Here is a 56,140-nt window from a genome sequence, read left to right on the forward strand (position 1 = left end):
TCCTCGTGGGGGAGATCCCCGGTGGGCGCATCATCGCCATGGGCGGGTTGCGCCGCGTCGACGATCAGAGTGCGGAGATGTGCCGCATGCGGGTCCATCCGGAATTCCAGCGACGCGGGCTCGGCGCCCAGATGGTCACGGCACTGGAGACGCGCGCGATCGAGCTGGGCTACGTCCGGCTCTGCGGTGACACCACCCTGAATCAGCCGGCCGCGATGGAGCTCTATCGCAAGTACGGCTGGCGTGAGATCCGCAGGGAAGAGCGCGGTGGATGTGTGGTGATCTATGGAGAGAAAGACCTGGTTGTTGCCATGTCTCCCTTGGTTAAGTAAGTGGATTTCATGCTGATCTGTCATTAGGCGTTGCGTTCCGACGAAACAGAGGAATACTTACTCTTCGTATCTGTAGTCATTCTTTGGTGAGTGCGATGAAGAAGATCATTATTCACAAGCCCGGAACGGTCAAACTGAGTGGTGCTTCCAGCGTCATGCACAAGGGGTGAGGGGCTCTCCGGCTGAGTTGATCCTTCTGGCTGCGGATTCAGGCCGGGACGTGCCGAGGTCTGCGCCGAGCCGTACCCTGCCGTAGGCAGGGCGGGGGTCCAACAAGGGGGGCAATCCTGGTGAAACCAGGCGCATCCGAAAGAGGGTGGGGCTGGGAGGTGGAGATAATTTCCACCGGGGGAGGCGTCCTCTCCTCTGTGGGAGTTGTTTTCCCTCAGATGCATCAAGGTGTGGATTTTTCCCCCACGGGGGAAAAATCCACACCTTGCCTTTTATGGGGCCAGTTGGGTGATTCGGGAGACGACCTCCAGAAGGTCGGAAGGCTGGAGGATGTCGGGAAACTCGGCCATCTCCTCGGGGGTGAACCATTCGAAGCCCAGGTAGGTGGTCTCCTCCTCGGAGGTGAACGCCTTCGGGTCCACCTCGGGGGTGCTCTCGAACCTGGCCAGGTAGAACCGTTCGGTCTTGGCGTAGTGAACGCCGAGCCAGCGGAAATCCCGGCGCACCGGCACCCACAGGTTCAGCACCGCGTCGCCCGGCAGACCGGTCTCCTCGGTCAGCTCGCGCCGCGCGGCCTCGAAGGGCGTCTCGCCGGGGTCGATCCCGCCTCCCGGCGGCTCCCACAGGGTCTGGCCGCTGAGTGTGTCTCGCCAGTGCATCAGCAGCACCCGGCCCGCGCCGTCCACGCAGATCACCCGGGCCGCGGGCCGGTCGTTCACCTGAGAGGCGCTCATAGGCTCGGGACATTATCACCGTCAACCAGGCCAAGCCGTTCGATATGTCGTATGACCTGCGGTTACCTGGCCGGCCTGGCGGCCTTCGCGTGATCGTCCCTGCCAGGGGGCCCCACACGGAGCCGGATTTCTCCGGCAGGAGGAGAGATCAACGGGAATGGTGCGGGTGAACGCGGGTGACTCGCTGTACTCTGCCCAGGTCAGTCGAAGGGTCGTACGATCCGATCTCAAGGATGAGGGCATGAGTTCCAGGGCCGAGTTTGTGTTGACATTGTCCTGCCCGGACCGTCCCGGTGTGGTGGCCGCGGTCTCCGGCCTGCTCGCCGGGCAGGGGTGCAACATCATCGAGAGCCAGCAGTTCGGGGACACCGACGGGCGTTTCTTCATGCGGGTGCAGTTCGCCTCCACGGTGTCCGACGGCGAGCTTCGTACGGCCTTCGCCGCGCTCGCCCCCGAATTCGGCATGGAGTTCAAGCTCCGTGACGTGGCCGTCAAGCCGCGGGTGCTGGTGATGGTGAGCAAGTTCGGCCACTGCCTGAACGACCTGCTCTACCGGACCCGCTCCGGTCTGCTCGACATCGAGATCGTCTCGGTGGTCTCCAACCACCCCGACCTTCGGCCTCTGACCCAGTCCTACGGCATCGACTACCACCACCTGCCGGTCACCCCCGAGACCAAGTCCAGGCAGGAGGCGGAGGTCCTGACCCTGGTCGACCACTACCGGGCCGATCTGGTGGTGCTCGCCCGCTACATGCAGGTGCTGTCGGAAGACCTCTGCGTCAAGCTCGCGGGCAACGTGATCAACATCCACCACTCGTTCCTGCCGTCGTTCAAGGGGGCCAAGCCGTATCACCAGGCTCACTCACGGGGCGTGAAGCTGATCGGCGCGACCGCGCACTACGTGACCGCCGACCTCGACGAGGGCCCGATCATCGAGCAGGAGGTCGCCCGGGTCAATCACACCCACTCCGCGGAGGATCTCGCCGCCATCGGCCGCGACGTCGAGTGCCAGGCCCTTGCCCGCGCCGTTCGCTGGCACACCGAACAGCGTGTCCTGCTCGACGGCCACAAGACGATCGTCTTCCCGCGCTAGCGGCCGGGGCGGCGAGACGATCGTTCGTCAGCGCCACCGGGTGACGGCCGCGAGGTGATCGCTCTCTCGCGTCGGTGAGCGAGGGGTGCGAGATGACCGCTTCCTCACGCCACCGGGTGCGAGGTGACCGCTTCCTCACGCCGGTGAGTGGGAGTCGCGAGATGACGGCTCTCTCACCTCGGTGAGTGAGGTGGCCGCCTCCCGGCGCCGGGAGGCGGCCCACAGGGTAATCGCCTCCGGCGCCGGAGCCGAGGACGTTCAGGTCCTCGGGCGGATATGCCCTAGCTTCCCTGCGTGAGGTGAGGACTCTCCTCGTCGACGGTTTCCTGGGGTTTGACGCCTGTGGAGTCCTCGGGGGTGGAGACGCCGTGCGGACGCCCGGTCTTCTCGTCGACGCCCCTCGTCTCGCGACCTTTCTCGCTCTCCCTGGCCGCGATCTTCTCGGCGCGCCTGCTCGTGCTGACGCCGACGCCCAGCGGCGACGTGGCCTCGGTGTCGGTGGGGGAGACGCCCCTGCGCTCCTGCTTGGACACCACGCGTTCCGGCCTCTTCTCCTCCGGCGGGGGAGCGAAGGCCCGGTTACCGGACCGGATCACCTCTTCGCTCGCGCGACCCACGTCGGGGGAGGATCCGTGATGCTCCTCCTCTCCCTTTTTGCCGTGCGGGCTCGCGTCCTCTGGTCTGCGTTTGTTGCTCATATCCAGCACCTCATCGGGTTGACGGGTTCTCAGCAGATTCTCGGCAGGGGGTCGCCGACCAGCAGATCGACGATGCGGGTACCTCCGAAGGAGGTCTTCAGCAGGACCAGCCCCGGCGGGTCGCCGCCGATCCGTCCGATGACGGCCGCGCCCGCGCCGAGTGGATGGGAGCGCAGGGCGGCCAGCGCGACCTCGGCGGACCGCTCGGCCACCACCGCGACCATCCGGCCCTCACAGGCGACGTAGAGCGGATCGATCCCCAGTAGTTCGCATGCCCCGCGTACGGCGGGGCGTACCGGGATCGCGTCCTCCTCCAGCACGACGGCGACCTTCGAGGCCGCCGCCACCTCGTTGACGATCGTCGCCACCCCGCCGCGGGTGGCGTCCCGAAGGCAGCGCACCTGCCCGTCCCCGCAGGCGTCCAGCAGCAGGCCGGTCAGGGCGTTGAGCGGCGCGGTGTCCGAGGTGAGGTCGGCCTCGATGTCGAGTTCCCCCCGGGCGAGCATGATCGTGATCCCGTGCTCGCCGATCGGTCCGGACACGATGACGACGTCCCCGGGCAGGGCCGCGGCGGCGCTCAGCCGGGTGGGCCGGTCGAGCGTCCCGACACCCGAGGTGGTGATGTAGCAGCCGTCGGCCTTGCCTCTCTCCACGACCTTGGTGTCGCCGGTGACGATCCACACGTCCGCCGCCCGAGCCGCCGCCGCCATGGAGGCGGTGATGCGCCTCAGGTCGGCGACGGGAAAGCCTTCCTCAAGGATGAATCCGGCCGACAGGTAGCGGGGGCGCGCCCCGCACATCGCCAGGTCGTTGACGGTGCCGTTGACCGCCAGGTCGCCGATGTCGCCCCCGGGGAAGAACAGCGGCGTCACCACGTACGAGTCGGTGGTGAAGGCCAGCCCGTCGACGACCGCGCCATCTTCCAGGGGCTCCAGCAGCGGGTTGCGGAAGGACTCCAGGAACACCGCCTCGATCAGGGTGTGCGTGGCCTTGCCACCCGCGCCGTGCGCGAGGGTGATGAGGTCCTCCCGCACGCGGGCCTTGCGGTGGCGTACCCGCTCGATCCGGTCCAGGACCTGTTGCTCGCGGTCCACGGGCGTGATCCGCTCCGGGGCCTCCCGTGCCGACGTCTCCACCGGGCCGGTGACGCCTTCCCCGATGCTCACCTCTGGGTCGCCTCCTTGACGCGCTCGCGCGAGAACCGGCCGAAGTTGTAGTACGCCGCGCACGCGCCCTCGGACGACACCATGCACGTGCCGATCGGCGTCTCAGGAGTGCACGCGGTGCCGAACACCTTGCACTCCCACGGCTTGAGCACCCCCTTGAGCACCTCACCGCACTGGCACGCCTTGGGGTCGGCCACCCGGCTGCCGGGAATCTGGAAGATCCGTTCGGCGTCGAAGTCGGCGTACCGCTCCGCGACCCTCAGCGCCGACTGCGAGATGAACCCCAGCCCGCGCCACTCGAAGTACGGCCGCGGCTCCATCACCTCGTTGATGACGCCGAGAGCCTTGGGGTTGCCGTCCCACGGGACCACCCGGGCGTACTGGTTGTCGATCTCGGCCTGCCCGCCGGCCAGCTGCACGAGGATCCGGTAGACCGTGTGCAGCACGTCGAGCGGCTCGAACCCGGCCACCACCAGGGGCTTGCCGTAGTCGCGCGCGATGAATTCGTACGGCCGGCAACCGATCACGGTGGAGACGTGGCCCGGCCCGATGAACCCGTCGAGGCGCAGGTCCGGGGAGTCCAGGATCGCCTTGATCGCGGGAATGATCGTCACGTGGTTGCAGAAGATCGAGAAGTTGGTGATCCCCTCGGCCTTCGCGCGCAGGACGGTCATCGCCGTCGAGGGGGCGGTGGTCTCGAAGCCGATCGCCATGAAGACCACGCGTTTGCCGGGGTTCTGCCGGGCGATCTTCAGGGCGTCCAGCGGGGAGTAGACCATGCGGATGTCGGCGCCCCGCGCCTTGGCGTCGAGGAAGGACCCGTTCCCCCCGGGCACGCGCATCATGTCGCCGAACGAGGTCATGATCACGTCTGGCTGCCCGGCGATGTGGATGGCGTCGTCCACCCGGCCCATGGGGATCACGCAGACGGGACAGCCGGGGCCGTGCACCAGCGTGACCGCCTCGGGCAGGTAGTCCTCCAGCCCGTGCTTGTAGATCGTGTGGGTGTGCCCGCCGCACACCTCCATGAACTTGTAGGTCCGGCCCGGCTCGCACAGGGCGGAGATCCGCGCGGCCAGCATCCGGGCCTTGTAGGCGTCACGGTATTCGTCGACGAAGCGCATCGGATCTCACCCCTCTTCGATCATGGATTCGCGCAGGGCCTCTATCTCGTCCTCGTACGCCTGCCCGATGCTCTCCAGGAAGTCGAGCGCGGCCTTGGCCTCCACCTCGTCGATCTTCGACAGCGCGAACCCGACGTGGATGAGGATCCAGTCGCCGGGCAGGACGGACTCGTCCTCCAGCAGGCCGATGTTGATCGCCCGCTTCACCCCGCAGACATCGACCATGGCCAGATCAGGGCGGTCAGAAAGGATTTCCACGATCTCGCCGGGAATTCCCAGGCACATGAGTGGCCTCCGCCATCTGGATGGATTCGAGGACGAGATCGTCGCCGCCCTCGCTGTCGATATCGGTGCCGCCGCACTCGGGGCAGACGGCGAAGGGGTCGACGGACGTGGCCGTCCGCTCACAGGACCGGCAGGTGAGACTGACCGGGATCACGACCAGTTCCACCTGCGCGCCCTCGGCCAGTGATCCTTCGGAGATCATGGCGAACGCGTGGTTTATCGCGGGTTCCGTGATGCGGAGCAGGGCGCCCGCCCGCACTCGCGCTCGCTGTACCCGCCGGCCGTCCGCCCGGTTCTCCACCGCGGTGAGAATCGCCTCGGCGATCCCGAACTCGTGCACGACTGACGTCACCTCATTTCTCTGACATGGTTCCGGGCCGCGCGCCGCCGCCCGGGTGGGAAGGGTCCGCGACGCCGCCGTCACATCTTTCTGATCTTGATGTAGCGCTTGATGTCGGGAATCGACTGGTAGATCAGCACCGCCAGCCCCACCAGGGCCGCCGCGGCCATCAGGCGTTTCACCATGCTGGTTCCTCCTCGTGGCTCGCCGGGGCGAGCGTCGTCGCGATCTGCTGGTCGATCAGTTCGAGGACCAGCTCCGCCGCCGCGTCGACGGCTTCCGCCACCGGCGCGCTCAGCTCCATGCCGGGGGAGATGTCGGCGGGCTCGCACCCGACGAGCAGGACCCTGCCGGTCTCGCCGCCGAGCGTGCCGGCCAGCGCCAGCACCATCTCGGGGGTCATGTCGTGGGCGTCGACGAAGGACGCGGGGCAGTCGCTCGTCAGCGGTTTGAGCACGTACAGCGTGCCGGGCGGGTTGTGGCGCGACACGGCGTCCACGAGGATCACGGAGTCGTACGCGCCGCTGGTGAGCTCGTAGGCGAGATGGATGCCGCGGATGCCGAAGTCGGCGACCGTGACACCCTCGGGAAGGTCGGCGTCCGCCAGGTGCTTGGCCACCGCGACGCCGAAGCCGTCGTCGCTCAGGAAGACGTTCCCGACCCCCGCCACCAGGATCTTCATGTCGTGACCTCCTCGTTTCCCAGCGGCTCGACCTCATCCGGAGCGAAGTAGAGGAAGCGCCCGTGGGACCGGTGCAGATCGGCCCCCGGGTCCTCCTCCAGGGTCACGGCCAGGTGCCGGGCTCCGTCGAGGTCGAGGAGCACCGCCTCCACCCGGGCTGTCCTGCCTGCCAGGAACATGTCGTGGGCGTCGGCGCGCCGCCTGCCCGGGGCCAGCCGGACCCGGCTGCCCCTCGCGATCGTCACCCCTGAGACGATCACGCTGTCGGTGTCCGGCGACACCGTGGGATCGGATCCCGGATCCCACCAGGGCGTACGGACCTCCTGCGCGGGCGCGCCCAGATAACGGATCACGCCGTGGAGCCGCTCGACCATCTCGGACGGCAGGTCGCCGACCATGTCGATCAGCTTGGCCACCCGGGGGTCGGTCGCCCGAGCCTCCCGTCTCTCCTCGTCGGTGAGGGTGAGAGTGCGCAAGTGGAGCATCTCGTCCATCTCCGTCGAGTCGAACAGCTCGCCCGGACTCTCCGGCGCGATGTCCGGATGGTCGTACAGGATGATCGGCGAGGACAGCACCACGTCGCGGTGTCCGGGCTCGCCGACGAGGACGGGCCAGGTGTTCTCGTTGCGGCAGGTCTCCACGGACGGCCGGGCCCATTCCGGCGGGTCGAGCAGGGAGACGAAGGCCCCGCCGTTCACCCCGATGAGCAGGTGAGCCGAGATCAGCGAACGCCGCAGCGCCTGCTCGCGCGGTGCGTCCAGCGGATCCCAGCGGTCGGTGTTCTCCACCCGGACACGCAGCTTGATCAGGCCGTACGGCCCCGCCACCGGCTCGGCGCTCACCCTGAGCACCGCGTGCACCGGCAGGTGCTCGGAGACGACGCGCCCCTCCACCGCGCCGGACGGCGCCACGATCGGCTCGGCCGAGCGGTCTCCGGGGACGAACACCTCGATCGCCCGCTCGGCGTCGAGCAGGCCGGGGATGGGAAGCGTCGCCTCCACCTCGCGTTCGGTCGCCTCGTCGAAGGTGAGGTAGGTCGCCTCGCCGCTCCTCAGCTCGTGGACCGGCCGCCAGCCGTCGCCCTCGGCGCGCTCGACGCTCCGCGCGTTGACGTGGAGGAAGCGCAGCCGCAGGTGCGCCACGGCCTCCCCCGCTCCTTCCAGGAGACACTCGGTCAGGCTCGCCGAGGGCTCGGAGGTGGAGGTGAATCCCGGCGGCACGAGCACCCCGAACTGCCAGCGGACCTGGTTCTTGGCCGCCGAGGCCCGGTAGGGGTAGAGCAGGTAGCCCTCGTAGAGCACCGCGTCGGCCACCTTCCGGGCGATCTCCATCGGAACGGTCATCCCGGGGTCTCCTTGAGCAGTAGTTCCAGGGCCTCGTCCCAGGTCGCCAGGGCGCGTTCGTACTTGAACCGGTGCAGCTCCCGCAGCGTGTCGCGGCGCAGCCGCAGCCACCCCGAATCCGGGAAGTAGCGGTTCATCAGCTCCCGCCAGACGGACACCGGCAGCCGGTGCCTGGTCTCGCAGTGCCACGGCACCTGCGCGATGGAGAAGCCGCGCTCCGCCCTGGCGAACACGGTGCCGCTGAAGAGCATGAGCAGCGGGATCTCGCCGTCGTCCAGGGCGGCGAAGTATTTGCCCGCGGCCACCTCCAGGTCGTAGCTGCAGGGCACCGGCACGTCGATCTCGGTCGTCCCGGTGAAGGCCGGGACCATGATGGACAGGTTGGCGAACTGCAGGGGTTTCAGCGTGTCGCCCCATCGGGAGGGATCTCCGAACAGGTCGCCGAGCAGCTCCACCTCGCCGGGGTCGTAGCGTCTGAGGTGCGGTTCGATCCGGATCTGGCAGCGCAGCCCGATGGCGTGCACCCCCTCGGGAGAGGGTTCGGCGATGCGCAGCCGGAAGACCAGCGTCGGGAAGGCCGCGTAGGCCTCCGCCCGCACGCCCACACAGGTGAATCCGATCTCATCCACGGTCGTCGCCCCCGGACGGCACGAGGTCGCCGCGCCGGCGCAGTTCGGCGAAGAAGTCCTCGATGGCCTTCCACGCCTCCTGACCGCCGTCGAAGCCCTTCCAGTGCAGCCGTACCAGGCCGACGAGTTCGTAGCAGGCGTCGATCGGCACCAGGTGACAGGCGAAGCCGCCCTCGGGGCGGCGGTCCACCAGGAGCGCCTCGACGTCCGGGCGGGCATCGGCCATCGCCGGGTTGTCCGCCAGGACGCGTTCCCAGGTGTCCAGCGGGAGCAGGCACTCGGTGGCCCCCGCGGGACTCGGGTAGAGGGCCACCGTCTGGTCGAGCGCGGAGTTGCGGAAGAAGAACGCCGTGCGGACCGGAATCTGGAGTTCGTCCCAGGTCGCCACGGTCAGCCGGAACGCCGGGTCGTACAGGTGGCGCTCCGGCACCGCGCGATAACGCCTCTGGGCGCCGGCCTCGTGGGTGAACAGCAGGTAGCAGCTCCGGCACGTGCACAGGAGCGCCCGGCTCTCGACGTTCACCACGTGGCCGTGCTCGTCACCGGTCGGCTCGGCGCACATCTCGCACCGCCCCACGTCCGGCCTCTGCGGTTCGAGGAAGCGGCGCAGGCCGGTGGCCGTCACGAGACCGCCTCCGGCGTCGGGCGCGAACCGGGCGGGCGGTGCCGGATCTGCAGCAGCGGCTCCCGGTCGTCGGCCACCGCCTCGACGTCCACCCGGGACACCTCCGGCGCGGCCGAGGCGACGGCGCGTTCGATGGCGTCCGTGACGGTGGCCTGCGAGGAGGAGCAGCCGTGGCAGGAGCCCCGCAGGCGTAGCCGTACGACCCCGGACTCGTCCACGTCGAGCAGCTCCACCCCGCCCTCGTGCAGCCCGAGGGAGGGCCGCACCCTGTCGAGCGCCTCGCGGACGCGCTCGGCCGTGCTCAGCGGGTGCAGGTCGTGCAGTACGAGCAGGCCCGACACGAGGGGGTCGCCGACGAGGCGGTGGAGCACCTTCGCGTCCTCGGCCTCGGTGACGATCTCCACGACGCGTTCGAGGCCCGCGCCGTACAGCTCGACGAGGGCTCGGACGAGCTCCTCGGCCTTGGCGCGCGTCACGGGGTCGGTCAGCGCGCCGAATTCGGAGATCAGCGCCTCGACGCGACCTCCTGTGGCTTGGATGTCATGGGCTTGCGGCATCTGCCCATGCCCCCTTTCCCGGTGCCGGGGAGCGGACGGCCCCCCGGCGGCCGATGGATCACGTGGCGTTGAAGGCATGAGGGCTGTGCAGCTTGCGGAGTTCCTGGCCCTCGCCGAGGTACATGTGGACCCCGCAGGGCAGGCACGGGTCGAAGCTGCGCACGGTGCGCATGATGTCGATGCCCTTGAAGGTCTCCGGCGGGTTCTCCTCGAAGATCGGAGTGTTCTGCACCGCGTCCTCGTACGGTCCCGGCACCCCGTTGACGTCGCGGACGCTGGCGTTCCACGGGGTGGGCGGGTACGGGTGGTAGTTGGCGATCTTGCCGTTTCTGATCACCATGTGGTGTGACAGCACGCCGCGCACCGCCTCGGTGAACCCGCAGCTGATCGCCTCGTCCGGCACGGTGAACGGCGACCAGGTCTGGGTGCGTCCCGCGCGCACCTCGGCCAGCCCCTGCTCGACGAAGTACAGCGCGCATGCCGCCGCGTAGGCCTGGAAGTAGGTGCGGGCCCGGTTGCGCTCCAGCGCGTTGGACAGCGGCTGGCCGTTGTGCTGGGGAATCTTCCACTCGAAGGACTTCTCCGGCAGGGTGGCGCTCTTCGGCAGGTTGATCTCCACGCTGTGGCCGGTGGCCCTGACGTAGCCGATGTCGACCTTCCCCGACAGCGCGGTGGACCACAGCCGGGCGATCGGCCCGCCGCCGGTGTCCAGCGCGAGCATGTCCTGGCCGTCGAACCAGCGCGGTGACATGACCCAGCTGTACTTGTCGGAGAAGTCACGTTTCTGCGGGTGCGGGATGGTGTGCTGGTTCCACGGATGGCGCATGTCGACCGGGTTGCCCAGGGGGTCGTGGGTGACGAACGGATCCTGGCCGGCCCAGTCGTCGTAGTAGGAGCTGCCCAGCAGGATCCGGATGCCGAGGTTGATGTCGACCAGGTCGTTGGTGACGAGCCGGCCGTCGACGACCACCCCGGGGGTGACGAACATCTCCCGGCCCCAGGAGCTCATGTTCCGGTAGGTGAAGTCGCAGTGCTCAGGGTCCTGGAAGCTGCCCCAGCACCCGAGCAGCACCCGGCGCCGGCCGACCTCCTCGTAGCCGGGCAGGGCCTCGTAGAAGAAGTCGAACAGGTCGTCGTGCATCGGCACGACCCGCTTCATGAACTCCACGTAGCGCATCAGCCGGGTCAGATAGTCGGTGAACAGCTGCACCGTCGCGACCGTGCCCACCCCGCCCGGGTACAGCGTGGAGGGGTGCACGTGCCTGCCCTCCATCAGGCAGAACATCTCCCGGGTCAGCCGGGAGACCTGCAGCGCCTCGCGGTAGAACTCGCCCTCCAGCGGGTTCAGCGAGCGCATGATGTCGGCGATGGTCTTGTAACCGTGGTCGGCCGCGTGCGGCGCCTCGGTGCGCTCGGCCAGCGTCAGCACGCCGGGATTGGTCTCGCGGACCATCTTCTCGCAGTAGTCGACCCCGACCAGGTTCTCCTGGTAGAGGTTGTGGTCGAACATGTACTCGGCCGCCTCGCCGAGGTTCAGGATCCACTCCGCGAGGGCCGGAGGCCGCACGCCGTAGGCCATGTTCTGGGCGTAGACCGAGCAGGTGGCGTGGTTGTCACCGCAGATCCCGCAGATCCGGCTGGTGATGAAGTGGGCGTCGCGCGGGTCCTTGCCCTTCATGAAGATGCTGTAGCCGCGGAAGATCGATGAGGTGCTGTAGCACTCGGCCACCCGCCGGTTCTTGAAATCGATCTTTGCGTAGATGCCCAGGCTGCCCACGATCCGGGTGATCGGATCCCACGCCATCTCCACCAGTTCGCTCGGCGGCTCGTCCTTTCCGCCCCGCTGCGGTTTCGGTGAGGTCTTCACATCAGCTTCCCTTCGAGGTCGCGGCTCAGCGCCACGGTGCGGTGTATCCGGTGAGGAGCTCGCGTCCCCTGGCGCGCCACTTCGGCTCCTTGTCCACGGTGTGGAGGGTGATGCCGCGCAGCGTGCGGATCACGCTTCCGTAGGCTTCGCTGACCGTCGACGACACTCGCGCCCCGGGCGGCTCGTCCATGAACGGCATGAACTTGTCCGGGAAGCCCGGCATCGTGCACGCGATGCAGATCCCGCCCACGTTCGGGCAGCCGCCGATCCCGTTCATCCAGCCGCGCTTGGGCACGTTGCACTTGACCACCGGTCCCCAGCAGCCGATCTTCACCAGGCACTTGGGGGAGCCGTACTCGGTGGCGAACTGCCCCTGCTCGTAGTAGCCGGCCCGGTCACAGCCCTCGTGCACGGTCTGGCCGAACAGCCACGTGGGCCGCAGCGCCTCGTCCAGCGGGATCATCGGCGCCTGTCCGGCGACCTGGTAGAGCAGGTAGAGGATCGTCTCCGACAGGTTGTCCGGCTGGATCGGGCATCCGGGCACGTTGACGATCGGCAGCCCCGCCTTGGAGCGCCAGTCCCAGCCCAGGTAGTCCGCGACCCCCATCGCGCCGGTCGGGTTGCCGGCCATCGCGTGGATCCCGCCGTAGGTGGCGCAGGTGCCGGCCGCCAGCACCGCGGTCGCCTTGGGCGCCAGCCGGTCCAGCCACTCGCTGGTGGTCATCGGCTGCCCGGTCTCCGGGTTGTTGCCGAACCCGCACCAGTAGCCCTCCTGTTTGATCGACTCGTTCGGGATCGAGCCCTCCACCACCAGCACGAACGGGTCCAGCTCCCCGCGGGCGGCCTTGAAGAACCACTCGATGAACACGTCCGCGCCCTGCATCGGCCCGGACTCGAAGTCGATCAGGGGCCAGTGCACCGCCACCTTGGGCAGCCCAGGAAGCGTGCCCAGCACGATGTCCTCGATGCTCGGCTGCATCGCCGCGGTCAAGGCGACGGAGTCCCCGTCACAGCTCAACCCGGCATTGATCCACAGAATATGGACGACCGGCTCTTCCTGCTCCTGAGCCCCGCTGCCCGCTGACCGCGTCGGTGCCGTCATGCCGCCTCCCCACTCCTCGTCGATGTCGATGGGACGTGATCGGTGTGGGGGGTCCGTGCCGTATGGATCATGGCGCTTCCCTTCACCCAGAGCCGTGGCCCCGTGGGACGGATATCGAGTCGAGCGCGTGCTGGGTGAGCTCCCAGAGCACGTGGTAGACCGTCGTCTGGGCCTCCTGGATCCGATGCACGGACGAGGAGGGGACGACGAACAGGTAGTCGAGAAGGTCGAGTTCGGCCAGCCTGCCGCCCTGGTCGCCGGCCAGGCCGACGGTGAGCATGCCCCGGTGCGCCGCCTCCTCGAACGCCTGGACGACGTTGGACGAGCCCCCGCTCGTCGACAGGCCGAAGGCGATGTCCCCGGGCCGCCCCAGCGCCGCGAGCTGCCGCGAGAAGACGACCTCGAACCCCACGTCGTTGGAGAGCGCGGTGACCACGGCGACGTCGCTGGTCAGGGAGAGCGCGGGCAGCGGACGGCCGTGGGACGGGTGCAGGAAGGTGGTGGCCACCTCCTGGGCGTCGGTGCTGCTGCCGCCGTTGCCGAAGGTGAACAGCCTCCCGCCCGAGGTGAACCGGATGGCCATCTCCTCGGCGCACTCGGCGAGTTCGGCCCCCGACTCCTCGGCCATCCGCCGGCGCAGCCGTACGATCTCGGCCGTCTTCTCCGCGGTGGACCGGTTGGCCTCCGCCAGCGTCGAGTCGGCGTTGTCCCGCTTCGCGTAGAGGAAGGGGTAGAGCTCCCCTATCCCTTCGGGCGGCGACTCCTCAAGCACGCTCATCACCGCTTCCCCGCGCGATCACGGCGATGGCCTCCTTGGCGTGCACGAGCACGGTGTCGCCCACCGACGAGTCGACCAGCGCCACGCTTATCTCCTCGGGGAGCCCGCCCGCGTCGACGATCGCCAGACCGGCGTCCAGCAGCCGGATCACCGTCATCGGCACGGCCTCGTCGGAGCAGGTGACGCACACCTCGGCGGAACAGTCCGCGGGCCCGGTCATCCGGCGGCCCGGTCCGAGAGCGGGCCGGCCTGGTCGAAGAACACGTGGACCAGCTCCCACAGAAGGTGGTAGACGGTCACGTGGATCTCCTTGACCACGGCGGGGTCGTCCGAAGCGGCGACCAGGACGTGGTCGACCGCCTGGCTGCGCGCGACGGCGCCCCCGTCCCCGCCGACCAGGGCGAGGGTGAACAGGCCCCGGTCCTTGGCGGTCTCCAGGCCCCGCAGCACGTTCGCGCACCGGCCGTCGCGGGAGATTCCCAGCGCCATGTCGGAGGTGTCGGCCCAGTGGCGCACCTGATGGGCGAAGACCTCGGCGAGCCCCTCGTCGTTGCCCACCCCGCTGACCGTCGCGGCGTCGTTGCTCAACGCCACCGCGGGCAGCGCCCGCTTGCCCACGATGACCGGGTGCATGAACTCGACCGCGATGTGAGCCGCGTCCGTCCCGCCGCCGCCGTTGCCGAAGACGATCAGTTTTCCGCCGAGGTGGAACAGAACGGCCATCTCCTGGCACGCTCGCGCGATGCGCTCCGCGTCGTCCGCGAGAGCGCGGCCGGCGGAATCCCGGCGGGCGAAGGCTTCGCAGACCGCTGGTTTCATGGTCGATAGGGCAGACATGTTGACGCTCCGTTATTTACGGTAGTCGTCAGATTACGGTGAGTTGTTGCAGGCTGGACACCCTCGACTTCACAATCGGCGGTAAAGCTCTGATCATGGACATCACCTTCTCGTCCAGACCGTGCGAGCCCATCGGCGGCGACGCGCCGGGCACGGACAGGATGGCCGGGTGAGCATCGGACGAACGCGGCCCCGGACTCGGATCAGGATCAGGATCGACGTCGAGGGCATCGTCCAGGGGGTGGGATTCCGTCCCCACGTCCACTCCCTGGCACGGCGGCTGGCGCTGTCCGGGTGGGTGGGCAACGACGGCCGGGGCGTGTTCATCGAGGCCGAGGGCGCACCGGACGATGTCACGCGGTTCCAGGAGGACCTGCGGGATCAGGCGCCCCCGCTGGCGGTGATCCACCGGGTCACGGCCATCGTGATACCGGTACGCGGAGATCGCGGGTTCCACATCGCGGACAGCCGGGGGGGAGCCGGACGGGCCACCCTGATCTCACCTGATGTCGCGACATGTGCTGACTGCTTGACCGAGATGTTCGACCCGGCCGACCGCCGGTACCGCCACGCCTTCATCAACTGCACCAACTGCGGGCCGAGATTCACCGTCATCAGGGGCGTCCCCTACGACCGGCCGGCCACGACGATGGCCGCGTTCGCCATGTGCGGGGAGTGCGAGCGTGAGTACCTCGATCCGCGGGACCGCAGATTCCACGCCCAGCCGATCTGCTGCCCCGCCTGCGGCCCGGCGCTGCGGCTGCTCGACGCGCGCGACCGGGCCGAGGATCCGGCCGGTGACCCGATCGAGGGGGCGGCCGGGCTCCTGAGGTCGGGCGGCATCCTGGCCGTCAAGGGCCTCGGGGGGTATCACCTGGCGGTCGACGCCGCCAACGAGGACGCCGCGCGGGCCCTCCGCTCGCGCAAGCACCGCGAGGACAGGCCGTTCGCCGTCATGGTCGGCGATCTCGACGCCGCGCGAGCGCTGTGCGAGCTGGACGGCGACGCCGAACGGCTGCTCACCGGCCCCCAGCGCCCGATCGTGCTGCTGCCCCGGCGGCCCGGCGCCGCGATGGCCGCGTCCGTGGCGCCGGGCGACCGCCGCCTCGGGCTCATGCTGCCCTACACGCCCCTGCATCACCTGCTCGCCCGTCAGATCCCCGGGCCGTACGTCCTCACCAGCGGGAACCTCTCCGACGAGCCCATCGCCTACCGGGACGGCGAGGCGCGCACCCGCCTCGCGGGCATCGCGGACGGCTTCCTCACCCACGACCGCCCGATCCACGTCCGCACCGACGACTCGGTGATCCTTCCGCTGTGGGGGACGGGGCTTCCACTGCGGAGATCGCGGGGATACGCGCCCCGGCCCCTGAGGCTCTCCCGGCCCGCGCGGCGGGCCGTACTCGCGTGCGGTGCCGAGCTGAAGAGCACCTTCTGCCTCGTCAGGGAGGATCACGCCTTCCTCTCCCACCACATCGGCGATCTTGAGAACTACGAGACGCTCCGCTCCTTCACCGAGGGCGTCGACCATTTCCGGCGCCTGTTCGACATCACGCCGCGGGTGGTCGCGCACGATCTCCACCCCGAGTACCTGTCCACCAAGTACGCCCACGACGTCTGGGACGCGCGCGGGGTGGAACTGGCGGGGGTCCAGCACCATCACGCGCACATCGCCTCCTGCCTGGCCGACAACCAGGAGGACGGGCCCGTCATCGGGGTCGCCTTCGACGGCCTCGGCTACGGCGCCGACGGCACCATCTGGGGCGGGGAGATCCTCGTGGCCGATCTCACGGGATTCACCCGCGCCGGACGCCTGTCGCCGGTGCCGCTGCCCGGCGGCACGACGGCGATCAGGCAACCGTGGCGGATGGCCGCCGCGCACCTGGACGCGGCCTACGGCGGCGCGGTCCCCGCCGACCTTCCGGTCCGGTCCCGCAACCACCGTCACTGGGACGACGTGGTGGCCGTCGCCAGGTCCGGGGTGAACTCGCCCCTCACCTCCAGCGCGGGCCGGCTGTTCGACGCGGTCGCGGCGATCGCCGGACTCCGTGACATCGCCTCCTACGAGGGGCAGGCCGCGATCGCGCTCGAACAACGGGCCGATCCGGACGAGAGGGGCGCCTACCCCGCCCGGCTCCTCGACGACGGGCCGCTCGTGACGATCCAGGCCGCTGACCTCGTCCGGGCGGTCGTCGAGGACATGCGCGGAGGGGCCGGCCCGGCCCGCGTCTCCGCCCGCTTCCACAACGGGCTCGCCGCCGCCACCGCCGCGGCGTGCGTACGGCTCCGCGAGGACACCGGCATCGGCACGGTCGCCCTGTCCGGCGGGGTCTTCCAGAACCGGTTGCTGCTGGACGGGCTCGTCCGGGCGCTCCGGCTCCAGGGCCTGCGGGTCCTGACCCATCGCGAGGTTCCTCCCAACGACGGCGGCATCAGCCTGGGCCAGGCCGCCGTGGCGGCGGCCCGTGACGCGCTCGGTCCGCCCTGACGCGCGTCGTGCCCTCGTCGTCGGGCCGGCCGACGTGCTCCGTCCCCTGCCCGCCGAGGGCCGTCGTGGACGGGAACGGCCCGGACACGCGCGGCCCGGCGGCGGGGGGGTCGAACGCCGTTCGCGGCCGGTCGGCCGAGCCCGCGGGGATCAGAGCCGGGCGGGGGCGTCGTTCGCGGCTGCCGCGGGGCCGGCCTGCGCCGGGGCCTCGCCGCGGAGCGGGACCTCCCGGACGAACCAGGCGGCGGCGAAGGCGATCGCCGACAGGACGGCGGCGCCGAGGAGGATGCCGTGCAGGCCGCTGGAGACGGCCGCCCGGAAGGCGTCGCGGACGGGGGCGGACATGTCTCTCAGCAGGGCCGGTGTCAGCTCGCCGCCGCCGGTCATCCGGTGTGCCGCCTCGGGGCCGAGCCGTTCGGCCAGGTCCGCCTCCAGGCGGCTCGCGTAGACGGAGCCCAGGAGCGCGATGCCCAGCGAGCCGCCGATGGTGCGCACCAGGGTGACCGTCCCGCTCGCGGCGCCCATGTCGCGGGCGTCGGCGCTGTTCATCGTGATGAGCATGGTGCTCTGCATCAGCAGGCCCATGCCGAGCCCGGTGACCAGGGTGAGGGCGGACGCGGCGGCCGTGCCGGTGCTCACGCCGAGTGTCAGCAGGACGAGGGCGCCCGCGATCATCACGGCACCGCCGAGGATCGGGTAGAGGCGGTAGCGGCCGTTGCGGCTGATGAGGTGGCCGGTCGTCAGCTGCGCACCGAGCATGCCGAACATCAGGGGAAGCAGCAGCATGCCGCCGGCCGTCGGGGAGGCCCCCCGGACGAACTGCATGTACTGCGGCAGGTAGTTCGTCACGCTGAGCATGACCGCGCCGACGAGGAAGCTGAGGACCTGGGCGAGGGTGAAGTTGCGGTCGTGGAACAGCCGGGGAGGGATGACGGGTTCCTCGGCGCGCCGTTCGACGTATACGAACCCCGCCAGTGCCAGGACGCCGGCGGCGCCCAGGGCGAGGATCTGCGGCGAGGACCAGGCGTAGCCGTTGCCGCCCCAGCCGGCCAGCAGCGTCAGGGCCAGGATGGCGGCGGTCAGCAGCAACGCGCCGGCGTAGTCGATACGGGCCCGGATCCGCTCGGTCCGCAGCCGGATCCCCGTACCGATGATCAGCAGTGCGACGGCTCCGACGGGAACGTTCACGTAGAAGGTCCAGCGCCAGCTCAGCTGGTCGGTGAGGAAACCGCCGACCAGCGGTCCGCCGACGAAGGCGACCGGCAGCATCGCGCCGATCATCTACTGCAGGCGGCCGCTCTCCCTCGGCGGCACCAGCACGCCGATCATCGCCAGCGCGCCGACCATCAGCCCTCCCGCCCCGAGCCCCTGCAAAGCGCGGAACGCGATGAGCTGGTTCATGTCCCGCGACAGCCCGGCGAGCACCGAGCCGATCAGGAAGAGCACGATCGCGGTCATGAAGGTGCCCTTACGGCCGTAGAGGTCGCCGAGCTTCCCCCAGATCGGGGTGGTCGCGGCGGCGGCGAGCAGGTAGGCCGTCACCACCCAGGACAGGTGGTTCAGCCCGCCGAGGTCGCCCACGATCGTGGGCAACGCCGTGCCGACGATCAGGCCGTCCAGCATGGCCAGGAACATGCCGAGCATCAGGCCGAACACGCCGAAGTAGAGCGACCGCGGGCGCCCCGGTTCCCGGTGACCTTCGTGCTCCATCGTTGCCTCCTCCGGCTCAGGCGGACGGGGCGGCATCAGGCGGCATAGGGGCGAAGGGCCTTGGCGTCACGCAGGGCGTGCGCCCACCAGGCCAGCTGATCGAGCATGGTCTTCGCCGCGGTGTCGCCGGCCGGGTCCTTGACCGTGCCGTCCGCGTCGAAGCACGTCCACGCGCCGTGGAAGCTGACGGTGTCGCGGACGGTGACGGCGTGCAGCTCGGCCAGGACGACACGGAGCTGTTCGACCGCGCGGAGCCCGCCGGACAGGCCGCCGTAGGAGACGAAACCGACCGGCTTGGCGTGCCACTCCTTGTTGTGCCAGTCGATGGCGTTCTTCAGCGAGGCCGGGAAGCTGTGGTTGTACTCGGGGGTGACGATGACGAACGCGTCGGCCGCCGCCAGCCTCGGCGAGACGGCGGCCAGCAGTTCGGCGGTGCCGGGTGCGGCGGGCTGACCGAAGGCCGGGAACACGGTGGGCAGCGGGGTCTCGGCCAGGTCGACGAGGTCGACGGTCATGTCCTCGCGGTGCGCGAGGTGAGTGAGCAGCCAGTTCGCCACGACCGGGCCGAAGCGCCCGTCCCGGGTGCTGCCGACGATGACCGCGACCCGCAAGCCGAACGTGTCGTCCATGGGAAAACTCCTTGGTGTGTACGTCGTATCTGGCTGAGTACAACGTACACATGAGTGTGTACGTTGTCTATTTCTGATACGCTGTACGCAATGTGACGACAAGGAGATCGCATCCGTGGCCAGTCAGAAAAAGTCCTCGGCCCCTCCTCCGCCGCAGGGGGAAGACGAGGGCCGGGCGCAGGCCTCCCTGTGGGAGCGTCTCGAACGCCCCGCGCCCGCGCCCCGCGCCGCCTTGACCCCTCACCGGATCGCCTCGGTGGCGATCGAGATCGCCGACACGGAGGGCCTCGACGCCATCACCATGCGGCGCCTGGCCGCCGAGCTGGGCGTCGCCCCCATGGCGGCCTACCGCTACGTGTCCGGCAAGGACGACGTCATGGAGCTGATGGTCGACCTGGTCCACGGCGAGCTGGAGCACTCTCAGGCCGACGGCTGGCGGGAGACCATGCGGGCCCTCGCCCTCCGCACCCGCGCGCTGATGCTGAAACACCCCTGGCTCGCCCAGCTCTCCCCCCAGGCGGCCTTCGCCCTGACCCCCAACCGGATGGCCGTGGCGGAGCGATCACTGACCGCACTCGACAGCCTGGGCCTGAACGTCGACACGATGATGGCCATCGTCCGCACCGTCGACTCCTACGTGCACGGCGCCACCAACGCCGAGATCACCCTGCACCAGCTGATGGAGGGCCGCGGATGGTCCAGCGACGACGAGCTGAAGACAGGACTGGCGCCGCAGATGATCTGGCTCATGGGCACCGGCCGTTACCCCACCTTCCAGCGCTACCTCCTCGAAGGCACACACAAGGACGACCCGCAGTGGCAGTTCGAGACCGGGCTGGACTACATCCTCGACGGCATCGCCGCCCGCATGGGCATCTGACCCCCTCCGGACCTCCGGCCCCGGGTCCACCGCGCGACGGGCGGATGCCGTCGGGGGTGGGTCCGCCGGGTGGGCGGCGTCCCCGCGGGGCCGGGGTGCCCATCGGGGCTCCGAGGCCGCCGCGGTCCGGGTGGGAGATCACCTGCTCGGATTCCGGCCTCCGGCTTCGGCGCCACCCTTGGTCACCTCCTCGCCTGTCCGGCAAGGTCTCACGTGGGTGGGTCACACGGTGTGACGTGGGTGCCGCGGGTGCGTCAGGGCCGGTACGTCCCGAAGAACCACTCGTTGCCCTCGGGGTCCTTGCACGCGTACTCGCGCGAGCCGTAGGGCTGGTCGTTCAGCTCCCTGGTGACCTCTGCCCCGGCCGCGACGGCCCTGGCGTGGTGGGCGTCCGGGTCGTCCACCGCGACGTAGATCCCGGGCCCGCCGGGCTCACCCGTACCGGTCATGATCATCCCGGTGCCGGTGATCAGCTCCCCGTGGCCGACGCTCCCGTCGTCGGCCCTGACGAGCTCGTGGATCTCGAACCCGAACGCCTGGACCAGCCAGTCGACGGCCTTGCCCGCGTCGCGGTAGCGAACCAGCGGATACACCGTGCGCATGTCTCTCTCCTTCTGTGGACTGCCACCACGATCCTTCTGTGGACTGCCACCACGATGCCGCGAGGAGGGGAGGCGAGGCTTGGACGAATCTGACCCCGGTCGCCCCGGAGGGCGGGAAAGCGCGATCAGGACAACGCCAGCTCCCGAGGAGTGGCCCCGGCCATCGCCCTGAAGTCGCGGTTCATGTGGGCCTGGTCGTAGTAGCCACAGGCGACGGCGGTGCCGGCCGGGGACTCACCGGCCCGCAGGCGGTCGACGGCGTGCTCGAAGCGCAGCACCCGGGCCACCGCCTTCGGCGCCAGCCCGATCTGGTCGTGGAACCGGGAGACCAGGTGCCGGTGACTCCAGCCCAGCTCGTCGGCGATCGAGGACACCGTCACCGCGCCGCGGGCGGCGAGCAGGCGCTCCCACCCCCAGCCGATCCGCCGGTCGGGCTCGGGGGCCTCGCCGATCCTCCTGCTGAGCGCCTCGTCGAGGAGCGCGAGCCGGGCGGCCCGGCTCGGAGCCTCCGCCAGCCGTTCGACCGTGGTCGTGGCCCAGCGCCCGAGCACCTCCTCCAGCGACACCACGCGGTTGGCCAGCTCCCGCATGGGCACCCCGAGCAGTCGCCAGGCCCCGATCGGCGTGAGGTTGACCTGCACTCCCTCGGCGACCCCGGCCGTGACGGTGTCGACGTAGGTGTCGTGCAGGCCGCCGACGAAAGATCTCAGCCGCCGGGATCCGTCAGGCCCGCCCACCCCGAGCGGCGCGCTGAACCCGAAGATCACCACGGCCCCGGCGAACGGCGGCTCCCGCCGTGCCAGAGGCTCCGTGCGGCGCTCGGTATAGGCGGACAGGTGCGTGACGTAGGGCCGCAGGAAGGCGCCCGGCTCTCCCTCGGAGAAGGTCAGCCCCTCCGCCGTCGTGGCGTTCTCCACGCGTCGACCATAACCGCCGCCCCCGACGGTTTCCACGGCCTTTCCCGGGTCCGGGGGCCGATCGAGGACGACCGGGCGAGCGTGTCGGCGGTCTCGGCCGGGCGCGTTCCCGAGAACCGGGACTCCCCGACCCGCCCCCGGAACGAAGGCTCAAGAGGAGCCGCCCTCGCGGCGGTCTCAGACCGGACGCCCCGGGATCGGAGACGGCGATCCCGGGGCACGCGGCTTTCCCGCCGGTGTTCCCTACTGGGTCAGACCGGTGTGGTAGGCGAGGAAGGTGAGCTGGTCGGCGGCGAGCTCGATGGTCTTGCTCACCGCGCGGGCCCCGTGACCCGCCTCGGTCTCGTTGCGGAGCAGGACCGGCCTGTCGGACGACTGGGCGTACTGCAGGGCCGCGCACATCTTCCAGGCGTGCAGCGGGTGGACCCGGGTGTCGGACTGGAAGACGGTGAACAGCGTCGCGGGATAGGACACGCCCTCCCGGACGTGGTGGTACGGGGAGTAGGCGTGCAGCCAGGCGAACTCGTCGGGCTTCTCCACGGTGCCGTACTCGACGTTCCAGGTCGCGCCGAGCCCGAACAGCTCGTAGCGGATCATGTCGAGCAGCGGGGCCGAGCAGACCACCGCGGCGTACAGCTCGGGACGCTGGGTCAGGGCCGCGCCCACCAGGAGACCGCCGTTGGAGCCGCCGGAGATGGCCAGCTGGGAGGCCGTGGTGACGCCGGTGGCGATCAGGTGCTCGGCCGCCGCGTGCAGGTCGTCGAAGACGTTCTGCTTGTTGGCGAGCATCCCGGCCCTGTGCCACTCCTCGCCCTGCTCGCCGCCGCCGCGCAACTGGGCGATGGCGTAGGCGCCGCCCGCCTCGACCCAGCTCAGGATCGACGCCGAGTAGCCGGGGGTCATCGAGATGCCGAAGCCGCCGTAGCCGTACAGGATGGTGGGCCGGGCGCCCTCGACGCCGGGCTTGGAGATCACCAGCATGTGGATCTCGCTGCCGTCGGCCGAACGGTAGGTCATCCGCTCGGTGCTGACGTCGGGGACCTCGACGGCGCCGGGGGAGGCGGCCCACAGGGTGGTCTCGCCGGTGCGGGCGTCGTAGCGCTGGACGGTCGGCGGGGTGGTGTTGTCGGTGTAGCCGAACCAGGCCTCGTGGCCGCCCTCGGGGCGCTCGACGATGCCGCCGATCGTGCCCAGCCCCGGCGTCGGCACCTCCCCGACGCGCTCGCCGGCGACCAGGTCGTGGACGGAGATCTCACTGATCGCGTGGCGGGTCCAGCCGATGAGCATGACCGGCCGGTCCAGGTCGTCGAGGATCGCGAAGTCGGACAGCACGGCCTCGGGGTCCTGCGGGATCAGGTCGCGCCAGTTCTCGAACTGGGGGGTGGAGGGGTCGGTCACGCAGATCCGGCCGCGCGGGGCGTCGCGGTCGGTGAAGACGTAGAGCCGGCCGTCGCGGCCGAAGTACAGTCCGCTCTGGGCGTCCACGTCTTCCTGGACGACGACCAGGTCGGGCGAGGAGGGGGCGGAGGCGGAAAGGTCGGCCAGCCACAGGTCGTTGCGCGGAGCCGTACCCCGGGAGGCGGAGATCTGCAGCCAGCGGCCGTCGCGGGAGACCCCGACGCCGTAGTAGTTGGTCTTCTCCATGCCGTCGCCGAAGATCAGGACATCCTCCTCGGTGGAGGCGCCGACCTTGTGCAGGTAGACCCGGCGGTGGAACTGGTCCTCACCGTCGGGCACCTCCGTGGAGGGCAGCCTGCGCACGTAGTAGAAGGCCTCGCCGCCGGGCAGCCACGCCACGGGGGAGTAGCGGCACCTGTCGATCGGCCCCTCGATCCGGTCGCCGTACGCGACGTCCATCAGGTAGAGGCTGGACTCCTCGTCGCCGCCCACCGAGACCTGGTAGGCGAGCAGGCGGCCCTCCTTGTCGGGCTGCCACGCGTCGAGCGTCGTGAGACCGGTCGGGTCGAGCGCCATCGGATCCAGCAGCGCCCGCTCGGTGCCGTCGGGATCCACGGTGTAGAGGACGGCGTGCTCCTGCTCAGGGGTGCGCCGCATGAAGAACTGCCGCTCTCCGCGCCACACCGGCGCGCCGATCGAGCCCGACCTCAGCAGCTCGGTGATCCGCGACTTGAAGCCGTCGCGCCCCGGAAGGGCCCCGATCTCCGCGGACAGCAGTTTCTCCTGTGCCGTCAGCCAGTCCTTCGTGGCCGGATCGTCGGGATCCTCCAGCCATCGGTAGGGGTCGGAGACCGGGATGCCGTGGAGCTCCTCGACGAGGTCATCGCGGCTGGCGGGAGGGTAGGGCTGTAGCGTCATGGCAGGAACACTACGACCTCCGGGCGGCAGGACGGGCCCATCACGCGAGCGACGTATCCTGTCCCTAGCGGAAGGAGTTAAGAACTGGTAATGCGGGCATAAAACGTATCAGAGGTCCCTCCAGTCATTTATGGGTGGCGGGAACGATGATGGAGAAGCCAAACTTGGTGAAGGACGGTGCCGTGGTGAGCATCCGCTGGGCCGTCCGGCGGAGGTCCTCGTGACGGAAGCACCCGGGCCCCAGGAGGGGCCGCCAGCCGGGGCACGCAGTGGCGTGCCCCCTCAATTGACGCGTTGTACGGCGGGAGAGGCCCGCTGATGCGCCAGGTCCTGCTCTTGAACGCCACCTACGAACCCCTCACCACCCTCTCCCTGCACCGCGCCGTCGTGCTTGTGCTCAGGGAGAAGGCAGACGTCGTGCATCGCGACGGGCGAGGCGCCGTGTTCCGTTCGGCGAGCCGCACGCTCGATGTCCCTTCGGTGATCAGGCTTCGAAGATACGTCCGCATCCCCTACCGGTCGCGGATCCCACTGACCCGGACCGCGTTGATGCGCCGGGACGACTACCGATGCGCCTACTGCGGCCAGCGGGCCGAGACCATCGACCACGTGATCCCCCGCTCGCGAGGCGGCACCCACACGTGGGAGAACTGCGTGGCCTCGTGCACGTCGTGCAACCACCGCAAGGCCGACCGAATGCTGGAGGAACTGGGGTGGACGTTGAGCGTCGCCCCGGTGGTGCCACGCGGCGTCCACTGGCGGTTGATCGGCGCGCACATCGTCGGTGACCCCCAGTGGGCGCCCTACCTCGCGGAGAGCGCGGCCTGAGCGCCGCGTGACATCCGCTCGCCCCGGCGGGTCCGTGCCGACACAATCGGTGCATGACATGGACCTTCACCTCCAAGGTCGAGGTGTACGCCGGGGCGGCGGAGCCGTGGCTGCTCCGCGATCCCGTTCGCAACACCGTCCCGCTCACGGTCCTGCGTGGAATGCGCGGCGGTATCTGGGGTGACGACCTCCTGATGGGCTGGCTGGAGCGCGGAGGGGAGACCGTCGCGGCGGTCTGTCAGACGGCGCCTCACCTCCTGCTGCTCGCCGACGTTCCCCTCGACACCGTGCGGGGCCTCGCCACCCAGCTGATCGAGGCCGAGAGGGTGATCCCCGGGGTCTCCGGGCCGCTCCCGCAGGCCGAGGCGTTCGCCGCCGCCTGGTGGCGGCCCGTGGCCGAGCGCCGTCCCGAGCGCCTCTACCGGCTCGACTCGCCTCTTCCGCCGTCCTCCCTCTCCGGCGGCGCCTCCCGCACGGCCACCAAGGACGATCTTGAGCTTCTGGTGACATGGAGCGAGGAGTTCCAGGCCGAGGCGGGCAGCGTCGCTCCCGCCGTCCTGACCCCGCTGGTCGCCGGCCGGATCGGCCGGCGAGAGCTGGTCCTGTGGGAGGTGGACGGGCGGCCCGTCGCGTTCGCCGGGGTCTCCTCGCCGATCGGGGGCATGTCCAGGGTCGGCCCGGTCTACACGCCCCCGGAGCATCGCGGGCAGGGGTACGGCGCGGCGGTCTCCCACGCCGTGACCGCCAAGGCGCTGGCCGAGGGCGCCGGCGAGGTGCTGCTCTTCACCGACCTGGCCAATTCCACGTCCAATTCGATCTACCAGGCGATCGGATACCGGCCGGTGGCCGACTACGCCTCCATCACCTTTCGCTGAGGAATCTGAGTAACCTGTGTGTCATGCCGCGATATGACTTCCGTTGCCGTGCCTGCGGGTCCACCTTCGAGCTCTCCCGCCCGATGGCCCGATCCGGTGACCCCGCGATCTGCCCGGACGGCCATGACGACACCGTCAAGCTCCTGTCGACGGTCGCCGTGACCGGAGGGGCGGGCGGATCGAGCGCTCCGGCGGCCCGCCCGGCGAGCGGCGGCGGCGGATGCTGCGGCGGAGGGTGCTGCGGCTAGACCGCGTTCTCCGGCTGGACCTGCGTTCGGGTGGTCGCGCTCGCACGGCGGTGTGCGGGTGAGCGGCTCCGCCTGCTCTCGTCCGCGTGACCGCGTTCGAGTGAGCCCGGCCGCGCGCCCGGACCTGAATCCGGCCGCGCGCCCAGGCCGCCGCGACCGCGGGGAGCGGTCCCGGAGCCTGTCATCCGGCTTTCACGATCAGGCCGGATGACAGATCAGAACCGGATCACGCCGCGCGCCTGCCCTGGAAGGGCAGGAAATTCTCCACCATGTGCGGGCGGGCGGGCATGAAGGTGGGCTCGGTGGCGACGATCCGGTCGAACCGGAAGGCCCGGATCGCGTGGCGCATGCGGCACATGCCCACGAGGTACCAGTATTCGCGATGGACCATGCACGTCACCGGATCGACGTCGCGGACGGTGATCCGGCCGGTCACGTCCTGGTAGTGGAGGCGGATCACGAGGCGCGAGGTGATGGCGTTGGCGATGGTCCTGGCCCGGTCGGCGGTCGCCGGGGGCATCGGTGAGGTCAGGGTCTCCAGTGTGGTGGCGATGACCTCGTCGTCGAGCTCCATGTGCTCGAACGCGTGGCGCAGGCCGCGCCGGGCGGTAATGGCCTGAGGGCCCGAACCCATGTGCGCGAGGGACAGGGCGAGGGCGGCGATCTCGGCGGTCGTCAACGGGCGGGTGGAGGGCTTCATGACGGTAGTCATACCCAAAGAATACTGCTCAGCACCGACATTTTTCGAACCTCTTATCGGGTACGGCCATGCCCGCACCCGATAAGAGGCCGAGGAACGACCGTCAGCGCGAGAGCTGGGACAGGTCCCTGGAGGCGCCGGTGGAGGCCGAGGTGGTAAGCGCGGCGTAGGCCTGGAGAGCGGCGGTCACCGGGCGGTGGCGGTCGCGCGGCCGGTAGCCGCCCAGGTCGACCAGGAGCCGCTCGCGGCGGGCGGACAGCTCCTCCTGGGAGACCTTCAGCTCGATCGAACGGCTGGGAATGTCGATCGCGACGAGGTCGCCGTCCTCGACGAGGGCGATGGTGCCGCCCTCGGCCGCCTCGGGGGAGGCGTGCCCGATGGACAGGCCGCTCGTGCCGCCGGAGAAGCGGCCGTCGGTGACCAGCGCGCAGACCTTGCCCAGGCCCTTGCCCTTGAGGAACGAGGTCGGGTAGAGCATCTCCTGCATGCCGGGGCCGCCCTTGGGCCCCTCGTAGCGGATCACCACGACGTCGCCGGCCTTGACCTTGTTGTTCAGGATGCCCTCGACCGCGTCGTCCTGGGACTCGAAGACCACGGCCGGCCCCTCGAACTTCCAGATCGACTCGTCGACTCCGGCGGTCTTGACGATGCACCCCTCGGTGGCGATGTTGCCGTAGAGGACGCCCAGGCCGCCGTCGCGGGTGTAGGCGTGCTCGATGTCGCGCACGCACCCCTCGGACCGGTCGAGGTCGAGCTCCTCCCAGCGGGCGCTCTGCGAGTAGGGCTTGACGGTGCGGACGTTGCCGGGGCCCGCGTGCCAGAGCTCCACCGCCTCGTCCAGGACCTTCGGCGACCGGGGGTCCCAGCCGTCGAGGTAGTCGCCCATGGTGCCGGCGACGGTGTGCGCGTCACGGTGGATCAGACCGGCCCGGTCGAGCTCGCCGAGGATGGCCGGGATGCCTCCCGCGCGGTGCACGTCCTCGACGTGGTACTTCGCCGTGGCCGGGGCGACCTTGCACAGGCAGGGCACCCGCAGCGAGATCTCGTTGATCTCCTTGAGGCCGAAGTCGACCCCGGCCTCGCGGGCCGCGGCGAGGATGTGCAGGATCGTGTTGGTCGAGCCGCCCATCGACACGTCGAGCGCCATGGCGTTCTCGAACGCGTCGCGGGTGGCGATGCTCCGGGGCAGGACCGTCTCGTCGTCCTGCTCGTAGTAGCGCCTGGTGATGTCGACGAGCTGTCGTCCGGCGTCCTGGAAGAGCTTCTTGCGTGCCTTGTGCGTGGCCAGGATCGTGCCGTTGCCGGGGAGCGCGAGGCCGATGGCCTCGGCGAGGCAGTTCATCGAGTTGGCGGTGAACATCCCGCTGCACGAACCGCACGTGGGGCAGGCGTTCTCCTCCATCTCCAGCAGCTCGGCGTCGGAGACGCTGTCGTCGGCGGAGGCGATCATCGGGTCGATCAGGTCGAGCTTCCCGTTGGGGGTCTTCCCGGCCTCCATCGGCCCGCCCGAGACGAAGATCGTGGGGATGTTGAGCCTGAACGCGGCCAGCAGCATGCCCGGGGTGATCTTGTCGCAGTTGGAGATGCAGATCATCGCGTCGGCGCAGTGCGCGTTGACCATGTATTCGACCGAGTCCGCGATCAGCTCGCGGCTGGGCAGCGAGTACAGCATGCCGCCGTGGCCCATCGCGATGCCGTCGTCCACCGCGATCGAGTTGAACTCGCGCGGGATCGCGCCGGCCTCGCGGATCGCCGCGGCGACCACATCGCCGACCTCGCGGAGGTGGACGTGCCCGGGGACGAACTGGGTGAAGCTGTTGGCCACGGCGATGATCGGTTTACCGAAGTCCTCGCCTGCCACGCCCGTCGCCCGGAGCAGGGCTCGGGCCCCGGCCATATTCCTGCCGTGAGTGACCGTACGAGACCTGAGGGCGGGCATAAGGCTTCTCCCATCATCGAAACCGTGTCTTCAAATGGTACGGCTACCGCCCGGTGCGTGAGACGCCTGTCCACGCCACGAGACGTGCGGCCCGTGACCACCTGCTTCTGTGACTGCTGTTCTGCGAGCGTTCCGTGATCGCTCCGCGAGCACGGCGAAGGGGTCGTTCGCCGTGCGAGGCGGAGGGATGCCGCGGAGATCCCGGGACGCCGACGGGGGAGCGGGATGGGCACCGACGTGGCGACCGATGAGCCCGGTCCGGGCTCGACGGATCTGTCCACGAGACTATCGAATGTCCGCACCGGCGACGGCGAGCGGGGCACGCGCCGATGGGCGCCTCCGGCGACGTTCCCTCCGAAGAGGGCGTCTCCTCCAAGAACGGGAGTCGCCGGTGCCGGGGCGGCTTGGCGCGGGAGACTCCCGTTGCCCTTGGGGTCGGAGGACTAACCTGGTATGCCGAAAGGGTTGGAGGATCACCCCGGCATGCCGGGAGGGGTCAGACCTCGGGGTAGCGCGCGGGCAGAACCTCCTCCGCGACCTCGTAGATCCTCTCGATTTCGACGTCGGTGAGTGAACGCTCCCGCTTGGTGATCCATTTACGGACACGGCTGCCGTCGAAAACGTCGACCTCGCGGACGTTGAGAACCTTCCACGGGATGGCCGGGCCGTAGATCGCCAGGGAGGGGACGATCGGGACCTCGCGGCCGAGCACCTCGCCGATCAGCTTGCCGGCCTCCGTCGCCTCCCAGCGGGCCTCGTCGAGACGGGGCTTCTGGTTGAACGGGCCGTGGAACAGCTTGCGATGCGACTGGACACGGACGGGCAGGCGCTTGTCCCATTTCTCGGAGTCGACGGCGTACACCCCGGTGGGACCCACGACCAGATGGTCGATCTGGGCCTCGCTGCCCGGGATCGCGCGAGCGTGCAGGGTGCGGTAACCACCCCGTTCCAGCCTCTTGAGCTGGACCTCCGTGCGCCGTTCCGCGACCGAGGCGCGCCGCCAGGCGGGCACCGTCGAGTGGGAGCGGGCGCGCAGTATCGTGTCGGTGATCGCGGCCACGACGGCGGCGGTGACGCCCAGCCGCCAGCTGGCCAGCAGGATGCCTGCGATCACCCCCACGCCGACCGCGATCAGAACGCGTCGGCGCAGGTGACGATACTTGGGATGGTCGAGCAGGCTCCGCAGGGAAGCGCGCTCGACAGGCGCGTACGTAGACGCGGGCGCGGCGGGTCGAGACGTCGGCCTGTCCTCGGCCTGTCGGTCGCTGACCCAAATCGGTGACGTAGTGTTACCGTCTTCTGGTACCTGACCGGAATCCACGTAACTCACGGTAGCTGACGTCCTTGGGGGTGCCTAGTATTGCGTATCTCATACTTTTGTGACCGCCATCGTTCGCTTGGCGCTTGTCTTAACCGGGTATCTACACATTTCCTCTCTAGATAACTTCGGTCAGCTGCGCCTACTGTGCGGGACGTGGTCCACATACATGATCTTAGTGCGCTTGAGCAGGCGGCGGCCGTACGACGCAGGGAGATCTCGCCTGTCGAGATCACCGAGCACTACCTCGATCGCATCGCCCGGCTGGATCCTCAGGTCGGCGCGTATGTGACCGTGACCCCCGAGCTGGCCCTGGAGCAGGCGCACAAGGCCGAGGCCAGGGTGCTGGCGGGAGACGACCCCTCGCCCCTGCTCGGGGTGCCGATTCCGATCAAGGATCTCAACCTGGTCAAGGACGTCCCGATCCACTTCGGCTCGGCCGTCTACGAGGACTTCGTCGCCCCGGTGGACGACAGCGTGGTCGAGCGGCTCAGGGACGCAGGAACGATCATGCTCGGCAAGACCGCCACGCCCGAGTTCGGGATGCCGTGCTACACCGAGACCTCGATCTCCCCGCCCACCCGCACCCCGTGGGAGCTCTCCCGCTCGGCGGGCGGATCCAGCGGCGGTGCGGCGGCCGCGGTCGCCGCGGGACTGGCTCCCGCCGCACAGGGCAGCGACGGCGCCGGATCGATCCGGATCCCGGCCTCGGTCTGCGGGCTGTACGGCATCAAGCCGACGCGGGGCCGGATCAGCCACGCGCCGATCGTCCCCGACCTGGCCGGTCTGGCGACCAACGGCCCGATCACCAGGACCGTCGCCGACGCCGCCGCGCTGCTCGACGTGATGACCCACGACAACCCCGGCGACCTCTACTACGCCCCACCGCCGGAGCTCGGCTCGTTCTCCGCCTACGTGGGCCGTGACCCGGGCCGTCTGCGGATCGCCCGCTACGCCGCGCCACCGGTCCCCGGCGCCGTGGTGGAGCCCGAGGTGCTCGCCGCCTACGAGCTGGCCTCGGCGGAGCTGGCGGGGCTCGGGCACGAGGTGGTGGACATCGATCCGCCGTTCACCGCCGACCTGGTGCCGCGGTTCGTGACGTTCTGGTGCGCGTTCGCCTGCATGCACCCGGTGGACCTGACCAAGCAGGACCGGCTCCGGCCGCTGACCGCCTGGCTCCGTCGGCGAGGCTTCGCCATCTCGGCCCCCGACTTCCTGCAGGCGCAGTCGGCGCTGCAGCTCGCCACCCGGTTCGGGCTGCTGGTGACCGACCGGTACGACGCGGTGCTCACCCCGACCGTCACCCAGCCGCCGCGGCCGGTGGGCTGGTTCGAAGACGTCGAGGATCCCGAGGAGACCCTGGAGCGGATGAAGCGGTTCGCCGCCTTCCCCGCCGTCTACAACGTCAGCGGGCAGCCCGCGGTCAACCTTCCGCTGCACTGGACCGCGGAGGGCCTGCCGATCGGCGTCATGCTGGCCGGGCGCTTCGGCGACGAGGGCACGCTGATCTCCGTGTCGTCGCAGGTCGAGGCGGCACGCGGTGGTTTCTGGGGAGAACGGAGGCCGGCGGTCTGGTAGGTCTCGACGGTTCGCCCGGCAGGGGCTTACGGTTGATGTGTGGACAGCGCGATCGAGGTCTTCGGATTTCTCGTCGGAGTCTCCGGCGGCCTGTTCCTGATCATCGCCCTGCTGGTGACGTTGCCCGGCAGGGTGCGCAGACGCGCCGCCAGGACCACGTCGGCCGGCGCGATGTGGTTCGGCGGCCCGTTCCGCAGCGAGCACGGTGTGGACACCTCCGGCCTGGTGCTGAAGGAGTGCCCGGTTCCGGAGGTCGACTGGGTCATGCTGGCGGAGACCGCCGAGCCCGGACGACACGTCGGTGGAGCGTCTTCGATGTGGTGACGGAGGTGGTGACGGGGATGCGAACGATGACCGTGACCCAGATCGACGACGTCCGGGAGGCTCTGCGCGCCGCCGAGCACCGTACCGGCCTGCGCTTCGCCGCCTACCTCGGCCCGGCGATAGGCCCGCGCCGCCACTTCTCCGAACGGCTGCACGCCGCGCTGGGTGACGAGGTGGACAGGGCGGTGCTCATCTTCGTGGACTCGGAGCGGAGGGGCCTGGAGATCGTCACGGGCCCCGAGGCCAGGCGGCGGCTCCCCGACGAGAAGTGCCGCCTGGCCGCGATGTCGATGACCACCGTCCTCGGCACGGGAGATCTGGTGGGCGCACTCGTCACCGGCGTGTGGCTGCTCGCGGACCAGGCTTCGCGCCACCTGTGACTTTCCCGGATAATCGGGGCGTGCTGAAGATCGTGTGGGATGCGCTGCTGGGCCGTCCTCCCTCGGGGGTCACGAGGGTGGAGGAGCCGGATCCGATCCTCGGCCAGATCCTGGGGATGCTCGCCGACGCGCAGACCGAGGTCGGCAGGGCGGACCAGAAGGGGGTCATCCTGCTGGTGACGACCGGTGCCGCCGCCGGTCTCATCGCCGCCGGGCTGCTGGGCGGGCAGTGGAGACCGCAGGAGCTGCCCAGCCAGGTGGAGTGGCTCTGGTGGACGGGGATGTTCTTCTGGCTGATGGGAATCCTGATGCTCGCCGGCGCGATCTGCCCACGCAGCGCGGGGCGCGCGGGGCAGGCCGTGGAGCGCCGTCGCTCCTACGTTCACGGCCTCACCGGCGAGGTGCTCGCCGAATCGAGGGCGGGCAGAACCCACAGGAACGGACAGGCCAGGGTCGACCTGATCGTGCTGCGGATCAGGAGGCTCAGCGCCGTGGCCGACGCCAAACACCGCTACATCCGCAGGGGCGTGATCCTGATGCTGATCGCCATCGCCTGCTGCGAGCTCTCGGTGCTCATCGGTCAGAAGATCTGAGCGCCCCGGCCCGCCGGGTGTCTCCGCAGGAAGGGCACGTGCCGCGGACCTGCCCCGGGTGTCTCCACCCCACAGGCGCGTGCCGGGGTCAGAGCTGCAGCAGCCTCACCAGATGGGTGGCGGTGTCCGTCAGCAGCGTCGAGGGCGCCACCGGGGCGGTGGCGATGGCGGAGAACAGGCTGGGCAGCCCCGGCAGCGGGAAGCCGTCGTCCACGGCGGCCGCGCGGCCCATCTCGCTCTTGCTCAGGATCGTCCGGCTGCGGTCCCAGGCCTCAAGGACCTCCTCGGGAGAGGGCACGCCGAACCCATGGCCCACCGGGGCCGCGTGGCGGAGCCGTACCAGGGGCGTGTCGGCGAAGGTCAGAGCCACCCGGGCGCGCAGGGCGAGGTTCTCGCGGTGGTTCTCCTCCACCCAGTCCATCGCGGCGCAGGGGTTGCGGCACTCGGCCACGCAGGTGGCCAGCGCACCGGCCACCTGGCTGTGCTGGCGGTCGAGGTACGCCCGCCACCCCTCGGAGGGCTCACCGGCCACACGCAGGGTCCGGTTGGTGGCCGACTGCTCGGCCTTGGTGTGGTCGCACTCGCGGTCGCCGATCACACCGAACCTGCTGCCCTGCGCGCTGAGGCCGGCGGGCCAGCGCGCGGGGTCGCCCGCGCTGCCGAGCACCGGCTCGAAGGCGAGCAGCGGCATGTACTCGCTGGCGATGTGCACGGCGGCGACCATCGAGCTCAGCTCGCGCCGGTGCCATCTGACCGCTATCACCTCCAGCAGCAGCGCGTAGGCCGGGCGCAGCGACTCCAGCGCGCCGCGCGGCTGCTCCCGCGGGGTCTGCGGCATGGTGCACGCCCGCGCCCGCCGCCTCAGATCGCCCGGTACGCCGCGTGCCTCGACGGCGAAGTCCTCCGCGTCGAGTGAGAGAAGTCGCTGCCCGAACTCACACACCGCCTCGATGGTGCTCGCGTCCTCCACGACGTCGTGGGAGAGCGCCCCCAGATCGGCGAAGGCGTACCTCCGGGCCAGGGAGACAAGTAGATCACGTGCCGATTCCACTTGATCACCCTCTCATGGCCCGCGAATGACTCGCGCCTTACCCGGGCGAAAGCGAGATGAGCTCGTTCTCGCAGCTAGTGACCATTTTTGTCACCACTTGCGAAGGGTACTGGCCGGCGAGGGGCGCCAGGACCCGATCCGGTGGCGGCCGAGCGCCCGGCGCCGCCCCGGACATGCGGACGCCCCTCGCCATCATGGCGAGGGGCGTCCGCATGTCCGGCCTGTCCCGGGTGAACCGCGCCGGGCCTCTCGGACCCGGGGACGGGTCAGGCCGCCGAGGCGTCCTTGGCCTGGGCGCGCAGGGCGCGGCTGATGCCGTCGGCACCCTCCACGAGGAGGCGCCTGAGGGCGTGCGGGGGCTGGCTCGCGGAGATGAGGTCCTGGGTCCTGGCGACGGTCTCGGGGGAGATGCTCAGGGCCGGGTAGCAGCCCACCGCGAAGTTCTGGGCGCTGTCAGAGGTCCAGGACTTCCAGATCGAGCCGATCTCCTCGAAGTACTTCGCGGCGTAGGGCTCCAGCAGGTCCGGGTGGCGCGGGTCCATGAAACCCGCGATCGTCGAGCGGAGCAGGGCGCCGCTCAGCTTGCCCTCGATGATCGAGGCCCAGGCGTTCGCCTTGCCCTCGGCCGTGGGGATCGAGGCGCGGGTGAGCGCGGCGGAGCGCTCGCCGGTGGCGGTGGCGTCGCGCAGGAGCTCGCTCGCGATGTCCTCCTCGCCCAGGATCTCGCCGGAGACCAGGGCCTGGATCAGCGTCCAGCGGAGGTCGGTGTCCACGGTCAGGCCGTCGAGCACGGTCGAGCCGTCCAGCAGCCCCTTGATGAAGGCCAGGTCTTCCGCCGAGGTGGCCACCGTGGACAGGGCGTTGACGTAGGCGAGCTGGTGGTCGGAGCCGGGCTCGGCCCCGTCGACGAGGGAGCGGAGGGCCGAGGCCAGCAGGGCCAGGCCCTGCCGGCGCCAGGCGGGGTCGGCGTACTGCTGGACGGCCTGGCGGGCCTGGCGGAGCACGGTCTGGGCGACCGTGATGTCCTTGATCGAGCTGACCCCGGAGGTGACCAGGGCGAGGTAGTCGCGAGTGGTCATCTCGGCGTCGCGGGTCATGTCCCAGGCCGCGGACCAGCACAGGGCGCGGGGCAGGGACTCGGTGAACTTGGTGATGCCGCCGTTCACGAGGGTCCGCAGCGAGCGCTCGTCGAGCCTGACCTTGGCGTAGGTCAGGTCGTCGTCGTTGATCAGGACCAGGTCGGGCTGGAGCTCGCCGACCAGCTCGGCCACCGCGGTACGGGCGCCGACCACGTCGAGCTCGACCCGCTTGGTGCGGACCAGCTCGTCGCCCCGCAGGGAGTACAGGCCGATGGCGACGCGGTGCGAGCGCAGCGTCGGGTAGTCGGCGGGGGCCTCCTGCAGCACCTGGAAGTCGAGGAAGCGGCCCTCGGGGTCGGTGGTGAAGGACGGGCGCAGCGTGTTGACCCAGGAGGTCTCCAGCCATTCCTCGGACCAGGAGGACAGGTCGCGTCCCGAGGTGCGCTCCAGCGCGCTGAGCAGGTCCTTGAGCTCGGTGTTGCCCCAGGCGTGCTCGTTGAAGTAGTCGCGGACGCCGGCCAGGAAGTTGTCCAGCCCGACGTAGGCGACGAGCTGCTTGAGGACCGAGGCGCCCTTGGCGTAGGTGATGCCGTCGAAGTTGACCTCGACCGCGTGCATGTCGACGATGTCGGCGGCGATCGGGTGGGTCGTGGGCAGCTGGTCCTGGCGGTAGGCCCAGGCCTTCTCCACGTTGGCGAAGGTCGTCCAGGCCCCCTGGCCCCAGCGGGTGGCCTCCGCCTGGCAGAGCACCGAGGCGTAGGTGGCGAACGACTCGTTCAGCCACAGGTCGTCCCACCAGCGCATGGTGACCAGGTCACCGAACCACATGTGCGCCATCTCGTGCAGGATCGTCTCGGCGCGGCGCTCGATGATCGCGTCGGTGACGCGCGAGCGGAAGATGTAGTCCTCCAGGAAGGTCACGCAGCCGGCGTTCTCCATCGCGCCCGCGTTGAACTCGGGGACGAACAGCTGGTCGTACTTGCCGAAGGGGTAGCGGACCCCGAAGACCTTGTGGAAGAAGTCGAAGCCCTGCCGGGTGATCTCGAAGAGGTTGTCGGCGTCGAGGTGCTCGGCGAGCGAGGCGCGGCAGTACAGGCCCAGCGGGATGCCGTCGTGCTCGGAGGTCACCTTGTGGTACGGCCCGGCGCACAGCGCGGTGATGTAGGTGGACATGACCGGGGTGGCGGGGAAGTGCCAGCGCTTGGCGGCCTGGAGCGCGCCGTGGCGGCCCCGGTGTCCCTCCAGCTCCTCGGACGAGTCGGGCGCCGCGTTGGAGATGATCTCCCAGTACGAGGGCGCGAGCACGGTCAGCTCGAAGGTCGCCTTCAGGTCGGGCTGGTCGAAGCAGGCGTACATCCGGTGGGCGTCGGCCGTCTCGAACTGGCTGTGCAGGTAGACGTTCTTGTCGACCGGGTCGACGAAGCGGTGCAGGCCCTCGCCGGTGCGCGTGTAGGAGCAGTCGGCGTCGACGCGCAGCTCGTTGGTCTCGGCCAGGTTCGGCAGCGGCAGCCGCCCCGTCTCCAGGTCGTAGCCGGTCACGTCCAGCTCGACGCCGTTCAGCACGGCCTTGCGCACCTTGGCCTCGGCCAGGTCGATGAACGTCTCCGCACCCGCGCGAGCACTGGTGAAGCGGACCGTGGTGACGCTCTCGAAGCGCTCCTCACCCTCGGTCAGATCGAGTTCCACCGCGTACGACTGCACGCTGAGCAGCCGTGCGCGCTCGCGGGCCTCGTCACGGGTCAGATTGCCTGCCACTACCGCTCCCTCGTCAAAGCTTCCCTCGCTCCATTGCGAGGGGGTGACTGAATCCTGCCATGTAAGGCAGGAGATCGCCGCCTGGAGATCAAGCAGGAGGCAAGACACCATATTGAGGATAAATGGGCAAGTCGACGTATTAATCCATCGGCGGAATAGGAACGCCGCCCTGCCGGGTTGTCGACAGATAGACGAGTCTTATGATCAGGAAGTTGAAAGATGACTGAGCGCACCCCGGTCGACCTCTGGTTCGACCCCTTCTGCCCGTTCGCGTGGATGACCTCCCGCTGGTTGCTGGAAGTGGAGAAGGTGCGGTCGATCGAACCGCGCTGGCACGTCATGAGCCTGAAGGTCCTCAACGAGGACAAGGACGTGCCCGAGGCATACCGCGAGCGGATCGAGAAGACCCTCGGCATGGTCCGCGTGGTCACCGCCGTCCAGCAGAAGCACGACTCCGAGACGGTCGGCCGGCTCTACACCGAACTGGGCACCCGCCTGCACAACCAGGGCAGGGGCAAGGACGCCGACGAGTTCCCCGTGATCGTCGCCGAGTCGCTGGAGGCGGCGGGGCTCGACGGCGGGTTCGCCGACGCGATGGACTCCGAGGAGTTCGACGAGGCGCTCATCGCCTCGCACAACGACGGTATCGACAGGGTCGGCCAGGAGGTCGGCACCCCGGTGATCGCGGTCGACGGCTTCGCGTTCTTCGGCCCCGTCATCTCGCCCGCTCCCAAGGGCGAGGCGGCGGGCAGGCTCTGGGACGGCGTTCGCCTGGTGGCCGGCACCGACGGGTTCTTCGAGCTCAAGCGCTCCAGGACCCGGCCCCCGATCTTCGACTGACGCGGACCGGCCTCGCCCGGTCTCGGTCGCCATGCCCGCCGTGCCCGGCACGGCGGGCATGGCGGGTTCCGGCGGCTCGCGGCGATCGGTGAGACCGGCGCCGGGGCGTTCCGGGGGGTCTCGGCGAGCCGGACGCGGCGGGTGAATGCGGTGATCATTCGGCGGCTGCCCGGTGATGTGACGGGGTCTGAATATCAACGAAGATCAATAACCGCACTTATCCGTATATTACGAGTTTTTAAGGATCTCCCCCATATGCCGCCTGTCGGCGCACTTCGTCGTACGCTCATCGGAGCGGACGGCAGAGCGCTCACCAGGGCGAGCGGCCACATCCGGCCAATTTTTGATCTTCCTGTGGCGGCGGGACTCACGGTGTGACCTGCTGAGCTCTCGCACAATGACAATACGCGCGCAAGGATGAGGGAATGCGTCACCTTTATCTGAACGGAGCATGGCGGTCCTCGGCGTCGGGCGAGAGCATCGACGTCGTCAACCCCGCGACGGAGGAAGTGATCGACAGGGTGCCCGCAGGGGCCCCCGCCGACGTCGACGCCGCCGTGGCGGCCGCCCGTGCGGCATTCCCCTCGTGGTCCCGGACGGCCGCCGCCGAGCGAGGCAAGATCCTCGCCGCCGCGGCCGAGTTGATACGAGAACGCTCCGATCAGATAGCCAGGATCATCGCCACCGACATGGGCGCGCCGTACGGCGTGGCGATGAAGGTGCAGACGCTGATGCCGGCCGGGGTGCTGGCCTCCTACGCCCAGATGGCCGAGACCTACGCCTTCGAGGGCGGGCAGGTCGGCAACTCCCGGATCTTCAGGGAGCCGGTCGGCGTGGTGGCCGCCATCACCCCCTGGAACTACCCGCTCCACCAGATCATCTGCAAGGTCGGCCCGGCGCTCGCCGCGGGCTGCACGGTCGTGTTGAAGCCCAGCGAGGTGGCGCCGCTGGCGGCCTTCGCGCTCGCCGGGATCTTCGACGAGGTGGGGCTGCCCGCCGGGGTCTTCAACATGGTGAGCGGTCACGGCTCGGTGGTGGGCGAAGCCCTGGCCGCCCACCCCGACGTGGACATGGTGTCCTTCACCGGCTCCACCGGCGCGGGGCGGCGGGTCGCCGCGCTCGCGGCCGAGACGGTCAAGCGGGTCGCCCTGGAGCTCGGCGGCAAGTCGGCCAGCGTGGTCCTGCCGGACGCGGACCTGTCCGCGGCGGCCAAGGTGACGGTGGCCAACGCCTTCCTGAACTCCGGCCAGACCTGCTCCGCCTGGAGCCGCATGATCGTCCATAGGGATCGGTACGACGAGGCCGTCGGGCTCGCCGTCGAGGCCGCGAGGAAATACGCCGTCGGCGACCCCTTCGACGAGATGACCCGGCTCGGCCCCCTGGTCTCCGCGACACAGCGCGACCGGGTCGTCCGCTACATCAACCGGGGCCAGGAGGAAGGCGCCCGGCTGGTCGCCGGAGGCACCGACCGGCCCCTGGACCGGGGCTTCTACGTGGAGCCCACGGTGTTCGCCGGAGTGGAGCCGGGGATGGTGATCGAGCAGGAGGAGATCTTCGGCCCGGTCCTGACGATCATCCCCTACACCCGCGGCGAGGACGAGGCCGTCGCCATCGCCAACGGCACGCCGTACGGCCTGGCGGGCGCGGTGTGGGCGGGCAGCGAGGAGCACGCGGTCTCCGTCGCGCGGCGGCTGCGGACCGGCCAGGTGGCCGTCAACGGCGGCCAGTTCAACATGCGGGCCCCGTTCGGCGGTTACAAGCAGTCGGGGGTGGGCCGCGAGCTGGGCGAGTTCGGCCTTGAGGAGTATCTGGAGATCAAGGCCGTCCAGCTCTGACCCGCGACTCCGGCCGGGTGAGTCCCTCACCCGGCCTGTCTCGCCCCGGCTCGGGCCAAGGCCGGATCAGGGGGCCTGGAGCAAGACCTTCCTGGCGGCGTCCTTGGCCAGCCGATCCACGTACAGCAGGCCGTCGAGGTGGTCGGTCTCGTGCTGGAAGCAGCGGGCGAGCAGGCCGCGGGCCCTGAGCTGGACCGGGCGGCCCAGCCGGTTCAGGCCCCGGACGGTGACCCCGGCGGCCCGGGGCGTCTTCGCGTAGATCGGGGTGCCGGTGTCACGGCCGGGAACCGACAGGCAGCCCTCCTCGTCGAGAACCTCCGTGTCGTCGTCGACGGTCAGCTCCGGGTTGATCACATGTCCCTTGCGGTTGCTGCAGTCGTAGACGAAGATCCGCCGTGACACGCCGATCTGCGGACCGGCCAGTCCGACGCCCTGCGCCGCGTACATCGCGTCGAACATCTCGTCGATCAGACGCCGCAGGTCGCGGTCGAAGTCGGCGACCGGCTCGGCGGGTGTACGGAGGACCGGGTCCCCGACCACTCGGATGTCACGCATGTGGGGCTCTCTCTTGTAAGGGTTGCAGTACTGGTTTGATTATTACTGTAGTCGGGGTCGGGGTCCGGCCGCCCACGGATACCTGCGAAACTGAGCGGGTGCGCGTCTACATCGGTGCCGACCATGCCGGCTATGAGCTCAAGAACCACGTCGTCTCCTGGCTGAAAGAACACGGCCACGAGGTCACGGACTGCGGTCCCTCCGTCTACGACCCCGAGGACGACTATCCGCCGTTCGTGCTGAGGGCGGCCGAGGGCGTCGTGGGCGACCCGGGCAGCCTGGGGATCGTCATCGGCGGTTCGGGCAACGGCGAGCAGATCGCGGCGAACAAGGTGCGCGGCGTCCGCGCCGCCCTGGCGTGGAGTGAGGAGACCGCCAAGCTCGCCCGCGAGCACAACAACGCCAACGTGGTCAGCGTCGGCGCGCGCATGCACACGGAGCAGGAGGCGACCCGGTTCGTCGAGGTCTTCCTCGCCACCCCCTACTCGGGCGCCGAACGGCACAGCCGCCGGATCGCGCAGCTCGACACGTACGAGACGATCGGCCAGCTCCCGTCACTGCCGTAGATTCCGGCTGAAGGAAACCCAGGGCTTGAGAACCCGCTCGCTCGCCGCGAGCGGGCGACCCTGTCTGCCTGTGGGCCTACCCGTGGCGTGGGGGCTCGCGGTACGGAGGCTCCCTGCGAGGGGGCTCCTTACGCGGTGACTCGTCGCGCAGGGGCCTGCGGTCCGCGGCCTCCTGCTGCTCCTGCGTGGGCCGCGAGACGTCTCGTGCCCGCATCGCGGTGATCGCGGTGATCTGCAAACTCTGCAGTGCCATGCCCTCACCCTAACCCGCCCTTACGGCCCGCACCCCGGCCACGGCCGGGTCCGGAGCGCGTGCGGGGCCGATGGTCGCGGGCCGGGTGCGGTCGCGGCCGGGGCGCGTGGAGCCGTGGGGCCGGGGTCGAGTTCGGGGCCGGGGTCGGGGTCGGGGTCGGTGGCGATCAGAACATCAGCCCGCCCCAGGGAGCGGGTTCCCACGACATCGCGGTGGACAGCTCCCGTACGGCTCCCGCCCGCGACTCGCGCACCGTCCCCGCCGCCCGCAACGCCGCCAGCGGCCGGCCGCCCAGGTAGGCCGCGCCCAGGACGGTGACGGGAAGCGCCAGGTCGGCGGGATCCTCGGTGGGCGTGCACCGGGCGCCGGAGGTGTCGGCCGACAGCCGCCAGCGGCGGGCGTTCCACGGGCAGACGGCGTCCTCGACCTCGATCACCACGTCCACCGGCGCCGAGTAGGCGCGGGCGGCGAGAGCCCGCTCGACGTCCACAAGACGGATCCACAGATCGTCCAGCCAGCCGGCGTTGAGCTTGCGCGGTTCGGCCAGCAGGTGGACCAGAGGGTCGTCGGACGGCCGGCTCGGAGCCTTGACGTGCGAGATCAGGTCACGGTCCAGCAGATGCCGCCAGAGCAGCGCGTAGGCGGCCGGGTCGAGGCCGAACAGCTCCTTGAGCCGCAGCTCGCCGTCCGGAACGTCGTGATCGGTGAAACTCTGCCTGGTCCGGAAGAGCGCGTAGCCCCGGGGGCCGTCGTCGTCCTCGACGACGACGGCACGGAGCGGCCCGGCGCCCCGCTGGTCGAGCTCGTGGTCGGACAGCACGCCGTCCCAGCGGGCGGGCGTGCGGTCGTAGAGCCCCGGGCGCTCGCCGCGCGCGGTCTCGAAGATCTTCTCGAAGACGCTCCTGGCCTCGACGGGCCTGACGATGCGCAGCCGTAGCGCGGGATCGACCGGAGCGTGCTTGACGAAGGCCGTGCCGGAGGTGGGAATGGTGAAGAACACGCTGTCGGCGGCCCTGCCGTACCCGAAGCGCCCGTAGATCGCGGCCTCGGAGGCGTAGAGGGCGGTGACCGCCTCGCCCCGCTCGCGGACGTCGGCGAGCTGGCGGGTCATCAGGGAGGAGAGGACGCCCCGGCGGCGATGGGAGGGCAGCACGCCGACGGCGGTGACGCCGCCGACCGGGATCGGCCCGCCGGGCACCGTCATGGTGAGGCTGTCGACCGAGGTGACGCCCACGAGCAGGTCGCCCTCGAACGCCCCGAGCGAACGGTCGAACTCGGCGGTGCCCCTGAAGAGGGCCTCCCGATGCGGGGGGACGGCGGCGCCGAAGGCCTCTTCCTCGACCATCATCCAGCCGGACCATTCGCTTTCGATTACCGGGCGCAGACTAATGCTCATTTTTCCTACGGTAGAGGGGCTGAATGGTTCCGGCCATCTATTATCCATCCTTAATGATCAAGGTATTGGTCAAGTGGGCTGCCCAAAGGGGGGATAGCCCGATACAGTCAGGTGCATCATGAATTCCCGTCCGGTGCCGCTGATCCCTCCGGCGCTCCGTGCGTTCCTGGTCCGGGTCCCTCTCCTGGTGCCCATCGTGCGCCTCCTGCGCCGTGGCCCGCTGGCCCGCGACCGCAACCTGCTCATCACGCTGATCGTGCTGACCCTGCTGCTCGGCGGTCTGGCCGCCCGGGTCTCCATGGAGTGGTTCTCCCCGGCGCTCATGATCCCGATCACCCTTGTCGGCGGCCTCCAGCTCCGGCTGTCCAGCCTCGCCAAACTGCTGTGCGCGGTCGCGGTCTCCATCATCTACGTGGCCGTCGTGCGCGGGGTGGGGCACATCGGCCCCGGCCTGCTGGTGACCTTCGGCTTCACCTCCGTCCTGGCCGCGCTGATGGCCCGCACCCGGGGCAAGCTCGGCGTGCAGGGGCTGCGCGGCGACGCGATGCTGCTGGAGTTGCGCGACCGCCTCAAGAGCCAGAGCGAGCTGCCCCCGCTGCCCAAGGACTGGGGCTCACGGGTGGTTCTCAAGCAGGCCGGAGGCTCCTCCTTCGGAGGCGACTTCCTGGTCTCCATGCGCGAGGGTGACATCGTGGACCTCGCCCTGGTCGACGTGTCGGGCAAGGGCGTCGACGCGGGCACCCGGGCGCTGATGCTGTCGGGCACCTTCGGCGGCCTGCTCGGCTCGGCCACCGACTTCCTGCCCGCCTGCAACACCTACCTGCACCGGCAGCGTGAGGCCGAGGGCTTCGTCACGGCCGTCCACGTGCGGCTCAACCTCGCCACCGGCGAATACGTGATCACCTCGGCCGGCCACCCCCCGGTGGTCAAGTTCGAGGCGGGCACCGGGACCTGGCGGGTCTCGACGGCCAAGGGCGTGGTCCTGGGCGTCGTGCCCGACCTGCACTGCGAAACCGACCACGGGATGCTTCGCAAGGGCGACGCGCTCATGCTCTACACCGACGGCCTGATCGAGCAGCCCGGCCGCGACATCGACGCCGGCCTCGACCGTCTGCTGGGCGAGGCCGAGCGGCTGTTGCCCTCCGGGTTCCGCGACGGCGCCCGCCATCTGGTCACCGCCATGTCGTCGGGGCACAACGACGACTGCGCGCTCATCCTCATCTGGCGCCCCTGACCCCGGGCGGGCCCCGGCCTCCGGTGGCGTCGATGCCGGTGAGGCTCGATGCCCGCACGTGAGGTGTCCGTACGTTCATGTGAGATGCCGCACGTGAGGTGTCCGCACGTCATGTGAGGTGTCCGTGCGTGAGGTGTCCGTGCGTGAGGTTTCCGTGTGCGGGGTGTCACAGCCATCCGGAGTCGAAGGCGATGCGCACGGCGTCGAGGCGACTGCGGGCGTGGGTCTTGCACATGATCCGCGACAGGTGGTTCCGGACCGTTCCCACGGAGAGGAAGAGCTGATCGGCGATCTCGCCGGACCGGGCTCCCTGGGCGGCCAGCCGGAGCACGTCCAGCTCCCGGCGGGTCAGCGGGTTCTCCACCAGCTCCAGGGCGGCGAGGGCGAGCTCCGAGTCCACCGAGCGGCGACCGGCCGCGACCTGGCGAACCCCGTCGGCCAGCTGCTCCGGAGCGACGTCCAGACTCATGAACCCGAGTGCGTGGACGCCGAAGGCGCGGCGGACCTGACCGGGGCTGGGATCGCGCGACAGCAGGAGGACCCCGCAGCGAGGGGCCTCCTCGTGCAGCCGGAGCGCCACGGTGAACCCGTCGGCGCCGGGAAGACCCAGGTCGATGACCGCGATCTCGGGCTCGTGACGCAGGACGGCGGGCACGACCTCCTCGCCCTGGCCCAGGTCGGCCACCACCTTCAGATCGGCCTCGCACTCCAGCGATGCCACCAGGCCACGCCTGACCAGGGGCAACTGCTCGGCAACCAGGATCCCGATCAAAGTTTTCCTCTCGCTCTCTCGCCCGGTCTTGTCACAATGTAATTGATCGATCGCTTATTGTCACCAAAGTGACCATGTTCATCCAAGCCCGCACAGGCGGCTCGATCCGTCGCGCCCATCCCGGTGGCAACCTGTAGCCTGGATAATTCGGCTAATCTCCTATGGGGCACTGTCGACAAATCCGCGACCGGGGGTACGAACCTGTGAGCTGGCTCTATGTGATCGGCATCGTCGGTTTCCTTCTCGGGCTGATGGCTTCGATCGCGCTGCACGAGATCGGCCACCTGCTGCCGGCGAAGCTGTTCGGCGTCAGGGTCACGCAGTACATGGTCGGGTTCGGCCCGACCATGTGGTCGCGGCGCAAGGGCGAGACCGAGTACGGCATCAAGTGGATCCCGCTCGGCGGTTACATCCGGATGATCGGAATGCTGCCGCCCAGGCCCACCGACGATCCGAACAAGCTGCGTTCGGTCTCCACGGGGCCCTGGCAGGGCCTGATCGAGAACGCGCGCGAGGTGGCGCTGGAGGAGGTCAGGCCCGGCGACGAGGACCGGGTCTTCTACCGCAAGCCCTGGTGGCAGAAGGTCATCGTCATGTCCGGCGGCCCGGCCATGAACTTCGTGCTGGCCTTCATCCTGTTCGGCGTCGTGCTCATGGGCTTCGGCGTCCAGGTGGCATCGAACGGGACGCAGATCGGCGCGGTCCCCGCGTGCGTGAAGACCACCGCCGAATACGCCGAGAACCCCGAGTGCACCGCGGCGGACAAGCCCAGCCCGGCTGCGGCGGCGGGGTTCAAGCCGGGCGACAAGATCCTGTCGGTGGCGGGCAAGCCCGCCACGAGCTGGGAGGCCGTGACGCGAACCATCCGCGACCACGGTCCGGGGCCGATGGCGTTCGAGATCGACCGGGCGGGGCAGAAGATGACCCTGACCCCGAACCTGATCGCTCAGGACCGGGAGTCCCTCGACGAGCCCGGGAAGATCGACAAGGGTGTGGGCTACATGGGCGTCAGCGCGGTGGTGACCATCGAGAAGCAGAGCATCGGCGCGGTGGGCTCCCAGATGTGGGACCTCACCGCGGCCACCGCCGGTTCGCTGATCCGCTTCCCGCAGAAGATGGTCGGCGTCTGGCACGCCGCGTTCTCCGGCGACGAACGCGACATGAACGGCCCGATCGGGGTCATCGGCGCGGGCCGCATCGGCGGTGAGATAGCGGCGTCCAGCATTCCGCTGGAGAACAAGGTCGTCGTCTTCATCAACCTGCTGGCGGGCTTCAACCTGGCGATCGGCCTGTTCAACCTGGTCCCGCTGCTCCCGCTGGACGGCGGCCACGTGGCGGGCGGCCTGTGGGAGGGGATCAAGCGCGGATACGCGCGCGTCGCCCGCCGTCCCACGCCCGGTCACGTGGACATCGCCAAGGCACTTCCCCTGACCTACGCGATCGCCTTCATGATGATCATCATGGCCGGCCTGCTGATGTACGCCGACCTGGTCAACCCGGTCCGGCTCTCCGGCTGATCCTCCCCGCGGACGTGCGTTCCGCGGGGGCCGCGGTGAAGGACGGGACGCCGGGGCGGCGTCTCCCCGGCGGCGCGGGATCCTGGAACCGGCGGCGCGAGATCCGGGCATGACCGCCGCGCGCGGGGTCGGTGAGCCGCGAGGCCGGTGAGCCGGGGCGGCGGGGGCGACGCCCGACGTGATGACCGTGCCCGGCGGTCCTACTCGCCGGTGGCGCCGTCGATTCGCTCGCGGATGAGGTCGGCGTGGCCGTTGTGCCGGGCGTACTCATTGGTCATGTGAATGAGGATCCAGCGCAGCGAGACCTCCTCGCCCCCGCGCAGGCCCTTGCCCACGAGGTCGAGGGGCAGCCCCGAGGAGAGCTCGCGGGCATTGGCGATCTCGGCCTGCCAGCGGGCGAACGCCTCTTCGGCGGAGGCGGTGTCCACCAGGTCGAACTCTCCATCGGGATGCCGGTCGGTCCAGTAGATGCCGGGGGTGTTCTCACCGGTGAGGACATTCCGGAACCAGTAGCGCTCGACGTCGGTCATATGGCGGACCAGGCCCAGCAGGGACATCGTGGATGGTTCGGCGGAGCGCAGGCGGAGCTGGTCCTGGGACAGCCTGGCGCATTTCACGGCCAGGGTCTCCCGTTGCCAGTCAAGCCAGGAGTGCAGCATGGGGCCCTCGTCGGCGACGAAGGGGGGATCGGTCCGGTTATCGGTCATACCGCCCAATCCTGTCCGTACCGGAAGTCGCTGTCATGCGGTTTGCCGGGGACGAAGATCCCTTCGAAGGGCTGTGGAGGGCCCCGGCGATCGCGGAGCCGGGCCTGAGGCGTCATGCCCCGCCGAGGAGTTCGCGAACGCGTGCGGCGTAGGCACGCGGGTGTGTCAGGTTGCCGTTGTGGCCGCCGGGGAACGTCTCGAGGCCGGCCCCTACGAGATCGGCCAGTTCCTGCGCGCACCGGTAGTCGAAGACCGTGCGCGGGGTGGTGCGGCCGGCCGCCGGGATGATGCGGGTCGGCGTGTTCTTCAGCGCGGCGACGTCCAGCGCGTCGTCCAGAACCGCGGTGAAGTCGTGCTCGACGAAGAACTCGAAGTTGGCGGTCCGCTCGGGAGTGAACGGGTGCTGGGTGAGATTCGGCTCCGTCTCCTGGTCGGCCATGCTGATGCCGAGGAGCTTGGCGATCACCTTGACGACCGCGGGCAGGCCGTCGCGGCGGTAGACCTCCTGCATCTCCCGCAGTTCCTGCTCGTGATGGGTCCGTTCGGCGTCGGGCAGCAGCCGTGGCGCGACGGGTTCGTGCGCGATGAGGGTGCTCACCTGGCCGGGGTGACGTAGGGCCAGGTGGAAGCCGATGACGGCGCCGATGCTGCAGCCGAGCATGAGTGCCGGCTCGTCGGTCAGGAAGGCCAGCAGGCGGTGGACGTCGTCGGCGTGTGCCTCCATGGTCACCCCCCGCGCGGGGTCGTCGAGCGTGCTGCGGGAGAGCCCTCGCCGGTCGTAGGTCACCACCGTGTGGTCCTCGACGAGGTGGTCGACCAGATCCACGCTACGGCCCGCGTCACCCTCTCCGCTCTGGGAGATGAGCAGCAGGGGCCCGGTGCCACGCACCTCGTAGTGGAGGAGGGCGCCGGGGACGTCGAGCAGGCCTGTTTTCGTGCGGTTCATGGGAGTCCCTTCCGAGGGGTGATCGCTTCTCGTCTCCGACCATAACCCATCAAACCCGATGCATCAACTTTGATGTATCTCTTTTGATGTATCGTCGTGAACGTGAACGGAGTCGAGCTGTTTCTGCTGGGACGAACCCTGATGAAGATCGGCGAGGAGGCGATGCCGACGGAGGGCATCGGCGATCACTCCACCGGCGTCCGGACGGTCCTGATCGTGGTGAGCGATCTCCGTGAGCACCCCGACAGTTCGGTCGGAGAGATCGCCAAGCGGACGGGCCTGCCGCAGAGCGCGGTGTCGGCCGCCGTCGCCAGGCTCCGGGAAGCGGGCTCCGTCGTGACGATGACCGACCCCGGCGACCGCCGCCGGCTCCTGGTCCGGCGGGCCCCCGAAGTCTCCGAACGGGTGGCGCAGGTCCGTTCGACGTCTATCGAGGACGCCCTGGGCGCGTCGCTCGGCACCGACGATCCCGAGCGGATCCGCGAGATCGTCGACGCGCTCGAATCGCTCGCGCGGTGCCTGAGCCCCACGAGGTCCACCCGGCGGCCCGGATGAGGTCGGATCCGCCCGCCGGGGACGGGACGTCCTAGATCTTGATGCGGGCGGCGACCGGCAGGTGGTCGCTGCCGGTGGCGGGCAGGGTCCAGGTGGTGACGGGAGACATCGCGCGAGTCATGACGTGGTCGATCCGGGCGAGAGGGAAGGCGGCGGGCCAGCTGAAGCCGAAACCTTCTTTCGCGGGGGTCATCCGGGAGGTGACGGGGGCCAGGCCGCGGTCGTCGAGGGTGCCGTTGAGATCGCCCAGCAGAATGACCTTGTCCAGCCTTTCCGCGGCGATGGCCGCGCCCAGCGCGACGGCGCTCTCGTCCCTGCGGCCGGAGCTGAGGCCGTTCGGCAACCCGACGCGGACCGAGGGGAGGTGGGCGACGTACACGGCCATGTCACCGGACGGCCCCCGTACGGTGGACCGCAGTCCGCGGCTCCAGTCGGCGTCGATGTCCTTCGGTTTGATGTCCACCGGCCGGGAGTCCGCGAGGGGATGTTCGGACCAGAGCCCGACGGTGCCCACGACGGCGCGGTGGGGATAGCCGGACGCGAGGGCGGTTTCGTAGGCGGGCAGCGCGTCGGGCGTCAGTTCCTCAAGGGCGATGAGGTCGGCTCCCGCCTGGGCCAGTGCTCGTGCGGTTCCCGCGTGGTCGGGGTTCTCGTCGTTGACGTTGTGCTGGAGCACCGTCAGGTCGTGTGCCGTCTCCGGGCCGGCGGGCAGCAGCAGCCCGCCGAAGAGGGCGGTCCAGGCGGCCGCGGGCAGTGCCGTGGCCGCCAGCGCGGTGGCCGAGCGGCGCAGCAGCGCCAGGCCCAGCAGTACGGGAACGGCCAGGCCGAGCCAGGGCAGGAACGTCTCCAGCAGGCTGCCGAGATTGCCCACGGTGTTGGGCACGACGGCGTGGAACGCCAGTAGCCCGGCGACCAGTGTGGCGAGCGACGCGAGGATCCACCCTCGCGTCCAGACGGTCCGGCCTCGCGCGTCGCCTCGACGCCGGTCGACGCGCCAGGAGCGCCTCTCGGTGGCCGCCGCTCTTCCTTCCGGCGCCACCTCGCCGTTCGTCTGCTCCATCACGCTCCTGCCGGGGGTGTGAACGGGCCTTCGCCCGTGGACGTCGACGGCGACCGCATTGGCAAGATCGTAACTTCCGAGGTCGTCCGGAGGGCGCGAACGAGGCGATTCAGGCCGGGACACGAGCCTCGGATCGCGGCCCGCCGGGCCCCACGGTGGATCGCCGGGCGGAGCGAGATCGTCGCGTCCGGAGTGACACGGAGATTTTCCCGGAGCACCGCATTTCAAGGAGAAAGAGCGGTCCCGGGCCAAAAAGATCAATCGCGTGCCCGGCCGTAAGCGATCGTTTGTGAGACCGGGCCCCCGATTCACGGATCCTCGGACGATCTCCAAGGCCGTTCGGGCCTGTTCGCCACCCCGTGACCACAAGGGCCCGGCCGCTCGAATCAGCTCTTGACCGCGCCGCGGAAATAATTGAAGACATTTGGCGTGGCACTGGCTTTGGCCGTTGGGAATTTTCGAAATAAATAACATGGGGGTGGAATGTTGGATACCGCAAAGCTGCTCAATATCCTCCAGGTCATCGAGAAGCGCGCAGAACGCATACACAACGATGAGCACACGATAAGCACTTATGTTGAGAACGAGATTCTGACGACTTCCATAGCGGCGCGCGACAACGGTGTCATATACGGGCGCAGGGGTACCGGGAAGACCCATACGCTCAAATATCTGGCGGAGAAGGAGCGGGCCAAGGGGAATCTGGTCGTTTTCATCGACGTGAAACAGGACCTTGGTTCGACCGGGGGGTGGTATTCCGACTCGACGATTCCTCTCGCGGAGAGGGCCTCACGTCTTCTCGTCGACATCATCGCGATGATCCAGGACTGCCTGATCAACGACGCGCTGAACGGCCATGGCGACCTGCGTCCCCTGAACGACATATTCGATCACATCGGCGAGGTCATGGTGATCGAGCAGGAGGAACAGGAGGTCCTCACGGGAAGGGAGAGGGAGCGCTCCGCGACGGACAATCTGAAGGCGGGCATCGGAAGGTCCGGGCTGTCCGTGAGTGTCGGCACCCTGGACAGGTCGCTCGACAAATCATCCGAAAGCGTTCGGATAAAATCCTCCGGGGGCGTTCGTTACCGCGCCCATTTCGGCGCGCTGGGGAAGCTTTTCAAGCAGGCGCTGGAGGCCCATCCGGCGGAGCAGTGCTGGATACTCCTCGACGAGTGGAGTGAGATGCCGATCTCCCTCCAGCCGTACGTCGCCGAGATGCTGCGCCGCATCTTTTTCAGCCTGCCCAAGGTCACCGTGCGGATCGCGGCGATCCCTCACCGCACGGAATGGAGAATTCTCAAGGCGGGCGGTTCGGACTACATCGGCATAGAGATCGGATCGGACCTGTTCCCGATCCTCGACCTCGACGAGTTCGTGATATTCCCCGCCAAGAGCAAAAGGGAGCAGAAAGAGCGGTCGATAAACTTTTTCCAGAACCTCCTCTTCCGTCACATCAACCAGGAGTTGAAATCACAGGATCTGCCGGAGCTGGACTCCCTGGATCAACTGACCACCCTGCTTTTCACACAGATCACGGCGCTTCAGGAGCTGATCAGGGCTGCGGAGGGAGTGCCGAGGGACGCGCTGAGCATAATCTCCAAGGCCGCGATAATAGCCAACGACGAGAAGATCTCCACCAACGACATCAGGCAGGGTGCGCACCGGGTCTACAAAATGACGAAGGCGGCCCTGCTGAGCAGCGCCCCCGAGGCGCGCAAACTCCTCGACGCCATCATCGGAGAGGTGATCTCGAAGAAGAAGGCGAGGGCCTTTCTCCTCAACCAGGAGCACGTCGATCACCCTCTCATCCGCAGGCTGATCGACGACCGCATACTCCACATAATAAAAAAGGACTACTCCAGCGCGGGGGTCCCCGGGATCAAGTTCGACGTCCTGCAGATCGACTACGGCTGCTATGTCCACCTTCTCGGGGCCCCCAGCGCACCTCAGGGAATCTTCGGTGCCGAAGGCCCCAGCGAAGACACGCTGCTGAAGGCCTTCTTCGGCGAAAAAGAAGTCCCCAGGGATGACTATCGCGCGATCAGAAGGGCCCAGCTGGACCTCCCCACCAAGCTCGAGGCGATCCATGTGCCGAAAACCTAGACCACGACCGGCGGGACGCGGCCGGGACGCCTGCCGCCGGGGCAGGTGGAGGTGGTTCAGCCCCGGGCGAGTTCGGTCAGGGCGTCGAGACGAGTCGGTGTCCAGCCGAGCTGCTGCCGGGCTCGGACTCCGGTGAGCCGCTGGTCCAGGGCGAAGGCCTCGGCGATCGGACCCATCCGCTCACGGGCTTGGGCCAGGCTGAGCGAGACGGTCCGCTCGGGGCGGCCGGCCGCGTGGCTGAGGGCCCGGGTGATGTCCGCCATCGGCGGGTTCTGGTCACTGACGCCGCAGTAGACGGACCCGGCCTCGGCGTTCAGCGCCAGCACGTACAGCTCGGCGATGTCGTCGACGTGGACCAGGGCACAGTGGTTGGACCCGTCCCCGATGAGGGGGACCGCGTCCGCCGTACGTGCCGGTTCGACGAAGAACATCTGCAGCAGACCGCCGGAACGGCCGTAGACCACGCCCGGCATCACCAGCACGGGATGTCCTCCGCTGGCGACACGGGAGAGCACGCGCTTTTCGTTCTCCAGTCGCCACGCGGTGATCTGCGGCGGGTTCAGCGGTGAGTCCTCGTTCGCCACGCCGTCGGTGTCGCCGTACACCCACACCCCGCCGGTGTGCACGTAGGGCCGGTCACCGGCGCCGTTCTGCAGCGCCTCGGCCGCGGCGCGGTCGAACTCGGCGGTGTCATCGCTGTAGTTCTGGCCCAGGTGGATCACCCCGTCGGCCTGCCGGGCCGCTCCGTCGAGCACCGCGAGGTCCGAAAGGCCGCCCCGCACCGGGGTCGCGCCCAGGTCTGACACGATCCGCGCGGCGGCCTCGCCGCGTGCCAGAGCGGTCACCTCGATTCCCCGCCGGGTCAGGGCCCGGACCGTGGAGCGGCCGATGTATCCGGAGCCGCCCGTGATGAAAACCTTCATCGCCATCATGCCCTTTCGACTGGTCAGCGGGTGTTTCACCGCGTCTCCAGCCTCGCCCCGGTGCTGCCACGGCGTCCAAGGCTTCTTCCGCGGCCGGTGATGTCCGCGGAGCATCACCGGTCCTGGGCGGGACCGGCCGTGCTAGGCCTGGTCACCGGCGATGCCGGCGAACTCCTCGATGAGAGGTGAGCGCCGATCGGCGCTCCAGGCGAGGCAGACCTGGTTGGGGCCGATGTCCTCGATGGAGACGTGGACGATGTCGGACCGGGTGTAGAAGGTCGCGGTCGACAGGGGAAGGACGACGACCCCGCCGCTCGTCGCGATGTGTTCGAGCTTCTCCTCGACACCGGTGAAGGCGGGCCGGGCGGGCTCCGCCTTCGGACGCTCCGGCAGGTCTCGCCATTCGGGAACGGCGTCAGGGTTCTGAAGCAGTCGCTCGTAGGCCAGGTCGGCGACGCCGATCGACTGCTTGTCGGCCAGGCGGTGATCGGCGGAAAGGACGGCGACGCGCGGTTCGCTGAACAGGGGCCGCAGGCGCAGGCCCTGCCGGTCGACGGGCATCCGGACGAAGCTGACATCGGCGCGGCCGTTGTGCACGACCTCGGTCTGGTCGTCCCAGGACGTCCGCAGCACGCCGATGCTCAGCTCGGGGTGCCGGGCGGCGAGGACCCGGACGGCGGCGGTGACGATGATCCCGGGCATGAAGCCGACGGTGAAGGTCGGCGCCCCGTGCGCCGCCTGCTCGATGCGGCGTCCCAGCGCCGCGGCGGAGGCCAGCAGCGGGCGGGCGTCCTCCAGCAACTGGTGTCCGGCGGGCGTCAGCTCGGTGGACCGCTTGTTCCGGGAGAACAGCTGCGCGCCCAGTTCGTGCTCAAGGGCACGGATCTGCCGGGAGAGCACCGGCTGTGTGATGTACAACCGCTTGGCGGCACGTCCGAAGTGCAACTCCTCGGCCACGGCCACGAAGTAGCGGAGTTTGCGCAGGTCGATGTCCACCGTGTCCCCCTTTTTCCTCCTTTTTCGACCCGGCGTCGTGCCTTCAGGGTAGGACAGGCGTCCGGACGGGCGGGAAGGGCGTCCTGCCGCGCACCGCTGACCCGGGGTTCGCGCGGACCGCGCCGGCTCCTCGGACGTCGTCGGCCGGCGGCCCGCGGGCTCGTCGGCCGGCGGGTCGCCGGCCGGATCTCCTCGGTGACCGGAGGAGGCCGGTGCTCACGTCCTTGCTCGGGCGGGCCTGTGGATGACGCCTTCAAGCGGTCGAGAGCGGCCCGTAGGGGCTCGTCGCCGGCCGGGGCTGGAATCCGGCGATTCTGTTCGCGGGAGCGATGATCTTGTCGGCCATGTCCTTGGCGAGGGCTGCGCCCCTGGTCATCCCTCCGGAAGGCGGCCGTGTCCGCCCGCAGGGCCGGCCGAATATCGGACGGACCGAAAACCTTTTGGCGGATTTATCCGCTTTGCCCGATGACAGCTGCTTACTCCTGATCTTACAATCATCCGCACCTGTGATCTTTGGTCACGCGGTGGCTCCACAACCCCCGCGGGGCCTCAAGGGAGCATTCGATGAAAGTGAAATCCCTCGTGGCGAGCGCGGTCGCGCTGGCAACCGCTGCCACACTCCAGCTGTCTGGAGCCGGACCGGCGTTCGCCGACGATCCGCCCGGCCTGACCCCCTCCTCCTCCTCCTCTTCCTCCTCCAAGCCCTCCCACGGTGGCCCGGTCCTCGACGACGTCCACAACGTCCCCACGACCGCTGTCGCGGGGAACGTCACGTTCCTCGACAACGTCAAGGGCGTCAGCGGCTATTCGGGGCTGAACTTCATCCACTACGACAAGTACGGCTATGACTTCATGTTCGCCAACGGCACGGGCGGCCTCGCCGTCTGGTCGTTGAAGGACCCTAAGCATCCCGCCTTCGTCTCGAAGATCACCGCCGCCCAGTTACGCCAGCCCGGGGACACCCAGGACAGGTTCTGGGAAGGCGAGAACATGACCGTCGACCCGAAGCGCAAGCTGGTCTTCCTCGCCCGGGACCCGCGCGGCTTCGGCGGCACCGTCTCGACCGGGCAGTCCGGCGTCTACATCATCGACGTCAAGGACCCGTGGAAGCCGGAGACGGTCGTCTTCCAGCCGATCGCGGCCGGACACACGTCCACCTGCATCAACGACTGCACGTACCTGTGGACGGTCGGCCCGGCCAACACGGGCACGCCGGGCCAGGACCCGTCCTGGAAGGGCGTGCCGCTGCGGGTGACCGACATCCGCGACATCAGGCACCCGCGCAACATGGACGGGGCGCTCGACCTCAACCGGTTCGACGGGGTCACCGACTACGTGCACAGCGTCGACGTCGACAAGAACGGCGTCGCCTGGGTCTCCGGTGAGGGCGGCGTACGCGGCTACTGGACCGAGGGCAGGCACTACGACCCGGTGCAGAAGCGCAAGCGCACCGCGACGGCGTACGACCCGGTGCCGTACGCGGGCGGCACGGTCGTCCCCACCAACCCGGCGGGCACCGAGTTCTTCGACTACTTCGACCACAACGCCTACCACAACACCGAGAAGCTCGGCCGCTTCGACAAGGGCGAGCTGGTCTACATCACCAATGAGAACATCACGACCTGCTCCCAGGCGGGCGAGTTCAAGATCGCTTCGCTGAAGGGCAGCTACGACGGCGAGGCCTGGAAGTCCACACCGGAGAAGCCGTTCCGGATGGACCTGATCAGCCACTGGTCGCCGTGGGGCAAGGAGGGGTCGGCCACCACCGGTAACTGCTCCGCGCACTGGTTCACGGTGAACGGCAACATCGTGGCTCAGGCGTGGTACGGGCAGGGCACCCGCTTCATCGATGTGTCGAACCCCAAGAACCCGACCCAGGTCGGCTACTTCCGCGTGCCCGCGGGAGAGGGTGTGACCGGCGGCTCGGCCTCGGCCACCTACTGGCACAACGGGCTCATCTACGTCGCCGACTACAACCGGGGCGTCGACGTGCTCAAGTTCAACGGCAAACTGGCCGGCAAGCCGGACAAGAAGATCTGCTGGAACTCTTGCGACAAGTAATCGGATCGAACGAAAGCCGGCCCGCGCGGGGAACGACACCGCGCGCGGGCCGGCTTTCGGCCAGGCATGGAGGCAGACGGTGCGACGCCGGAATGCCAGGCGAGCGGTCGCGCGGGGCGCGGCCGTGAAAGTGGCGAGTCGAGCCCGGCTGATCACGCGGCTGGCGGTCATCGCGCTCCTCGTGGCCGGCGGCCTGGTCTCGGACCTCGTCTCCGCCGCGGTCACGCATCCGGCGTACGCGCACGCCTACCTGCTGGAGAGCTCGCCGGTCGACGGCCAGGTGCTGGACCGGCCCCCGGCCGAGGTCAGGCTCCGCTTCAACGAAGCGGTGAACCTCGGCCAACGGTCGATTCAGCTGCTCGACGTCACCGGGAAGAAGCTGGAGATCGGCGCCTCGGGTTACACGGACGGGAAGGCCAACACGGCGCAGGCGAGCCTGCCCACGGGGCTGGCCGAGGGGACCTACGTCGTGGCCTGGCGGGTCACGTCCGCGGACTCGCACGTGGTGTCGGGCGCGTTCAGCTTCAGCGTCGGCCATCCGAGTTCGCTGGCCGTCCCCGTGGAGCAGGACACCGACCCCGCCGTTCCCGTCGTCGACGCGATCGGCCGTGCCCTGGCCTTTCTCGGCATGGCCCTCGTGCTCGGTGGTGCGCTGTTCGTCACCGTGCTCTGGCCCGCCGGCCGGGCCGACCGCCGCGGACGGCGCATCGTGTGGTCCGGCTTCGCCGCGCTGACCGCCGGCACCGTGGTGGTCTTGCTCGTACAGGGGCCGTACGCCGAGGGCGTCCCGCTCACCGAGGTGTTCGACCCCGACCTACTCGGCGCGACGTTGTCCACGCGGTTGGGCCAGGCGCTGCTGGCGCGGCTGCTGATCGTGCTGGCCCTCGGCGTGGCCTTCGGGATCGCCGTACGCCCCGCCTCGCGCCCCGCGGACACCGGGGCGGCCGAGGCCGAAGCGGCCGGCACCACCCGGCGGATCGCGCCGCCCGCGTTCGCCGTGGCCGGCGCCGTCGCCCTGACGTTGACCTGGACGCTGGCGGATCACGCGCAGACCGGTGTGCAGACCTGGCTGGCGGTGCCGGCGACCAGCCTGCACCTCCTCGCCATGTCCCTGTGGCTGGGTGGCCTGATCGTGCTCGCGGCCTGCGTGGTCATCCCGGCGGGAAGGCGGGAACCCACCCGCGCCGTCTCCCTGGAGCCCGCGCTCCCGAGGTTCTCCCTGCTCGCCCAGATCTCCTTCGCGGT

General features: G+C 69.4%; 56 protein-coding genes and 1 pseudogene (2 of these 57 cut by a window edge). 20 read left to right on the forward strand and 37 right to left on the reverse strand.

Going from position 1 to position 56,140, the window contains the following annotated elements; translation table 11 throughout:
* A protein-coding gene (locus J2853_RS45780) for a GNAT family N-acetyltransferase (protein ID WP_307568331.1) crosses the window boundary here: on the forward strand, positions 1–332 show its 3' portion. Its footprint begins 163 nt before the window's first position; the window shows 332 of its 495 coding nt (coding positions 164–495); its start codon lies beyond the left edge, outside the window; its stop codon occupies positions 330–332.
* A gap of 443 nt (positions 333–775) precedes the next feature.
* Here J2853_RS45780 and J2853_RS45785 read toward each other — a convergent pair whose 3' ends face one another.
* Positions 776–1,237, reverse strand: coding sequence for an NUDIX hydrolase (locus J2853_RS45785; RefSeq protein ID WP_307568333.1), 462 nt, complete (start codon positions 1,235–1,237; stop codon positions 776–778).
* Positions 1,238–1,478: 241 nt separating this feature from the next.
* On the opposite strand from J2853_RS45785, the gene purU reads away from it, so the two are divergent.
* Entirely contained in the window at positions 1,479–2,330 is an 852-nt protein-coding gene (gene purU, locus J2853_RS45790; RefSeq protein ID WP_307568335.1) for a formyltetrahydrofolate deformylase, read from the forward strand.
* 281 nt (positions 2,331–2,611) lie between these two features.
* Here the strand turns inward: purU and J2853_RS45795 are convergent, their stop codons facing one another.
* The 16 genes from J2853_RS45795 to J2853_RS45865 all read right to left on the reverse strand — a co-directional run bounded on the left by J2853_RS45795 (position 2,612) and on the right by J2853_RS45865 (position 14,363).
* On the reverse strand, positions 2,612–3,028 hold the full coding sequence (locus J2853_RS45795; protein ID WP_307568337.1) for a hypothetical protein: 417 nt from the start codon (positions 3,026–3,028) through the stop codon (positions 2,612–2,614).
* Positions 3,029–3,057: 29 nt separating this feature from the next.
* Entirely contained in the window at positions 3,058–4,194 is a 1,137-nt protein-coding gene (gene hypE, locus J2853_RS45800) for a hydrogenase expression/formation protein HypE (protein ID WP_307568339.1), read from the reverse strand.
* Complete coding sequence (hypD, locus tag J2853_RS45805; protein ID WP_307568341.1) at positions 4,191–5,318, reverse strand: hydrogenase formation protein HypD; 1,128 nt, start codon at positions 5,316–5,318, stop codon at positions 4,191–4,193. Before hypD ends, hypE begins: the two co-directional genes overlap by 4 nt.
* Before the next feature lie 6 nt (positions 5,319–5,324).
* Complete coding sequence (locus tag J2853_RS45810; protein WP_370879506.1) at positions 5,325–5,576, reverse strand: HypC/HybG/HupF family hydrogenase formation chaperone; 252 nt, start codon at positions 5,574–5,576, stop codon at positions 5,325–5,327.
* Positions 5,560–5,943, reverse strand: a complete 384-nt coding sequence (locus J2853_RS45815) for a hydrogenase maturation nickel metallochaperone HypA/HybF (RefSeq protein ID WP_307568343.1) — start codon at positions 5,941–5,943, stop codon at positions 5,560–5,562. Before J2853_RS45815 ends, J2853_RS45810 begins: the two co-directional genes overlap by 17 nt.
* Before the next feature lie 80 nt (positions 5,944–6,023).
* Complete coding sequence (locus tag J2853_RS48095; RefSeq protein ID WP_370879507.1) at positions 6,024–6,128, reverse strand: DUF6893 family small protein; 105 nt, start codon at positions 6,126–6,128, stop codon at positions 6,024–6,026.
* Positions 6,122–6,625 (reverse strand): hydrogenase maturation protease, encoded by a 504-nt coding sequence (locus tag J2853_RS45820; protein WP_307568344.1) that lies wholly within the window; start codon positions 6,623–6,625, stop codon positions 6,122–6,124. Before J2853_RS45820 ends, J2853_RS48095 begins: the two co-directional genes overlap by 7 nt.
* The gene (locus tag J2853_RS45825) at positions 6,622–7,968 is read right to left on the reverse strand and encodes a hypothetical protein (protein WP_307568345.1); all 1,347 of its coding nucleotides are present in this window, start codon (positions 7,966–7,968) and stop codon (positions 6,622–6,624) included. Before J2853_RS45825 ends, J2853_RS45820 begins: the two co-directional genes overlap by 4 nt.
* Positions 7,965–8,597: a DUF6084 family protein gene (locus tag J2853_RS45830; protein WP_307568346.1), complete on the reverse strand. Its 633-nt coding sequence runs from the start codon at positions 8,595–8,597 to the stop codon at positions 7,965–7,967. Before J2853_RS45830 ends, J2853_RS45825 begins: the two co-directional genes overlap by 4 nt.
* Complete coding sequence (locus tag J2853_RS45835; protein ID WP_307568348.1) at positions 8,590–9,222, reverse strand: DUF5947 family protein; 633 nt, start codon at positions 9,220–9,222, stop codon at positions 8,590–8,592. Before J2853_RS45835 ends, J2853_RS45830 begins: the two co-directional genes overlap by 8 nt.
* Positions 9,219–9,779: a NifU family protein gene (locus J2853_RS45840; protein ID WP_307568350.1), complete on the reverse strand. Its 561-nt coding sequence runs from the start codon at positions 9,777–9,779 to the stop codon at positions 9,219–9,221. The genes J2853_RS45835 and J2853_RS45840 overlap by 4 nt, the downstream gene beginning before the upstream one ends.
* A gap of 58 nt (positions 9,780–9,837) precedes the next feature.
* Positions 9,838–11,646, reverse strand: coding sequence for a nickel-dependent hydrogenase large subunit (locus tag J2853_RS45845; RefSeq protein WP_307568351.1), 1,809 nt, complete (start codon positions 11,644–11,646; stop codon positions 9,838–9,840).
* Positions 11,647–11,671: 25 nt separating this feature from the next.
* On the reverse strand, positions 11,672–12,748 hold the full coding sequence (locus J2853_RS45850) for an NADH-quinone oxidoreductase subunit B family protein (RefSeq protein ID WP_307568352.1): 1,077 nt from the start codon (positions 12,746–12,748) through the stop codon (positions 11,672–11,674).
* Positions 12,749–12,830: 82 nt separating this feature from the next.
* Positions 12,831–13,526 (reverse strand): D-sedoheptulose-7-phosphate isomerase, encoded by a 696-nt coding sequence (locus J2853_RS45855; protein WP_307568354.1) that lies wholly within the window; start codon positions 13,524–13,526, stop codon positions 12,831–12,833.
* Positions 13,513–13,746: a HypC/HybG/HupF family hydrogenase formation chaperone gene (locus J2853_RS45860; protein WP_307568356.1), complete on the reverse strand. Its 234-nt coding sequence runs from the start codon at positions 13,744–13,746 to the stop codon at positions 13,513–13,515. The genes J2853_RS45855 and J2853_RS45860 overlap by 14 nt, the downstream gene beginning before the upstream one ends.
* Entirely contained in the window at positions 13,743–14,363 is a 621-nt protein-coding gene (locus tag J2853_RS45865; protein ID WP_307568358.1) for a D-sedoheptulose-7-phosphate isomerase, read from the reverse strand. The genes J2853_RS45860 and J2853_RS45865 overlap by 4 nt, the downstream gene beginning before the upstream one ends.
* A 169-nt stretch (positions 14,364–14,532) precedes the next feature.
* Here J2853_RS45865 and hypF point away from each other — a divergent pair, with 169 nt between their 5' ends.
* Complete coding sequence (gene hypF / locus J2853_RS45870) at positions 14,533–16,851, forward strand: carbamoyltransferase HypF (RefSeq protein WP_307568360.1); 2,319 nt, start codon at positions 14,533–14,535, stop codon at positions 16,849–16,851.
* 150 nt (positions 16,852–17,001) lie between these two features.
* Here the strand turns inward: hypF and J2853_RS45875 are convergent.
* Both J2853_RS45875 and J2853_RS45880 read right to left on the reverse strand, forming a co-directional pair.
* Positions 17,002–18,597 (reverse strand): annotated as a pseudogene (locus J2853_RS45875) (MDR family MFS transporter).
* Positions 18,597–19,190 (reverse strand): NADPH-dependent FMN reductase, encoded by a 594-nt coding sequence (locus tag J2853_RS45880; RefSeq protein WP_307568362.1) that lies wholly within the window; start codon positions 19,188–19,190, stop codon positions 18,597–18,599. Before J2853_RS45880 ends, J2853_RS45875 begins: the two are co-directional and overlap by 1 nt.
* Before the next feature lie 115 nt (positions 19,191–19,305).
* On the opposite strand from J2853_RS45880, the gene J2853_RS45885 reads away from it, so the two are divergent.
* Positions 19,306–20,070, forward strand: a complete 765-nt coding sequence (locus J2853_RS45885; RefSeq protein ID WP_307568364.1) for a TetR/AcrR family transcriptional regulator — start codon at positions 19,306–19,308, stop codon at positions 20,068–20,070.
* A gap of 254 nt (positions 20,071–20,324) precedes the next feature.
* Here J2853_RS45885 and J2853_RS45890 read toward each other — a convergent pair whose 3' ends face one another.
* From J2853_RS45890 to J2853_RS45900, 3 genes are all read right to left on the reverse strand, one after another.
* Positions 20,325–20,672: a VOC family protein gene (locus tag J2853_RS45890; RefSeq protein WP_307568365.1), complete on the reverse strand. Its 348-nt coding sequence runs from the start codon at positions 20,670–20,672 to the stop codon at positions 20,325–20,327.
* Between the two features lie 125 nt (positions 20,673–20,797).
* Positions 20,798–21,589, reverse strand: coding sequence for a helix-turn-helix domain-containing protein (locus tag J2853_RS45895; RefSeq protein WP_307568367.1), 792 nt, complete (start codon positions 21,587–21,589; stop codon positions 20,798–20,800).
* 243 nt (positions 21,590–21,832) lie between these two features.
* Positions 21,833–23,905 (reverse strand): prolyl oligopeptidase family serine peptidase, encoded by a 2,073-nt coding sequence (locus tag J2853_RS45900; RefSeq protein WP_307568369.1) that lies wholly within the window; start codon positions 23,903–23,905, stop codon positions 21,833–21,835.
* A gap of 318 nt (positions 23,906–24,223) precedes the next feature.
* On the opposite strand from J2853_RS45900, the gene J2853_RS45905 reads away from it, so the two are divergent.
* From J2853_RS45905 to J2853_RS45915, 3 genes are read left to right on the forward strand one after another with little or no spacing between them, the layout of a single operon-like run.
* Positions 24,224–24,733 (forward strand): HNH endonuclease, encoded by a 510-nt coding sequence (locus J2853_RS45905; RefSeq protein ID WP_307568370.1) that lies wholly within the window; start codon positions 24,224–24,226, stop codon positions 24,731–24,733.
* 53 nt (positions 24,734–24,786) lie between these two features.
* Entirely contained in the window at positions 24,787–25,608 is an 822-nt protein-coding gene (locus J2853_RS45910) for a GNAT family N-acetyltransferase (protein WP_307568372.1), read from the forward strand.
* Between the two features lie 23 nt (positions 25,609–25,631).
* Positions 25,632–25,856 (forward strand): FmdB family zinc ribbon protein, encoded by a 225-nt coding sequence (locus J2853_RS45915; RefSeq protein WP_307568374.1) that lies wholly within the window; start codon positions 25,632–25,634, stop codon positions 25,854–25,856.
* Positions 25,857–26,082: 226 nt separating this feature from the next.
* On the opposite strand, the gene J2853_RS45920 is transcribed toward J2853_RS45915, so the two are convergent.
* From J2853_RS45920 to J2853_RS45930, 3 genes are all read right to left on the reverse strand, one after another.
* Positions 26,083–26,568 carry a helix-turn-helix transcriptional regulator gene (locus tag J2853_RS45920; protein WP_307568376.1) on the reverse strand — a complete coding sequence of 162 codons (486 nt, stop codon included), beginning with the start codon at positions 26,566–26,568 and terminating at the stop codon, positions 26,083–26,085.
* Positions 26,569–26,659: 91 nt separating this feature from the next.
* Positions 26,660–28,495, reverse strand: a complete 1,836-nt coding sequence (gene ilvD, locus J2853_RS45925) for a dihydroxy-acid dehydratase (RefSeq protein ID WP_307568378.1) — start codon at positions 28,493–28,495, stop codon at positions 26,660–26,662.
* Positions 28,496–28,991: 496 nt separating this feature from the next.
* On the reverse strand, positions 28,992–29,615 hold the full coding sequence (locus J2853_RS45930; RefSeq protein ID WP_307568379.1) for a nuclease-related domain-containing protein: 624 nt from the start codon (positions 29,613–29,615) through the stop codon (positions 28,992–28,994).
* Between the two features lie 354 nt (positions 29,616–29,969).
* Between J2853_RS45930 and J2853_RS45935 the strand changes: the two genes are divergently transcribed.
* The 4 genes from J2853_RS45935 to J2853_RS45950 are packed head-to-tail and all read left to right on the forward strand — an operon-like array spanning position 29,970 to position 32,688.
* A complete protein-coding gene (locus tag J2853_RS45935; protein WP_307568381.1) occupies positions 29,970–31,391 on the forward strand; it encodes an amidase in 1,422 nt (473 codons plus the stop codon).
* 39 nt (positions 31,392–31,430) lie between these two features.
* Positions 31,431–31,715 (forward strand): hypothetical protein, encoded by a 285-nt coding sequence (locus J2853_RS45940; protein WP_307568383.1) that lies wholly within the window; start codon positions 31,431–31,433, stop codon positions 31,713–31,715.
* A 26-nt stretch (positions 31,716–31,741) separates the two neighbouring features.
* Positions 31,742–32,095, forward strand: a complete 354-nt coding sequence (locus J2853_RS45945) for a DUF5130 family protein (protein WP_307568384.1) — start codon at positions 31,742–31,744, stop codon at positions 32,093–32,095.
* A 20-nt stretch (positions 32,096–32,115) separates the two neighbouring features.
* A complete protein-coding gene (locus tag J2853_RS45950; RefSeq protein ID WP_307568385.1) occupies positions 32,116–32,688 on the forward strand; it encodes a Pycsar system effector family protein in 573 nt (190 codons plus the stop codon).
* An 88-nt stretch (positions 32,689–32,776) separates the two neighbouring features.
* On the opposite strand, the gene J2853_RS45955 is transcribed toward J2853_RS45950, so the two are convergent.
* Together J2853_RS45955 and pepN are read right to left on the reverse strand one after the other, a co-directional pair.
* Positions 32,777–33,739: a hypothetical protein gene (locus tag J2853_RS45955; RefSeq protein WP_307568386.1), complete on the reverse strand. Its 963-nt coding sequence runs from the start codon at positions 33,737–33,739 to the stop codon at positions 32,777–32,779.
* 266 nt (positions 33,740–34,005) lie between these two features.
* Positions 34,006–36,573 carry an aminopeptidase N gene (gene pepN, locus J2853_RS45960; RefSeq protein ID WP_307568388.1) on the reverse strand — a complete coding sequence of 856 codons (2,568 nt, stop codon included), beginning with the start codon at positions 36,571–36,573 and terminating at the stop codon, positions 34,006–34,008.
* A gap of 219 nt (positions 36,574–36,792) precedes the next feature.
* Here pepN and J2853_RS45965 point away from each other — a divergent pair, with 219 nt between their 5' ends.
* Both J2853_RS45965 and J2853_RS45970 read left to right on the forward strand, forming a co-directional pair.
* Entirely contained in the window at positions 36,793–37,413 is a 621-nt protein-coding gene (locus J2853_RS45965) for a mycothiol-dependent nitroreductase Rv2466c family protein (RefSeq protein ID WP_307568389.1), read from the forward strand.
* 425 nt (positions 37,414–37,838) lie between these two features.
* Positions 37,839–39,248 carry an aldehyde dehydrogenase family protein gene (locus tag J2853_RS45970; protein WP_307568391.1) on the forward strand — a complete coding sequence of 470 codons (1,410 nt, stop codon included), beginning with the start codon at positions 37,839–37,841 and terminating at the stop codon, positions 39,246–39,248.
* Positions 39,249–39,314: 66 nt separating this feature from the next.
* On the opposite strand, the gene def is transcribed toward J2853_RS45970, so the two are convergent.
* Positions 39,315–39,803: a peptide deformylase gene (gene def, locus J2853_RS45975; RefSeq protein WP_307568393.1), complete on the reverse strand. Its 489-nt coding sequence runs from the start codon at positions 39,801–39,803 to the stop codon at positions 39,315–39,317.
* A gap of 98 nt (positions 39,804–39,901) precedes the next feature.
* Here def and J2853_RS45980 point away from each other — a divergent pair, with 98 nt between their 5' ends.
* Positions 39,902–40,369, forward strand: a complete 468-nt coding sequence (locus tag J2853_RS45980; protein ID WP_307568395.1) for a ribose-5-phosphate isomerase — start codon at positions 39,902–39,904, stop codon at positions 40,367–40,369.
* Between the two features lie 76 nt (positions 40,370–40,445).
* On the opposite strand, the gene J2853_RS45985 is transcribed toward J2853_RS45980, so the two are convergent.
* Together J2853_RS45985 and J2853_RS45990 are read right to left on the reverse strand one after the other, a co-directional pair.
* A complete protein-coding gene (locus J2853_RS45985) occupies positions 40,446–40,622 on the reverse strand; it encodes a hypothetical protein (RefSeq protein ID WP_307568396.1) in 177 nt (58 codons plus the stop codon).
* Between the two features lie 166 nt (positions 40,623–40,788).
* Positions 40,789–42,018, reverse strand: a complete 1,230-nt coding sequence (locus J2853_RS45990) for a GNAT family N-acetyltransferase (RefSeq protein ID WP_307568397.1) — start codon at positions 42,016–42,018, stop codon at positions 40,789–40,791.
* A gap of 118 nt (positions 42,019–42,136) precedes the next feature.
* Between J2853_RS45990 and J2853_RS45995 the strand changes: the two genes are divergently transcribed.
* Entirely contained in the window at positions 42,137–43,252 is a 1,116-nt protein-coding gene (locus J2853_RS45995; protein ID WP_307568400.1) for a PP2C family protein-serine/threonine phosphatase, read from the forward strand.
* Between the two features lie 166 nt (positions 43,253–43,418).
* Here J2853_RS45995 and J2853_RS46000 read toward each other — a convergent pair whose 3' ends face one another.
* Complete coding sequence (locus J2853_RS46000) at positions 43,419–44,024, reverse strand: response regulator transcription factor (protein ID WP_307568402.1); 606 nt, start codon at positions 44,022–44,024, stop codon at positions 43,419–43,421.
* Positions 44,025–44,227: 203 nt separating this feature from the next.
* On the opposite strand from J2853_RS46000, the gene J2853_RS46005 reads away from it, so the two are divergent.
* Positions 44,228–45,541, forward strand: coding sequence for a M50 family metallopeptidase (locus J2853_RS46005; protein WP_307568403.1), 1,314 nt, complete (start codon positions 44,228–44,230; stop codon positions 45,539–45,541).
* Positions 45,542–45,741: 200 nt separating this feature from the next.
* On the opposite strand, the gene J2853_RS46010 is transcribed toward J2853_RS46005, so the two are convergent.
* Complete coding sequence (locus J2853_RS46010; RefSeq protein WP_307568405.1) at positions 45,742–46,248, reverse strand: DinB family protein; 507 nt, start codon at positions 46,246–46,248, stop codon at positions 45,742–45,744.
* A 112-nt stretch (positions 46,249–46,360) separates the two neighbouring features.
* A complete protein-coding gene (locus tag J2853_RS46015) occupies positions 46,361–47,194 on the reverse strand; it encodes an alpha/beta fold hydrolase (protein WP_307568407.1) in 834 nt (277 codons plus the stop codon).
* A gap of 102 nt (positions 47,195–47,296) precedes the next feature.
* On the opposite strand from J2853_RS46015, the gene J2853_RS46020 reads away from it, so the two are divergent.
* Positions 47,297–47,749 (forward strand): MarR family winged helix-turn-helix transcriptional regulator, encoded by a 453-nt coding sequence (locus J2853_RS46020; RefSeq protein WP_307568408.1) that lies wholly within the window; start codon positions 47,297–47,299, stop codon positions 47,747–47,749.
* Between the two features lie 31 nt (positions 47,750–47,780).
* On the opposite strand, the gene J2853_RS46025 is transcribed toward J2853_RS46020, so the two are convergent.
* Positions 47,781–48,809, reverse strand: coding sequence for an endonuclease/exonuclease/phosphatase family protein (locus J2853_RS46025; RefSeq protein WP_307568411.1), 1,029 nt, complete (start codon positions 48,807–48,809; stop codon positions 47,781–47,783).
* 483 nt (positions 48,810–49,292) lie between these two features.
* On the opposite strand from J2853_RS46025, the gene J2853_RS46030 reads away from it, so the two are divergent.
* The gene (locus J2853_RS46030) at positions 49,293–50,915 is read left to right on the forward strand and encodes a helicase HerA-like domain-containing protein (RefSeq protein ID WP_307568413.1); all 1,623 of its coding nucleotides are present in this window, start codon (positions 49,293–49,295) and stop codon (positions 50,913–50,915) included.
* Positions 50,916–50,971: 56 nt separating this feature from the next.
* On the opposite strand, the gene J2853_RS46035 is transcribed toward J2853_RS46030, so the two are convergent.
* The 3 genes from J2853_RS46035 to J2853_RS46045 all read right to left on the reverse strand — a co-directional run bounded on the left by J2853_RS46035 (position 50,972) and on the right by J2853_RS46045 (position 53,210).
* Positions 50,972–51,838 carry an NAD-dependent epimerase/dehydratase family protein gene (locus J2853_RS46035; protein WP_307568414.1) on the reverse strand — a complete coding sequence of 289 codons (867 nt, stop codon included), beginning with the start codon at positions 51,836–51,838 and terminating at the stop codon, positions 50,972–50,974.
* Positions 51,839–51,979: 141 nt separating this feature from the next.
* Complete coding sequence (locus J2853_RS46040) at positions 51,980–52,834, reverse strand: LysR family transcriptional regulator (protein WP_307568415.1); 855 nt, start codon at positions 52,832–52,834, stop codon at positions 51,980–51,982.
* Positions 52,835–53,087: 253 nt separating this feature from the next.
* Complete coding sequence (locus tag J2853_RS46045) at positions 53,088–53,210, reverse strand: hypothetical protein (protein ID WP_307568416.1); 123 nt, start codon at positions 53,208–53,210, stop codon at positions 53,088–53,090.
* Between the two features lie 188 nt (positions 53,211–53,398).
* Here J2853_RS46045 and J2853_RS46050 point away from each other — a divergent pair, with 188 nt between their 5' ends.
* On the forward strand, positions 53,399–54,895 hold the full coding sequence (locus tag J2853_RS46050; RefSeq protein ID WP_307568417.1) for an LVIVD repeat-containing protein: 1,497 nt from the start codon (positions 53,399–53,401) through the stop codon (positions 54,893–54,895).
* Between the two features lie 79 nt (positions 54,896–54,974).
* Positions 54,975–56,140, forward strand: the 5' portion of a protein-coding gene (locus tag J2853_RS46055) for a copper resistance CopC/CopD family protein (protein ID WP_307568419.1). It continues 664 nt past the right edge of the window; 1,166 of the gene's 1,830 nt are visible here — the first part of the coding sequence; its start codon is at positions 54,975–54,977; the stop codon falls past the right edge of the window.

The sequence above is a fragment of the Streptosporangium lutulentum genome, assembly GCF_030811455.1.
Classification (GTDB): Bacteria; Actinomycetota; Actinomycetes; order Streptosporangiales; family Streptosporangiaceae; genus Streptosporangium; species Streptosporangium lutulentum.

Excerpts from the sequence above, each read along its gene's own strand:
- J2853_RS45910 (WP_307568372.1), top strand. The coding sequence starts at position 24,787 with ATGACATGGACCTTCACCTCCAAGGTCGAGGTGTACGCCGGGGCGGCG.
- J2853_RS45840 (WP_307568350.1), bottom strand. The coding sequence starts at position 9,779 with ATGCCGCAAGCCCATGACATCCAAGCCACAGGAGGTCGCGTCGAGGCG.
- J2853_RS45785 (WP_307568333.1), bottom strand. The coding sequence starts at position 1,237 with ATGAGCGCCTCTCAGGTGAACGACCGGCCCGCGGCCCGGGTGATCTGC.
- J2853_RS46045 (WP_307568416.1), bottom strand. The coding sequence starts at position 53,210 with ATGACCAGGGGCGCAGCCCTCGCCAAGGACATGGCCGACAAGATCATC.
- J2853_RS45900 (WP_307568369.1), bottom strand. The coding sequence starts at position 23,905 with ATGACGCTACAGCCCTACCCTCCCGCCAGCCGCGATGACCTCGTCGAG.
- J2853_RS46030 (WP_307568413.1), top strand. The coding sequence starts at position 49,293 with ATGTTGGATACCGCAAAGCTGCTCAATATCCTCCAGGTCATCGAGAAG.
- J2853_RS46015 (WP_307568407.1), bottom strand. The coding sequence starts at position 47,194 with ATGAACCGCACGAAAACAGGCCTGCTCGACGTCCCCGGCGCCCTCCTC.
- J2853_RS46035 (WP_307568414.1), bottom strand. The coding sequence starts at position 51,838 with ATGAAGGTTTTCATCACGGGCGGCTCCGGATACATCGGCCGCTCCACG.
- J2853_RS46050 (WP_307568417.1), top strand. The coding sequence starts at position 53,399 with ATGAAAGTGAAATCCCTCGTGGCGAGCGCGGTCGCGCTGGCAACCGCT.
- def (WP_307568393.1), bottom strand. The coding sequence starts at position 39,803 with ATGCGTGACATCCGAGTGGTCGGGGACCCGGTCCTCCGTACACCCGCC.
- J2853_RS46010 (WP_307568405.1), bottom strand. The coding sequence starts at position 46,248 with ATGACCGATAACCGGACCGATCCCCCCTTCGTCGCCGACGAGGGCCCC.
- J2853_RS45970 (WP_307568391.1), top strand. The coding sequence starts at position 37,839 with ATGCGTCACCTTTATCTGAACGGAGCATGGCGGTCCTCGGCGTCGGGC.
- J2853_RS45855 (WP_307568354.1), bottom strand. The coding sequence starts at position 13,526 with ATGAGCGTGCTTGAGGAGTCGCCGCCCGAAGGGATAGGGGAGCTCTAC.
- purU (WP_307568335.1), top strand. The coding sequence starts at position 1,479 with ATGAGTTCCAGGGCCGAGTTTGTGTTGACATTGTCCTGCCCGGACCGT.
- J2853_RS45945 (WP_307568384.1), top strand. The coding sequence starts at position 31,742 with ATGACCGTGACCCAGATCGACGACGTCCGGGAGGCTCTGCGCGCCGCC.
- hypD (WP_307568341.1), bottom strand. The coding sequence starts at position 5,318 with ATGCGCTTCGTCGACGAATACCGTGACGCCTACAAGGCCCGGATGCTG.
- J2853_RS45920 (WP_307568376.1), bottom strand. The coding sequence starts at position 26,568 with ATGACTACCGTCATGAAGCCCTCCACCCGCCCGTTGACGACCGCCGAG.
- J2853_RS45795 (WP_307568337.1), bottom strand. The coding sequence starts at position 3,028 with ATGAGCAACAAACGCAGACCAGAGGACGCGAGCCCGCACGGCAAAAAG.
- J2853_RS45965 (WP_307568389.1), top strand. The coding sequence starts at position 36,793 with ATGACTGAGCGCACCCCGGTCGACCTCTGGTTCGACCCCTTCTGCCCG.
- J2853_RS45860 (WP_307568356.1), bottom strand. The coding sequence starts at position 13,746 with ATGACCGGGCCCGCGGACTGTTCCGCCGAGGTGTGCGTCACCTGCTCC.
- J2853_RS45995 (WP_307568400.1), top strand. The coding sequence starts at position 42,137 with ATGAATTCCCGTCCGGTGCCGCTGATCCCTCCGGCGCTCCGTGCGTTC.
- J2853_RS46025 (WP_307568411.1), bottom strand. The coding sequence starts at position 48,809 with ATGGAGCAGACGAACGGCGAGGTGGCGCCGGAAGGAAGAGCGGCGGCC.
- J2853_RS45820 (WP_307568344.1), bottom strand. The coding sequence starts at position 6,625 with ATGAAGATCCTGGTGGCGGGGGTCGGGAACGTCTTCCTGAGCGACGAC.
- J2853_RS45905 (WP_307568370.1), top strand. The coding sequence starts at position 24,224 with ATGCGCCAGGTCCTGCTCTTGAACGCCACCTACGAACCCCTCACCACC.
- J2853_RS48095 (WP_370879507.1), bottom strand. The coding sequence starts at position 6,128 with ATGGTGAAACGCCTGATGGCCGCGGCGGCCCTGGTGGGGCTGGCGGTG.
- ilvD (WP_307568378.1), bottom strand. The coding sequence starts at position 28,495 with ATGCCCGCCCTCAGGTCTCGTACGGTCACTCACGGCAGGAATATGGCC.
- J2853_RS45850 (WP_307568352.1), bottom strand. The coding sequence starts at position 12,748 with ATGACGGCACCGACGCGGTCAGCGGGCAGCGGGGCTCAGGAGCAGGAA.
- J2853_RS45890 (WP_307568365.1), bottom strand. The coding sequence starts at position 20,672 with ATGCGCACGGTGTATCCGCTGGTTCGCTACCGCGACGCGGGCAAGGCC.
- J2853_RS45825 (WP_307568345.1), bottom strand. The coding sequence starts at position 7,968 with ATGACCGTTCCGATGGAGATCGCCCGGAAGGTGGCCGACGCGGTGCTC.
- J2853_RS45985 (WP_307568396.1), bottom strand. The coding sequence starts at position 40,622 with ATGGCACTGCAGAGTTTGCAGATCACCGCGATCACCGCGATGCGGGCA.
- J2853_RS45990 (WP_307568397.1), bottom strand. The coding sequence starts at position 42,018 with ATGAGCATTAGTCTGCGCCCGGTAATCGAAAGCGAATGGTCCGGCTGG.
- J2853_RS45915 (WP_307568374.1), top strand. The coding sequence starts at position 25,632 with ATGCCGCGATATGACTTCCGTTGCCGTGCCTGCGGGTCCACCTTCGAG.
- J2853_RS45865 (WP_307568358.1), bottom strand. The coding sequence starts at position 14,363 with ATGTCTGCCCTATCGACCATGAAACCAGCGGTCTGCGAAGCCTTCGCC.
- J2853_RS45880 (WP_307568362.1), bottom strand. The coding sequence starts at position 19,190 with ATGGACGACACGTTCGGCTTGCGGGTCGCGGTCATCGTCGGCAGCACC.